Source organism: Streptomyces sp. CNQ329 (assembly GCF_000482585.1).
The window spans coordinates 1-57,671 of sequence record NZ_AXVU01000033.1; the positions used below are offsets into that span (position 1 = coordinate 1).

44 protein-coding genes are annotated in these 57,671 nt (G+C 70.9%); 22 read left to right on the top strand and 22 right to left on the bottom strand.

Features of this window, described 5'->3' with window-relative positions:
• Positions 1 to 821: 821 nt before the first annotated feature.
• Positions 822 to 2,594, bottom strand: coding sequence for a penicillin-binding transpeptidase domain-containing protein (locus tag I003_RS0121340; protein ID WP_037721368.1), 1,773 nt, complete (start codon positions 2,592 to 2,594; stop codon positions 822 to 824).
• A 102-nt stretch (positions 2,595 to 2,696) separates the two neighbouring features.
• Here I003_RS0121340 and I003_RS0121345 point away from each other — a divergent pair, with 102 nt between their 5' ends.
• Together I003_RS0121345 and I003_RS0121350 are read left to right on the top strand one after the other, a co-directional pair.
• Positions 2,697 to 3,770 carry a LysR substrate-binding domain-containing protein gene (locus tag I003_RS0121345; protein ID WP_027773370.1) on the top strand — a complete coding sequence of 358 codons (1,074 nt, stop codon included), beginning with the start codon at positions 2,697 to 2,699 and terminating at the stop codon, positions 3,768 to 3,770.
• A 218-nt stretch (positions 3,771 to 3,988) separates the two neighbouring features.
• Positions 3,989 to 4,840 carry a serine hydrolase gene (locus I003_RS0121350; protein ID WP_027773371.1) on the top strand — a complete coding sequence of 284 codons (852 nt, stop codon included), beginning with the start codon at positions 3,989 to 3,991 and terminating at the stop codon, positions 4,838 to 4,840.
• A gap of 120 nt (positions 4,841 to 4,960) precedes the next feature.
• On the opposite strand, the gene I003_RS0121355 is transcribed toward I003_RS0121350, so the two are convergent.
• The 7 genes from I003_RS0121355 to I003_RS0121385 form a co-directional block, all read right to left on the bottom strand.
• Positions 4,961 to 5,854, bottom strand: coding sequence for an LLM class flavin-dependent oxidoreductase (locus I003_RS0121355; protein WP_027773372.1), 894 nt, complete (start codon positions 5,852 to 5,854; stop codon positions 4,961 to 4,963).
• A gap of 73 nt (positions 5,855 to 5,927) precedes the next feature.
• Positions 5,928 to 6,470, bottom strand: coding sequence for a hypothetical protein (locus tag I003_RS0121360; RefSeq protein ID WP_027773373.1), 543 nt, complete (start codon positions 6,468 to 6,470; stop codon positions 5,928 to 5,930).
• Positions 6,471 to 6,816: 346 nt separating this feature from the next.
• Positions 6,817 to 7,992 carry a hypothetical protein gene (locus tag I003_RS0121365; protein ID WP_027773374.1) on the bottom strand — a complete coding sequence of 392 codons (1,176 nt, stop codon included), beginning with the start codon at positions 7,990 to 7,992 and terminating at the stop codon, positions 6,817 to 6,819.
• A gap of 103 nt (positions 7,993 to 8,095) precedes the next feature.
• The gene (locus I003_RS0121370) at positions 8,096 to 9,175 is read right to left on the bottom strand and encodes a CobW family GTP-binding protein (RefSeq protein ID WP_027773375.1); all 1,080 of its coding nucleotides are present in this window, start codon (positions 9,173 to 9,175) and stop codon (positions 8,096 to 8,098) included.
• A gap of 58 nt (positions 9,176 to 9,233) precedes the next feature.
• Positions 9,234 to 10,421: a hypothetical protein gene (locus I003_RS0121375; RefSeq protein ID WP_027773376.1), complete on the bottom strand. Its 1,188-nt coding sequence runs from the start codon at positions 10,419 to 10,421 to the stop codon at positions 9,234 to 9,236.
• 56 nt (positions 10,422 to 10,477) lie between these two features.
• Complete coding sequence (locus I003_RS32815; protein WP_051368371.1) at positions 10,478 to 11,458, bottom strand: MerR family transcriptional regulator; 981 nt, start codon at positions 11,456 to 11,458, stop codon at positions 10,478 to 10,480.
• 255 nt (positions 11,459 to 11,713) lie between these two features.
• Positions 11,714 to 13,483: an SDR family oxidoreductase gene (locus tag I003_RS0121385; RefSeq protein WP_027773377.1), complete on the bottom strand. Its 1,770-nt coding sequence runs from the start codon at positions 13,481 to 13,483 to the stop codon at positions 11,714 to 11,716.
• Between the two features lie 280 nt (positions 13,484 to 13,763).
• On the opposite strand from I003_RS0121385, the gene I003_RS0121390 reads away from it, so the two are divergent.
• The 5 genes from I003_RS0121390 to I003_RS0121410 all read left to right on the top strand — a co-directional run bounded on the left by I003_RS0121390 (position 13,764) and on the right by I003_RS0121410 (position 18,222).
• Complete coding sequence (locus I003_RS0121390; RefSeq protein ID WP_027773378.1) at positions 13,764 to 14,786, top strand: ABC transporter ATP-binding protein; 1,023 nt, start codon at positions 13,764 to 13,766, stop codon at positions 14,784 to 14,786.
• Entirely contained in the window at positions 14,776 to 15,720 is a 945-nt protein-coding gene (locus I003_RS0121395; RefSeq protein ID WP_027773379.1) for an ABC transporter permease, read from the top strand. Before I003_RS0121390 ends, I003_RS0121395 begins: the two co-directional genes overlap by 11 nt.
• Entirely contained in the window at positions 15,717 to 16,628 is a 912-nt protein-coding gene (locus I003_RS0121400) for an ABC transporter ATP-binding protein (protein WP_027773380.1), read from the top strand. Before I003_RS0121395 ends, I003_RS0121400 begins: the two co-directional genes overlap by 4 nt.
• A gap of 21 nt (positions 16,629 to 16,649) precedes the next feature.
• On the top strand, positions 16,650 to 17,369 hold the full coding sequence (locus tag I003_RS0121405; protein WP_027773381.1) for an ABC transporter permease: 720 nt from the start codon (positions 16,650 to 16,652) through the stop codon (positions 17,367 to 17,369).
• Between the two features lie 91 nt (positions 17,370 to 17,460).
• The gene (locus tag I003_RS0121410) at positions 17,461 to 18,222 is read left to right on the top strand and encodes a PIG-L deacetylase family protein (RefSeq protein WP_199784331.1); all 762 of its coding nucleotides are present in this window, start codon (positions 17,461 to 17,463) and stop codon (positions 18,220 to 18,222) included.
• 75 nt (positions 18,223 to 18,297) lie between these two features.
• Here I003_RS0121410 and I003_RS0121415 read toward each other — a convergent pair whose 3' ends face one another.
• A complete protein-coding gene (locus I003_RS0121415) occupies positions 18,298 to 19,521 on the bottom strand; it encodes an MFS transporter (protein ID WP_027773383.1) in 1,224 nt (407 codons plus the stop codon).
• A gap of 87 nt (positions 19,522 to 19,608) precedes the next feature.
• On the opposite strand from I003_RS0121415, the gene I003_RS0121420 reads away from it, so the two are divergent.
• On the top strand, positions 19,609 to 20,067 hold the full coding sequence (locus tag I003_RS0121420) for a winged helix-turn-helix transcriptional regulator (RefSeq protein ID WP_027773384.1): 459 nt from the start codon (positions 19,609 to 19,611) through the stop codon (positions 20,065 to 20,067).
• Between the two features lie 636 nt (positions 20,068 to 20,703).
• On the opposite strand, the gene I003_RS0121425 is transcribed toward I003_RS0121420, so the two are convergent.
• The 3 genes from I003_RS0121425 to dnaB all read right to left on the bottom strand — a co-directional run bounded on the left by I003_RS0121425 (position 20,704) and on the right by dnaB (position 27,495).
• Positions 20,704 to 22,329 carry a UvrD-helicase domain-containing protein gene (locus I003_RS0121425; RefSeq protein ID WP_486584323.1) on the bottom strand — a complete coding sequence of 542 codons (1,626 nt, stop codon included), beginning with the start codon at positions 22,327 to 22,329 and terminating at the stop codon, positions 20,704 to 20,706.
• A complete protein-coding gene (locus tag I003_RS0121430) occupies positions 22,326 to 24,866 on the bottom strand; it encodes a TnsA-like heteromeric transposase endonuclease subunit (RefSeq protein WP_486584325.1) in 2,541 nt (846 codons plus the stop codon). Before I003_RS0121430 ends, I003_RS0121425 begins: the two co-directional genes overlap by 4 nt.
• A gap of 172 nt (positions 24,867 to 25,038) precedes the next feature.
• Positions 25,039 to 27,495, bottom strand: a complete 2,457-nt coding sequence (gene dnaB / locus I003_RS0121435) for a replicative DNA helicase (protein WP_199784333.1) — start codon at positions 27,493 to 27,495, stop codon at positions 25,039 to 25,041.
• Between the two features lie 505 nt (positions 27,496 to 28,000).
• Between dnaB and I003_RS0121440 the strand changes: the two genes are divergently transcribed.
• A complete protein-coding gene (locus I003_RS0121440) occupies positions 28,001 to 29,374 on the top strand; it encodes an MATE family efflux transporter (RefSeq protein ID WP_027773388.1) in 1,374 nt (457 codons plus the stop codon).
• Between the two features lie 74 nt (positions 29,375 to 29,448).
• Here the strand turns inward: I003_RS0121440 and rplI are convergent, their stop codons facing one another.
• The 4 genes from rplI to rpsF all read right to left on the bottom strand — a co-directional run bounded on the left by rplI (position 29,449) and on the right by rpsF (position 31,210).
• The gene (rplI, locus tag I003_RS0121445) at positions 29,449 to 29,895 is read right to left on the bottom strand and encodes a 50S ribosomal protein L9 (protein ID WP_027773389.1); all 447 of its coding nucleotides are present in this window, start codon (positions 29,893 to 29,895) and stop codon (positions 29,449 to 29,451) included.
• 19 nt (positions 29,896 to 29,914) lie between these two features.
• Positions 29,915 to 30,151 carry a 30S ribosomal protein S18 gene (rpsR, locus tag I003_RS0121450; RefSeq protein WP_018838794.1) on the bottom strand — a complete coding sequence of 79 codons (237 nt, stop codon included), beginning with the start codon at positions 30,149 to 30,151 and terminating at the stop codon, positions 29,915 to 29,917.
• A gap of 73 nt (positions 30,152 to 30,224) precedes the next feature.
• Positions 30,225 to 30,824, bottom strand: a complete 600-nt coding sequence (locus I003_RS0121455) for a single-stranded DNA-binding protein (protein ID WP_027773390.1) — start codon at positions 30,822 to 30,824, stop codon at positions 30,225 to 30,227.
• 95 nt (positions 30,825 to 30,919) lie between these two features.
• Positions 30,920 to 31,210 (bottom strand): 30S ribosomal protein S6, encoded by a 291-nt coding sequence (gene rpsF / locus I003_RS0121460; protein ID WP_027752916.1) that lies wholly within the window; start codon positions 31,208 to 31,210, stop codon positions 30,920 to 30,922.
• A gap of 290 nt (positions 31,211 to 31,500) precedes the next feature.
• Here rpsF and I003_RS0121465 point away from each other — a divergent pair, with 290 nt between their 5' ends.
• The 3 genes from I003_RS0121465 (at position 31,501) to I003_RS0121475 (ending at position 34,234) form a co-directional block, all read left to right on the top strand.
• The gene (locus I003_RS0121465) at positions 31,501 to 31,806 is read left to right on the top strand and encodes a hypothetical protein (protein WP_027773391.1); all 306 of its coding nucleotides are present in this window, start codon (positions 31,501 to 31,503) and stop codon (positions 31,804 to 31,806) included.
• Positions 31,807 to 31,999: 193 nt separating this feature from the next.
• Positions 32,000 to 33,118: a peptidoglycan bridge formation glycyltransferase FemA/FemB family protein gene (locus I003_RS0121470; protein WP_027773392.1), complete on the top strand. Its 1,119-nt coding sequence runs from the start codon at positions 32,000 to 32,002 to the stop codon at positions 33,116 to 33,118.
• A gap of 84 nt (positions 33,119 to 33,202) precedes the next feature.
• Positions 33,203 to 34,234 carry an alanine racemase gene (locus tag I003_RS0121475; RefSeq protein WP_027773393.1) on the top strand — a complete coding sequence of 344 codons (1,032 nt, stop codon included), beginning with the start codon at positions 33,203 to 33,205 and terminating at the stop codon, positions 34,232 to 34,234.
• Positions 34,235 to 34,396: 162 nt separating this feature from the next.
• Here the strand turns inward: I003_RS0121475 and I003_RS0121480 are convergent, their stop codons facing one another.
• Both I003_RS0121480 and I003_RS0121485 read right to left on the bottom strand, forming a co-directional pair.
• Entirely contained in the window at positions 34,397 to 35,947 is a 1,551-nt protein-coding gene (locus I003_RS0121480; protein ID WP_027773394.1) for a glycosyltransferase 87 family protein, read from the bottom strand.
• 159 nt (positions 35,948 to 36,106) lie between these two features.
• Positions 36,107 to 38,791 carry a transglycosylase domain-containing protein gene (locus I003_RS0121485; RefSeq protein ID WP_027773395.1) on the bottom strand — a complete coding sequence of 895 codons (2,685 nt, stop codon included), beginning with the start codon at positions 38,789 to 38,791 and terminating at the stop codon, positions 36,107 to 36,109.
• Positions 38,792 to 39,203: 412 nt separating this feature from the next.
• Here I003_RS0121485 and I003_RS0121490 point away from each other — a divergent pair, with 412 nt between their 5' ends.
• From I003_RS0121490 to I003_RS0121500, 3 genes are all read left to right on the top strand, one after another.
• A complete protein-coding gene (locus I003_RS0121490; RefSeq protein WP_027773396.1) occupies positions 39,204 to 39,866 on the top strand; it encodes a PadR family transcriptional regulator in 663 nt (220 codons plus the stop codon).
• A 47-nt stretch (positions 39,867 to 39,913) separates the two neighbouring features.
• Positions 39,914 to 40,996, top strand: coding sequence for an inositol-3-phosphate synthase (locus I003_RS0121495; RefSeq protein ID WP_027773397.1), 1,083 nt, complete (start codon positions 39,914 to 39,916; stop codon positions 40,994 to 40,996).
• An 82-nt stretch (positions 40,997 to 41,078) separates the two neighbouring features.
• Entirely contained in the window at positions 41,079 to 42,419 is a 1,341-nt protein-coding gene (locus I003_RS0121500; protein WP_051368373.1) for an MFS transporter, read from the top strand.
• Positions 42,420 to 42,480: 61 nt separating this feature from the next.
• Here I003_RS0121500 and I003_RS0121505 read toward each other — a convergent pair whose 3' ends face one another.
• Positions 42,481 to 43,941, bottom strand: a complete 1,461-nt coding sequence (locus tag I003_RS0121505; RefSeq protein WP_027773399.1) for a CCA tRNA nucleotidyltransferase — start codon at positions 43,939 to 43,941, stop codon at positions 42,481 to 42,483.
• A gap of 232 nt (positions 43,942 to 44,173) precedes the next feature.
• Here I003_RS0121505 and I003_RS0121510 point away from each other — a divergent pair, with 232 nt between their 5' ends.
• From I003_RS0121510 to trxA, 7 genes are all read left to right on the top strand, one after another.
• Positions 44,174 to 46,564, top strand: a complete 2,391-nt coding sequence (locus I003_RS0121510; protein WP_027773400.1) for a DUF6049 family protein — start codon at positions 44,174 to 44,176, stop codon at positions 46,562 to 46,564.
• 48 nt (positions 46,565 to 46,612) lie between these two features.
• Entirely contained in the window at positions 46,613 to 49,447 is a 2,835-nt protein-coding gene (murJ, locus tag I003_RS0121515; protein ID WP_027773401.1) for a murein biosynthesis integral membrane protein MurJ, read from the top strand.
• A 111-nt stretch (positions 49,448 to 49,558) separates the two neighbouring features.
• On the top strand, positions 49,559 to 51,343 hold the full coding sequence (locus I003_RS0121520; protein WP_027773402.1) for a protein kinase family protein: 1,785 nt from the start codon (positions 49,559 to 49,561) through the stop codon (positions 51,341 to 51,343).
• A 34-nt stretch (positions 51,344 to 51,377) separates the two neighbouring features.
• The gene (gene sigM, locus I003_RS0121525) at positions 51,378 to 52,061 is read left to right on the top strand and encodes an RNA polymerase sigma factor SigM (RefSeq protein ID WP_027773403.1); all 684 of its coding nucleotides are present in this window, start codon (positions 51,378 to 51,380) and stop codon (positions 52,059 to 52,061) included.
• Positions 52,058 to 53,014 carry a hypothetical protein gene (locus I003_RS0121530; protein ID WP_027773404.1) on the top strand — a complete coding sequence of 319 codons (957 nt, stop codon included), beginning with the start codon at positions 52,058 to 52,060 and terminating at the stop codon, positions 53,012 to 53,014. The genes sigM and I003_RS0121530 overlap by 4 nt, the downstream gene beginning before the upstream one ends.
• Before the next feature lie 121 nt (positions 53,015 to 53,135).
• Positions 53,136 to 54,113: a thioredoxin-disulfide reductase gene (trxB, locus tag I003_RS0121535; RefSeq protein WP_027773405.1), complete on the top strand. Its 978-nt coding sequence runs from the start codon at positions 53,136 to 53,138 to the stop codon at positions 54,111 to 54,113.
• A 12-nt stretch (positions 54,114 to 54,125) separates the two neighbouring features.
• Positions 54,126 to 54,485 carry a thioredoxin gene (gene trxA, locus I003_RS0121540; protein ID WP_486584326.1) on the top strand — a complete coding sequence of 120 codons (360 nt, stop codon included), beginning with the start codon at positions 54,126 to 54,128 and terminating at the stop codon, positions 54,483 to 54,485.
• Between the two features lie 110 nt (positions 54,486 to 54,595).
• Here trxA and I003_RS0121545 read toward each other — a convergent pair whose 3' ends face one another.
• From I003_RS0121545 to I003_RS0121555, 3 genes are all read right to left on the bottom strand, one after another.
• Positions 54,596 to 55,213 (bottom strand): GNAT family N-acetyltransferase, encoded by a 618-nt coding sequence (locus I003_RS0121545; protein WP_027773407.1) that lies wholly within the window; start codon positions 55,211 to 55,213, stop codon positions 54,596 to 54,598.
• Between the two features lie 123 nt (positions 55,214 to 55,336).
• Positions 55,337 to 56,437, bottom strand: coding sequence for a ParB/RepB/Spo0J family partition protein (locus I003_RS0121550; RefSeq protein WP_027773408.1), 1,101 nt, complete (start codon positions 56,435 to 56,437; stop codon positions 55,337 to 55,339).
• Positions 56,434 to 57,477 carry a ParA family protein gene (locus I003_RS0121555; protein WP_078564246.1) on the bottom strand — a complete coding sequence of 348 codons (1,044 nt, stop codon included), beginning with the start codon at positions 57,475 to 57,477 and terminating at the stop codon, positions 56,434 to 56,436. Before I003_RS0121555 ends, I003_RS0121550 begins: the two co-directional genes overlap by 4 nt.
• Positions 57,478 to 57,671 lie beyond the last annotated feature (194 nt).

The following is a 57,671-nucleotide window of genomic DNA, read 5'->3' on the forward strand; positions in this document are numbered from 1 at the left end:
CCGTCCGCCGGGGTCGGCATTCGTAGCCCTGTCGGAGGGTGCCCGCTCCCCCTGGGCCACCCTTAGCTGCCGGTCTGTCACGGGCCGGAGTCCGGAGTCAAGGGTGGGGCGAAGCCCCATCGCGCAGCGACGCCCCCGCAGCGAAGCGGAAGGGGGCGCCCTTGACGCCGGACGCAGGCCCGACAATGCAAGAGCGGGGTGGCCCGGGGGGAGCCCCCACGACACCGCCCCACCCCGACACCGGCACCCCCGCACCCGCCCCCGTCACGAACGACCGCCCGCCCCGACACGGGCACCCCGCACACCGGCCCACCCCACACACCAACGCCCACCCCGACACGTACCCCCGTACACCGGCCCACCCGGCGAACCACCGCCCCGCCCCGGCACGTACCCCCCACACCGCCCCGCGCACACGACGAACCAGCCGCCGACGCCGGTGAACCGGGCTCACTGTCAGAGCAGGCGCATACCCTTGGGCGGGTGTGAGGGGACGTGGGGTTCTGAGCGAACCACGACGCCACGACACCGACCCCCGCGCACCGGCCCACCCACGACAACCCGCCGACGCCACCTCCAAACCGGGCCGCCCCCCGCGCACCGGCCGGCACCACCCCCGAACCGGGCCGACCCACACACCACCGGCCAGCACCACCTCCAAACCAGGCCGACCCACACACCACCGGCCAGCACCACCCCCCAACCGGGCCGCCCCCCGCCCGCCGCCGGCACCAAAGCGACACCCACGCCCTCAAAGCAAGCGCCACCCCCGATCCCACCCCGACACCCCGCCCCCAACCGCCCCACTCACCCCCCTGTCCTCACCCCACCGCCTCCAGCACCTCCCGCACCACCGGCCCCGCATCCCCCGAGCCGCTCTCCGCGTCCTCGACCACGCATGCGACCGCCACCCCGTCGCGATACGCCACCAGCCACCCGTTGTTCGGCCCCGTCTCCGTGACCTCCGCCGTCCCCGTCTTCGCCCCCACGTCCCCCGGAAGCCCCGCCAGCACCTGCGCGCTGCCTTCCGTCACCGTGTCCCGCATCAGCGCCCGGAGCTGCTCCACGACTCCCTCCGGGAGCGCCGAAGCCGTAGCCGAGGGCTCCTGCCCGGCCACGATCACCGGCTGCCGGAACGTCCCCGTCGCCGCCGTCGCCGTGACCGACGCCATCACCAGCGGGTTCGCCCGCAGCCGCCCCTGGCCGAAGAGCGCCGCCGCCTTCTCCGTCTCGTCCCCCGGCACCGGCACCTCGCCGTCGAACGACGGCACGCCCGTGCTCCACTCCTCACCGATCCCGAAGTACTGCCGCGTGAAGTCCGTCATCTCCGCGTCGCCCAGCGAGCCGCGCAGCGCGACGAAGGCGGTGTTGCAGGAGTGGATGAAGTCCTCGCGGAAGGTCGCGCCGGGTATCTCGGAGGTCTCCACGTTGTGGAACTGCTTCCCGACCGTCAGGTACTTCGGGCAGTCCACCGTCGTCTCCGGGCTGACGACCCCCTTGTTCAGCAGTGCGGCCGTCGTGACGACCTTCCAGGTCGAGCCGGGGGCGTACGTGCCCTGGAAGGCCCGGTTGAAGCCCGTGGCCGGGGAGTTGGCCGCGGCCAGCACCTCGCCGCTGTCCATGTCGAGCGCGACGAGCCCGGCGTTGCGACCGTCCGCGTGCCGCTCCAGCGCCGCCTCCGCGGCACCCTGCAGCTCCGCGTCGACCGTCGTACGCAACGTCCCGTCCTCCGCGCCGCGCGGCGGCCCGAAGCGCGCCTCCGTACTCCGTACGTCCCCCGTGTGCCGGTCGACGACCTGCACCGCACCCTGCGGGCGCCCGCCTCCCAAGCCCAGCACACCCGCGAGCGACGGGTGATCCGCGGCGGAGACGGCGTCCCCGTCGCGGTCGACCGCGTCCAGCTCCGCCGACTCCTCCCGTACCAGCCGGAACTTCTCCGTCTCCGTCAGCTTCGGATGCACCGCACCCAGCTCCCACCGCACCCGCCACGCCCCGTCGTCCTCGCGGACCAGCGGCAGTGTCGCGTCGTACGTCCAGGTGCCGAGGCCCCGTACGGGCATCTTCGCGGTGTACGGCACCCGCGCCCCGTCGTCGCCGTCGGCGCGGGCCCTCCCCGCCGTCAGCTTCGGCTTCCCGATCTCCAGGCCCTCCGTGAAGCTGGTGAGGATCCGCTCCGCCTCGGCGGGCGAGTCGGTCAGCCGGGCCGCGGCCTTCATCCGGCCCGCCGACCAGCCGTCGAGGAATCGTTCCGCCGTCCGCCGCGCCTCTGGATCCGCGGCTCCGCCGCCGTCCGTACCGCCGCCGAGCGGCCCGGCAGTCGCCGCCCAGTACCCGCCGCCGGCGAGCACCACCGCCACCACGGCGAGCACCGGGCCGCGCCGCCGCCGTCGCCTCCGTACGGGCGCGTCGCCGTACGGATCCACGCCGTACGGATCGGGGCCGTACGGCGACGCCCCGTACGCATCCACACCGCCCGCATTAACGCCGTGCGCATCCACGCGGCCCGCGTCCTCAGCGCTGTACGGATCCACGCCGTACCGATCGGCGCTGCCACCGTTCTCGTACGAGCCCCGGCCCCCGTCCCCGTACCCCACCCCATGTCGTGTCATGCCGGACAGCAGATCAGCAGCCCGTCCCTCCAGTCCAAGACCAATATCCTCATCAGCCCGATAGCGCATTGACTATCCTCACCGGTCATGGACCTCCTCCGGCATCTGCGCTACTTCAGGGCGGTCGCCGAGGAGCGCCACTTCGGTCGCGCCGCCGAGCGGCTGCGCATCGCTCAGCCGTCGTTGTCCCAGCGCATCCGCCGGCTGGAGCGCGAGCTGGGCGTGCGGCTCTTCGACCGCGGCAGCCAGGGCACGGTGCTCACCCCCGCCGGCCGGCTCGTGCTCGCGGAGGCCGACCAGGTGCTCGCCGCGGCGGACCGGCTCGCCGCGGCGGTGGCGCGGATCGGCAGCGGCGCGGCCGGTACGCTGCGCGCCGCCGTCCCGCCGCACCTGGGCCCGGCGGCCGTCGCCGCGCTCATCACCGGCTACCGCGAGCGTTCCCCGGGCGGCGAGCTGGAGCTGCGCGAGCTGACCACCACCGCGCAGGTCCGCGAACTCGCCGCCGGCACCCTCGACGCGGGTGTCGTACGGCATCCGTGCCCCGCACCGGGGCTCGCCTTCGGGCCCGTACTCCACCAGCCGCTCGGCGTCCTCCTCGCCGAGGCCGACCCGCTCGCCGCGGGCGGGCGGCCGACCGCGGCCGACCTGAGCGGGCGCACGCTCGTTCTCACCCCGCGGGCCGACGATCCCGCGCTGTACGACGAAGTGCTCACCGCCTGCGCCCGGCACGGCTGTACCCCGGCCGCCGTTCGTGAGGCGTCCGGGGGCGACTTCACCCGGGCCCTCATCCTCTCCACCGCCCCGCCCGTGCCCGCCCCGCCCGTGCCCACCGCCCCGGCCGGCGCCACCCCGGCCGGGCCCGCCACCCCCCAGCCGCCTCCGGCACCCGCCGCCACGGGGGCGTCCGAAGCACCCGCCGCCGCCGGCGGGGCCGTCGCCCTGCTGCCCCGTACCACCGCGGGCCCCGGTACGGTGTGGCGCCCGCTGGCCGGTGATCCGATCGGCTGGCGTACGTCCGCGGCGTGGCCGGCGGACGGCCACAACCCGGCCGTGGCCCGCTTCGCGGAGGCCGCCCACGAGGCGATGCGCGACCACGCCGGCATGCGCCCGGCGCGCGCCGCGGCCGTCCACCCCCGCCCCGCATCGGAGTTCCCGCTGTGACCCCGCCCCAGCCGCCGCCCCCAGGGCCGCCTCCAGGGCCGCTTCCAGGGCCGCTTCCAGGGCCCCCGGCCTCGCAGCCGCCCGAGCCGCCCGAGCCGCAACCGGAGCGCCCCGATCCCGAGCGCCCCCAGGACGCCCCCGCACCCCCCGCACCCTCCACTTCGCGCCCACCCGGGGCCTCCCCCGCACCGGCGGCCCACCGGGCCGCCGGGTCCCGCATCCGCAGGGCGTTCGCGGAAGCCGGCGTCGCCGGGCAGCTCCACGCCCGCGACATCGACACCGGCGCCGCCCTCGCGGTGGCCGCCGATACCCCGGTGAGCACGGCCAGCGTGCACAAGGTCTGCCTCCTGGCCACCCTCTACCGCGAGGCCGAGCACGGCCGCGTCGACCTCACCACCGCCGTCGACGTCCCCGCCGCCGGCCGCACCCCCGGCCCGACAGGGCTCGGCGCCATGCGCGACGCCGCCCGGCTCTCGCTGCGCGACCTGGCCGTGCTCGCGGTCTCCGTCAGCGACAACACCGCGGCCGACGTGCTGTGGGACACCGTCGGCATCGAGGCCGTCAACCGCACCATGACCGACCTGGGCCTCACCCGTACCACCGCCGTGCAGAAGGTACGCGACCTCTACGCCGCACTCGCCGAGGACGCCGGCGACGCCGGTGCCACCGCGCTCCTCGACCCCGCCCGCGTCTCCCGCCTCCGCGCCCTCGACCCGGCCCGTACCAACCGCTCCACCCCGCGCGAACTCACCGCCCTCCTCGCCGCCGTCTGGCGCGACGAGGTGTGCACCGGCGCGTACGCCGCGGACCTGCGCCGCACGCTGGGTACCCAGACATGGGGGCACCGGCTGGCGTCCGGCTTCCCCTTCGACGACGTACGCGTCAGCGGCAAAACGGGCACGCTGCCGACGCTGCGGCACGAGATCGGCGTCGTGGAGTACCCGGACGGGGGCCGCTACGCGGTCGCCGTGTGCACCCGTGCCGCGGCGACCGCGGTCACGCTCCCGGCGGCCGACGCGGTGATCGGCACCGCGGCCCGCCTGGCGGTGGACGCGCTCCGCGCCCCGTGAGCGCCCGCCCCGTAAGCGACGAGGTGGAGCGAACAGGCCCGTTGAGGCGCGACAAGGCGCCGGCCGGGCCCCCTCACGCCGGTCGGGCCCGGCCGGCCCCGCTCACCCCACCCGCACCGGTCAGGCCCCCAACTGCTCCGGTGCCTCAAGCGCGATACGTGCGAAGACGCCCTCGTCGGCGGCGAAGACCGAGTCCGGGACGGGCCAGTGCAGCACGATCTCGGTGAAGCCGAGCGCGGCGTGCTTGCCGGCGAAGTCGACGAAGGCGTCGACGGAGTCCAGCGGCCGGTCCGGCGTGAAGCCGGCGAGCAGTACCTTCTCCATCGCCGCGGTGTCCCGCCCCACCGCGGCGCCCGCCTCGGTGAGCCGGTCGACCTGGGTACGGATGGCGGCCAGGGAGTCGGCGGCGGTGCCGGTCGCGGAGGTTTGGGGATCGCCGGTGGTCACCCACGCCTGCCCGTACCGGGCGGCCAGCCGCATCCCGCGCGGCCCGGTCACCGCCACGGCGAACGGCAGCCGGGGGCGCTGCACGCACCCGGGGATGTCGCGTACCTCGTGCGCCGAGTAGTACGTGCCCGCGTACGACGTGGTGTCCTGCGTCAGCAGCGTGTCCAGCAGCGGCACGAACTCCTCGAACCGCTCCGTCCGTTCCCGTGCCGACCACGGCTGCTGCCCCAGCGCGGTCGCGTCGAAGCCGGAACCGCCCGCTCCGATCCCCAGGGTCATCCGCCCGCCGGACACGTCGTCGAGCGAGATCAACTCCTTGGCGAGCGTGACCGGATGGCGGAAGTTCGGCGAGGTCACGAGCGTGCCGAGGCGCAGCCGGGAGGTCGCGCAGGCGGCGGCGGTCAGGGTCGGCAGGGCACCGAACCACGGGCCGTCGCGAAACGTGCGCCACGACAGGTGGTCGTAGGTGTACGCGGCGGAAAAGCCCAGTTCCTCCGCCCGCTGCCATTGCGCACGACCGCCGGAGTGCCACCGCCGGACGGGCAGGATCAGGGTGCTCAGTCGCATACCGCGACCCTACGGCCTGCCTTGCGGCGCCGCAGGGTCGCGGTGGACGGGTCGTGCGGGGCTGCGGCGGGGGTCAGCAGCCGCCGCAGTTGTAGTACGTGACGTCCCAGTGGTTGCCCTCGCGGGCGTAGATGTTGCCGGAGCCGGACTGGTACATCGGGGCGCCATCGCCGCGGACGCCGATGTAGGCGAAGTTGCCGGTGACGTAGTTGTTGACGCAGGTGCTGACGGAGTAGTCGAGCTTGTAGCCGTTCCAGTGGCTGTACGTGCCGCCGGCGTGGCCGGTCTCGGTGCCGCCGGTGATGTTCAGGGCGCAGCCGCTCGCGGACTTGAGCGTCTGGGCGCCCTGGGCGGTGGCGAGGTTGAGCTGCTCGAAGGACGTGCAGGTGGGGGTGCTGCGGTCGGAGCAGCCGCCGGAGGACGACCAGGTGATGCCGGAGGAACGGAACATCGACGTGGCCTGGGAGTGGCTGATCTTCGTGGCCAGGGGTGCGGCCGGCGCGGTGGCCTCGGCGGCGGCCGTGGTGCCCGTCGCGGCCTGGGCGGGGGCGGCTGCCACGCCCACCGAGGCGCCGGCGACGAGGGCGAGGGCCGTGAGTGCGGAACGTACGCGCATGTGGAACCTCCTGCTGGAGCGGGGGGATTGTGGGGGTCTTGCTGAGCAGGTGGTGCATCGCAGGATGATGCCCGATGTCTACGCGCGTCGCCAGAGGGCGCGGGGTGGGAGATGGGGAACTTCGCATCGGGGCGGGCGCGTCCGTGTCCGGCCGGGGCGGGAAGGGGGGTTGGTGGGGGAGACGTGGGTGGTGGCCGCCGCGGTGGCCGGCCGACCCCGGGTACGGGCCGGGGGTCCGGCTGCACGTACCCGGGGGTGGGGGGTCGGGTCGGCGATCGTGGGCCGGGGATCGCCGATCAGGGGTCAGGGGCCAGGGGTCAGGGGCCAGGGGTCAGGGTGCCGAGGCTCAGGCGAGGACGCCGGTGAGCGGGTCGTAGCGCAGGAGCGTGACGTCGTCGTCGGCGGGGTGGCGCAGGCCGCGGGTGCGGATGGTCATGAGGCCGACGCGGTAGTGGTCCTCGGTCTCGATGCGCAGCCAGGGGCGGCCGTCGCGTTCGACGGTGACCTCCTCGGTCAGCGCGCCGTCGCGGCCCGCGGCGAGGGCGTACGCGGGGCCGGAGGGCGGGGCGATGTCGATGCCGCCGTCCTCGCGGATGGTCATGGTCGCGACGAGTTCGCCGCGTCCGTCGTTGGCGTCGCCGGCGAAGTCGTAGAGGCGGGCCGGGTCGCCGACGTAGTGGCGCAGGCGGCCGAGGCCGGTGACGTCCATGCCGTTGTAGAAGTTCCTGGCGTCGGCGTCGAGCCAGAAGTGGGTGTTGTGCGTGGGGGAGGTGAAGTCGGGGCCGGAGTTGTACGAGATGTGCCAGTGGGGCGGGTTGTCCGCGTGCAGGGTGTTGTTCGTCTCGAAGCCGGCGACGAACCAGCGGTGGCCCTTGGCCGCCGCGGTGGCCTTGAGGCCGGAGTCGACGAGGACGCGGTGGGCGGCGACGAGTTGGTGGAGCTGGGAGCGGGCCTCGGCGGCCGGCCACGGGACGGTGGTCCAGGGACCGGCGACGCGGTCGGGGTCGTTGTGGTCGAGCTTGTAGTACATCCCCGCGGATATGTCGGGGTGGCTCCAGATCTGCAGGGTGGGCTGATTGGCGTCGGCGGAGGGCTGGGTGACGGGGAGGGTGAAGGCGAAGCGGTGGCGGTCGGTGCGGTCGCGTCTGAGGCGCAGCCGGGTGTCCATGTGGACGACGGCGGCTACGACGACGCCGGGCCAGCGGACGGTGACCTCAATCCCTTCGGGGGCGGCCGGGCCGCTGACGAAGGAGTAGTACTCGGCGCGGCTGGCCACGTGGTAGCGGTCGCCGGGCACGAACTCGTAGCCGTCGGGGAGCGTCACCTCGGGGATGGCGGGGTCGCCGGGGCGGAGGCGCACGAGGCGGAAGGCGGCGTACGCGACGGCGGCCCCGGCCGCGGGTGCGGCGGCGGACGGCGCTTCGGTGGCGGGCGCTGCGGCTGTGGCGGGGTCCGGCAGCGCCAGGGCGAGGCCGGTGGCGGAGGCCCCGGTGACCAGGGCGCGGCGGCTGAACGTGCTCATGCGGGATCCCTCTCGGTTCGGATGCACGACGCGGGCCGGCTTGCGAGGTCGCGTGGCCCGCAGACTTTCTGTCCCGCAGCGGGCGGTTGAACCCGGGCGGCCCCTACGCCTCCGGGTCCTCGCCCCCGTCCACGTACCGCAGCACTCCCCACATCGCGTCCTCGCCCCGGTCCTGCGGAGCGTGGCCGCGGCAGGCGTCGAGCTCCTTGCGTACGGCGTCGGCGTCGATCCCCGAGCCGATCAGCACCAGCCGCGTGGCCCGCTCCTCGCCGCGGCCCCAGGGGGAGGGGCGGAAGCGCAGGAAGCGGCCGACCGCGTGCAGCCCGTACTTCTGCGGGTGGCCGGGTACGCCGAAGTGGACGTGGCCCTTGACGCGGTAGAGGCCGGCGGGGCGGGTGTCGAGGAACTCCATCAGACGGCGCGGGCTGACCGGCCCACCGGTGGCGAACTCGACGCTCTCGTACGCCGCGTGGAGATGCCCGCCGTGGTCTCCGCCGGTGCCGCCGGTGCAGTGGTCGGTGTCCTCCGCGGCCAGGTCGGCGAAGGAGAGCTGGCGGGGGCCGGAAGCCGCCGCGCCGGGGCCGTCTCCGCCTCCCGGGTCGAAGAACAGCCCGGGGTCGACCCGCCCGTGGGCCGTCGCCACCACGGGCGTACCGGGCGCCAGTTTCCCGATCGTCTCGTGGAGGCGGCGGCGTCCGGCGTCGTCGATCCGGTCGGTCTTGTTGAGCACGACGAGGTCGGCGACGGCGAGGTGGCGGTCGATCTCGGGGTGCCGCTCCCGGGTCGCTGCGAACTCGGCGCCGTCGACGACCTCGACCAGCCCTCCGTACACGATGCGGTCGTTCTCGCTCGCCAGCACCATCCGGACGAGTTCCTGCGGCTCGGCGAGGCCACTGGCCTCGACGACGATGACGTCGATCCGGCCGGTGCCGGCGAGCCGGCCGAGGTAGGCGTCGAGTTCGGCGGTGTCGACGGCGCAGCACAGGCAGCCGTTGCCGAGGGAGACCATCGAGTCGACCTGGCCCGCGACGGCCATGGCGTCGACCTCGATACTGCCGAAGTCGTTGACGACGGCGCCGATCCGGGTGCCGTCGCCGTTGCGCAGCAGCCGGTTGAGGAGGGTGGTCTTGCCGGAGCCCAGGAACCCCGCGAGTACGACGACGGGGATCCGTCCGCTTCCCACCAGCCACCCTCCCGGCGCCGCCCGTTCTGCCGGCGTCCAGCGTAGAGGGCGGGGACCGTCAGCCGTAGCGCTCGATGCGCGCCTGGGCCGGCGGGAACGGGGACTGCGCCGTGGTCCCCGCCGCCCAGAAGCCGGCCGTGCCCGGTATGGGGGCGAGTGCGGACATCAGGGGGGTGATGCCCTGGGCGGCGGCGGGGCCGCGCTCGCTGGTCCAGGAGGCGCCGTCCCAGCGGAGATAGTGGGCGCTGGTGCCGTCCCAGAAGTCCCATCCGGCGATGAGGGCGGGGCGCCCGGCGGCGTCGGGGGCGAGGGCGCCGAGGGAGCCGACGGTGAAGGGGGCGGCGACGTCGTTCCACGCCGCGCCGTCGTAGTGGCGCAGGACGACGCTGGGCGGCTTGCCGGGCGGGCCGCCCGCGCCGTAGTCGTGGCCGGTGAGCCAGATGTCGTCGGGGGCGACGGGGAGAAGGTCGGTGACCGACAGGCGCAGCCCCGTGAGCCGGGGCAGGACGTGCCAGGACCGGTCGTCGTACCGGGCGACGACGAGGTCTCCGGAGACCCAGGTGGCACCCGCGCGGTCGACGTGGACGTTCCACAGGCTGGGGACCGAGCCGTCGTCGCTCGGCAGCGGCGGGGACCAGCTCCACCGGGTGCCGCCGGCGTCGTCGGAACGCAGCACGCGGGAGGCGCCGTCGCGGGTGCCGGAGATCCGGACGGTGCCGTCCGGGGCGACGGCGACGGCCCACAGCTCCGTGCCGGACTCGCCGCGTCCGGGGAAGTCGTGCTCACGCCACGTGGTGCCGTCCCAGGCGAGGAGGTGGTCGGCGCCTGCCGGGTCGTACCCCACCGCCCAGGCGGCGACCGCGCCCGCGGACCCGGCGGGGGCGGCGGCCACGTTGCGGAGGCTGCCGGCGAACGCGAGGTGGGAGACGTCGGTGGAGTGCCAGGCGGTGCCGTCCCAGGTACGGGCGAGGGGCCGGCCGGAGACCGAACCGCTGCGGCCCTCCTCGCCCACGGCCCAGGCGAGATCGGGCCCCGCGGCGGCAACGGCGTTGAGCAGGACGGCGGGTTCACCGGCCGGTACGGCGACCTCCCGCCAGGCGGCGCGGGGCCGGGTGTTCCCGGCAGGCCGGCCGCTCCCGGCGGCGGTACCGGTGCCGGCCGCGTGTCCGTGTCCGGCGGCGGTGAGGCCGAGCCCGGTGGCGGCGGTCGTGGAGGTTAACCCTCGGACAAAGTTGCGTCTGCGCATGCGTGTTCTCCTCCCATGGAACGGCCGAGCCAGAGTTACCCTGGGGTAACCAGAAGTCAACCCTCACCTTCGGCCGCACCGGTCCCGCCCACCGGCCCCGGCCGTTCCCCCGCGCCGTCCTCCCCGCCACCCGTGGCCAGGTTGTCCATGCGGCGCTTGTGGACCTCCCGTTCCGCCGCCGAGGTGACGAACTCCGCCGTCGCCGCAGGGCCCACCAGATCACGTACCGCCGCCACCGTGGCCGCCGGCAGGCTCACCGGGACCGTCGCCGGACCGGCGGCAGGCGGCTGGGGCGGTCCGGCGAGGTGGTCGTGGAGCTGGCGCGTCGCCAGGGTGCGCATCGCGCGGGCCAGTTCCGCGTCCAGCGTCTGCTGCGCCAGCGGGCGCAGCCGGCGGACGAGGCCGGCGGCCTCGGTCGCCTCCGCGTCCGACGGGGGGTGGCCGAGGTAGCGCTGGAAGACGTGCTCGGCGGTGAAGTCGAGCAGGCCCGCGGCTATCTCCTCCACCCGCAGCCGCAGCTCGCGCAGGTGACCGGTGATGGCGGGGAACGGGACGCCCGCGGCGTGCAGTTCCGCGGCGACCGTGAGCTGCTGCGGGCTGGGCACGAAGAACACCTCCGGCTCCCCCGCCACCCGCTCCAGCACGCCCAGCTCGACGGCCTCCTCGACCGCGGACTCGTCCGCCGCCCCGCCGAACAGCTCCTCCAGCTCGGCCCGGCTCATCTGCCCGGACTCCTCGTCGGACCACGGCCCCTGCACCTCGGCGACCAGGCCCAGCACCCCGCCGAGCCCCCGGCCCGCGTCCCACGCCTCCAGCAGCTCCTTGATGGACGCCAGGGTGTAGCCGCGGTCGAGGAGGCCGGCTATCTGGCGCAGCCGGGCGAGGTGTTCCTCCCCGTAGACGTTGGTCCGCCCGCGCCGCTCCGGTCGGGGCAGCAGCCCGCGGTCGGCGTAGGCGCGGATGGTCCGTACGGTCGTCCCGCTGGCCTGTGCCAGACCCTCGATCCGGTACTCGCCTGCCGTCTGCTGCTTCAGCACCGCTCTCCTGCCCCTCGGCCGGTCGCCCGGCCCGTACGTGAGCCGGTCCCCCGGCATGTGCGTCGCCCTGCTCGCCGCCGCGCGCCCCGCCCCGCCCGGCGCGGCGCGCCCTCTGGGGAGGGATGGTACGGCCGGCGCGGCCACCGGGGTGCCCAGCCGCCCGAACGGGCCTCGGTACGGCGTGCTCGCGCCGTGCTCCGCGTGCGGGCGGCCTGCTCCGGTGCTCACGATGCGGCTCCTTGACGGCCGGGGGCGCTAAAGCCTGGGCTCCACCCGCGCTATCGCCCGCAGCGCGCGCGGCGCGAACCTCGCCAGCAGCCGCGAGCCCCGCGCCTCCGGGGTGACCGGCACCACGGCCTGGTTGCGCGCGACCGCCCGCAGCACCGCGTCCGCGACCTTCTCCGCGGGGTAGTTCCGCCTCCCGTACCAGCGGTGGGCGCTCTTCCGGCGGCGTCGCTCCTCCTCCTCGGAGACGCCCGCGAACCGGGTGGTGGCCGTGATGTTGGTGTGCACGAAGCCGGGGCAGACGGCCGAGACGCCGATCCCCTGCCCGGCCAGCTCCGCGCGCAGGCACTCCGAGAGCATCAGCACCGCGGCCTTCGACGTCGCGTACGCGGGCAGGGCCCGGGACGGCGCATACGCGGCGGCCGAGGCGATGTTGACGATGTGCCCGCCCTGGCCGCCCTCGGCCATCTGCCTGCCGAAGAGCCGGCAGCCGTGGATGACGCCCCACAGGTTGACGTCCAGCACCCTGCGCCAGTCCGCTGTCGAGGTGTCGAGGAACCGACCGGACAGACCGATCCCGGCGTTGTTCACCAGCACGTCCACCACCCCGTACGAAGCGGCGACGCGCTCGGCGAACTTCTCCATCGCCTCCTCGTCCGCGACGTCCACGGTCTCCGGAAACGCCTCCGCCGCACCGATCATCCGGCACAACTCGGCGGTCCTGGCCGCCCCCTCGGCGTCGACGTCGGCCGCGATGATCCGCGCGCCGGCCTGCGCGAAGGCGGTGGCGGTGGCCCGGCCGATGCCGCTGGCCGCGCCGGTGATCAGCACGAGCCGCCCGCCGAACCGGTCCGTGTACGGCCCGTCGGGGACGGTCTCGGCGACCGGTGTGCCGTCCTCGTGCGCGAGCACGAACTCGCCGATCCACGCGGCGAGCTGGTCGGGCCGGGTGCGCGGGACCCAGTGGCGGGCGTCGATCGTGCGGCGCAGCAACTGCGGCACCCAGCGGTCCAGGTCGTCGTAGAGGCTCGGGGAGAGGAAGGCGTCCGCGGTGGGGGTGATGAGCTGCACCGGCGCGTGCGCGTAGGCGTCGGCACGGGGGTGGCGCAGCCGGGCGCGGACGTTGTCCCGGTACAGCCAGGCGCCGTGCGACGCGTCGTCGGCCAGGGAGATCGTCGGATAGCCGTTGCCGGGGACCTTCTCCAGCCGCCGCAGGATCGACGGCCAGCGTGCGCCGAGCGGGCCGTGCCAGGCCAGCTCGGGCAGCACGGGGGTGTGCAGCAGATACACGTACCAGGACTTGGCGCTCTGGCGGAGCAACTGGCCGGCCCGCCGTGGCGTGGGGCGGCGCAACCGGTCGTTGATCCAGTGCCCGAAGTGGTCGAGGGACGGGCCGGAGAGGGAGGTGAACGACGCGATGCGGCCCTCCGTGCGCCCCACGGTGGTGAACTCCCAGCCCTGCACCGAGCCCCAGTCGTGCCCCACGAGGTGCACCGGGCCCTCCGGGCTGACGGCGTCGGCCACGGCGAGGAAGTCGTCCGTGAGCTTCTCCAGCGTGAACCCGCCCTTCAGCGTCTCCGGCGCGGTGGAGCGGCCGTGGCCGCGGACGTCGTAGAGCACGACGTGGAAGCGCCCGGCGAGCCGGGACGCGACCTCGGACCACACCTCCTTGCTGTCCGGGTAGCCGTGCAGCAGCACCACCGTCGGCCGCCGGGCGTCTCCCAGCTCCGCCACGCGCAGATCGACCCCGGCGGCCCGCACCCACCGCTCCCGTACGGCCGCGTCGCCCCATACGCTCATGCACCCATCCCTTCTCCCGGTCCCGCCCCTGCACCGCACCCTGCCCGCGGCGGCTCCCAGCCAGGCCTCACCCGGAGCCGCCGCCGCCCGGAAGCTGACATCAATGACTGTGACATCACCCCATGGCTCCGTCAACGCCCACCGTGTCCCTGTGGATACCGCGGGTAACCTCAGGGTTCACGGCCCTTTCCCCTACGGGCTCCCTCACTCCCCGGGCGTATCCGCCAACCGTCGCCAGGTCTGACGCCCCCGCGCCTCCGCGCCACTACCGTCGTGCAGCGTGACAGTCATCGCCACCGAGAACCTGAGCAAACGGTTTCCCCGTGTCACCGCGCTCGACGGCCTCACCCTCGACATCGGCCCCGGGGTCACGGGTCTGGTCGGTGCCAACGGCGCCGGCAAGTCCACGCTGATCAAGATCCTCCTCGGCCTGTCGCCCGCCTCCGAGGGCTCCGCCGCCGTGCTCGGCCTCGACGTGGCCGCCGGCAGCGACACCGCCGCCAGAATCCGCGAGCGCGTCGGCTACATGCCGGAACACGACTGCCTGCCGCCCGACGTCTCCGCCACGGAGTTCGTCGTCCACATGGCGCGCATGTCCGGCCTGCCCGCCACCGCGGCCCGCGAGCGCACCGCCGACACCTTGCGCCACGTCGGCCTCTACGAGGAGCGCTACCGCCCCATCGGCGGCTACTCCACGGGCATGAAGCAGCGCGTCAAGCTCGCCCAGGCCCTCGTGCACGACCCGCAGCTCGTCTTCCTCGACGAGCCGACCAACGGCCTCGACCCGGTCGGCCGCGACGACATGCTCGGCCTCATCCGCCGCGTACACGCCGAGTTCGGCATCTCCGTCCTCGTCACCTCGCACCTCCTCGGCGAGCTGGAGCGCACCTGCGACCACGTCGTCGTCATCGACGGCGGCCGGCTGCTGCGCTCCAGTTCCACCAGCGACTTCACGCAGAGCACCGCCACCCTCGCCGTCGAGGTGACCGACACCGACGCCCACCCCGACGGCACCGCCACGCTGCGCAAGGCGCTCGCCGGCGCGGGCCTGGGGATAACCGCGGACGGCCGGCTGCTGTACGTCGAGGCCGAGGACGACGGCACGTACGACGTCGTACGGGACGCGGTGGCCGGGCTCGGCCTCGGGCTGGTGCGCATGGAGCAGCGCCGGCACCGCATCGCGGAGATCTTCCGCGACGACGGCGCCCACCCGACGAGCACGAGCGCAAGCACGAGCACCCCGACGGCCACGAGCACGTCCGCCCCCGCGACCGACCCCGCAGGAAGCCCTCATGCCCACTGACGCTCCCGCCACCGGCGGCACCGGCCAAGCCCCCGGCACAAGCACGCCCCCCGCCGCCACCGACGTCATCCACGACATCGGCTACCGCCACTACGACGGCCCGCGCCTCGGCCGCGGCTACGCCCGCCGCTCGCTGTTCACCCAGTCCCTGCGCGCCGCGTACGGGCTCGGCCGCTCCGCGAAGTCCAAGGTCCCCCCGGCGCTCCTCTTCGGCATCATGTGCCTGGTCGCGCTCATCATCGTCGCGGTCGCCGTCGGCACCAACATGGACGAACTGCCGCTGGACTACACCGACTACGCGATCTACCTCCAGCCTGTCATCTTCCTCTTCATCGCCGCCCAGGCCCCGGTGTCCGTCTCCCGCGACCTGCGGTTCCGTACCGTCCCGCTGTACTTCTCCCGCCCTGTCGAGCGCCTGGACTACGTCTCCGCCAAGTACGCGGCGATGGCCTGCGCGCTCTTCGTCCTGACCGCCACCCCGCTGCTGATCCTCTACGTCGGCGCCCTGCTCGCGAAGCTCGACTTCACCGACCAGACCACGGGCTTCGCCCAGGCGCTCGTCTCCGTCGCCCTGCTGTCGCTGCTCTTCGCCGGCATCGGCCTGGCCATCGCCGCCCTCACCCCGCGCCGCGGCTTCGGCGTCGCCGCCGTCATCGCCGCGTTCACCGTGCCCTTCGGCGCCGTGAGCGCCCTGCAGGGCATCGCGTGGGAGCAGGACAACCTCGACGCCATCGGCTGGTTCGCGCTCTTCTCGCCCATCGGCCTCATCGACAACATCCAGTCGGTGTTCCTCGGCGCCACCCCCGCCAACGCCTCCCCCGAGCCGGTCGACCCGTCCACCGCGGCGGGAGCGGCCGCCCTGCTGGTCGCGCTCGCCGTCGCCGCCGGCTGCTTCCTCTTCCTGCTGCGCCGCTACCGAAAGGCCGGGCTGTGACCACCATCCGGATCGACAGCGTCTCCCGCTGGTTCGGGAACGTCGTCGCCGTCAACGACGTGACCATGGCCATCGGCCCGGGTGTCACCGGCCTCCTCGGCCCCAACGGCGCCGGCAAGTCGACCCTCATCAACATGATGGCCGGCTTCCTCGCCCCCTCCACCGGCGCGGTCACGCTCGACGGCGTCCGTATCTGGCGCAACGAGAAGGTCTACGAGCAGATCGGGCTCGTCCCCGAGCGCGAGGCCATGTACGACTTCCTCACTGGCCGCGAGTTCGTCCTCGCCAACGCCGAGTTGCACGGCCTCGGCGCCGACGCCGCGCGGAAGGCCCTGGCCACGGTCGAGATGGAGTACGCGCAGAACCGCCGGATCAGCACGTACAGCAAGGGCATGCGCCAGCGCGTGAAGATGGCGTCCGCTCTCGTCCACGAGCCCGAGGTGCTGCTCCTCGACGAGCCGTTCAACGGCATGGACCCGCGCCAGCGCATGCACCTGATGGACCTGCTGCGGCAGATGGGCGCCGAGGGCCGCACCGTGCTGTTCTCCTCGCACATCCTGGAGGAGGTCGAGCAGCTCGCCGCGCACATCGAGGTGATCGTCGCCGGCCGGCACGCCGCCTCGGGCGACTTCCGCAAGATCCGCCGGCTGATGACCGACCGCCCGCACCACTACGCCGTACGCTCCAGCGACGACCGCGCGCTCGCCTCCGCGCTCATCGCCGACCCGTCCACGGCCGGCCTCGAACTCGACCGGCGCGACGGCGTCCTGCACATCCAGGCCGTCGACTTCGCCCGCTTCACCGAGCTGCTGCCGCGGGTCGCCAGGGACCACGGCATCCGCCTCTACGAGGTCTCGCCCTCCGACGAGTCCCTCGAATCCGTCTTCTCGTACCTGGTCGCGGCCTGAGAAGGAGCGAAGAACGCGATGCTGTACCACCCCACCGTCGCCCGGCTCACCCAGCGGGCCATCCTCGGCCGCCGCCGGGCGCTCATCCTGCTCCTGCTGCCCGTGCTGCTCATCGTCATCGCCATCGTCGTCCGCGCCCTCGTCGGCGCCGACGACGAGGTCACCTCCGACCTGCTCGGCGGCTTCGCGCTGGCGACCATGGTGCCGCTCATCGGCGTCATCGCCGGAACGGGGGCCATCGGCCCGGAGATCGACGACAGCTCGATCGTCTACCTGCTCGCGAAGCCCGTGCCCCGGCCGACGATCATCCTCACCAAGCTGACCGTCGCGGTGGGCGTGACGGCCGCGTTCTCCGCCTTCCCCACGCTGATCGCCGGCATCATCCTGGGCGGCAACGGCAGCCGTCTGGCGGTCGCGTACGCCCTGGCGGCGGCAGTCGCCTCGGTCGCGTACGCCGCCTTCTTCCTGATGCTCGGCACCATCTCGCGGCACGCGGTGGTCTTCGGACTCGTCTACGCGCTGGTGTGGGAGGCCCTGCTCGGCAGCCTCGTCGACGGCGTGAAGACGCTCAGCATCCAGCAGTGGGCGCTGGCGGTGGGCGAGAAGACCGGCCAGGGCGGCCACGTCGTCTCCGACGTGGCACTGCCGGTGGCGACGGTCCTCCTGCTCGTGGTCACGGCGGGCACGACCTGGTTCGCCGCCCAGCGCCTGCGGTCGCTGACGCTGGCGGGCGAGGAGTGACGGAGGGAGCGCCCCGCCGGTCCCGCGGCCCGGACTCGTCGGAACCCCCGAACACCTGACGGCGGGCCGCGAACGCGGAAGGATGACCGACATGAACCTGCCTGCCCTCCCCGAGGAGTCCTTCCAGCGCGTGCTCTGCGTCGTCGCGCACCCGGACGACATGGAGTACGGCACGTCGGCGGCCGTCGCCCGGTGGACCGCGCGGGGCATCGAGGTCGGCTACCTCCTGCTCACCCGCGGCGAGGCCGGCATGCCGAACCCGCCCGAGGAGACGGCGCGCCTGCGCGTCGCCGAGCAGCGGGCCGCCTGCGCCGTCGTCGGCGTCGAGCACCTGACCGTCCTCGAACACCCCGACGGCGTGCTCGTCTACGGCCTCGATCTGCGCCGGGACATCTGCCGGGAGATCCGCCGCTTCAAGCCCGACGTCGTCCTCGGTACGGGATTCGACGTCGAGACGCCCTTCGGCTTCGACCAGGCCGACCACCGCGCCGCCGGCCTCGCCACGCTCGACGCGGTGCGCGACGCCGGCAACCGCTGGGTCTTCCCGGAACAGGTCGACGACGAGGGCCTCGAACCGCACGCGGCGCGCTGGCTCGTCATCCCCGGACTCGCCGGCTCCGGCGCGACCCACGGCGTCGAGATCACCGGTGAGCCGCTGCAGCGCGGCATCGCCTCGCTCGAGGCGCACGCCGCCTACCTGGCCGCGCTCCCGGACCACCCGGCCCCGAAGGACTTCATCCCGACGTTCACCGCGATGAACGGCAAGGCCATGGGTGTCGAGCACGCCGTCCTGTTCCGCGCCCACGACCTGCAGGCACCGCCGGACTTCGCCGGCGAAACCGGCCAGGACTGACCGGCGCCCCGGCCGGGCTGTGGGTTCCCAGCCTCCGTGTCGTTTCCCCGGCCTGCGGCTACCCCTGCCCCTACCTCAGTCGGCCCGGACGACTCCGGCTCCGGACTGCGCTCTGTGCGGCGGGTGACGCACGTCTGCGCTCTCGAGGGGAAATCGCCTGTCCATCGCCCAGACGGCCAGTGCGCAGACCGCGAATCCCGCCCCGAGGAGGCTGGAGCCCGCCCAGCCGTGGAGGGTGTAGACGGCGGTGGTTGCGGCAGCGCCAAGGGCGGAGCCGAGCGAGTAGAAGACCATGTAGCCGCCGATGACGCTGCTGGTGCGATCCGGGTGCGCGGCGGTGAGCACGTGCTGGTTACTCACGTGTACGGCCTGGACCGCGAAGTCAAGGACCACGATTCCGACGATGAGGAGCCCCAGTGTCCCCGGTAGCTGGGCGATGGCTGCCCACGAGAGGACGAGCATGGTGAGCGCGAGGCCGGCGACCTGAGTCGTCCGTCCAGCATCCGCCCACCGTCCCGCGCGTGCAGCGCCGAGGGTGCCGGCAAGTCCCGCGATGCCGAACAATCCGATCTGGCTTTCGTTCAGATGCCAGGGTGCGTCCCCAAGCGGCAGGGACAGCCCACTCCACAGCGTTCCGAAGGATGCGAACGAGAAGAACGCGATGAGCCCGCGCGTCAGCAGGAGGCGCTGTCCGAAGAGTCCTCCGAGTGACACGACGGCCTGCCTGTACCCCGCAGGTCTGCTGTGACGGTCTTCTGCCGGCAGTGCGACGAGAACGAGAGCCGCAAGTCCGAGCGACAGCACCGCCAGCACGACATAGATGCTCCGCCAGCCCCACACGTCGGCGAGCGTGCCGGTGACAACCCGTGCGCCCAGGATGCCGACCACAACACCCGAGGTCACGACACCGATGTTCCGGCCGCGTTCGGCAGGCGGCGAGACCGATGCGGCGTAGGCAACGGTGGTCTGTACGACGACCGCGAAGAGCCCAGCCGCTGTGAGCCCCGCGAACGCCACCCATCCGGCTGACGCAAAGGCCGTCAGCATCATGCCGGTTGCGGTGATCGCCAAGTGCACGGCGATGAGCCGCCGCCTGTTGACGACCACATCGCCGAGCGGCACCAGCAGCACCAGCCCTGCCAGGTAGCCGAACTGACCGGTGGCCACGATCCACCCCCTGTGTGCTGCCGGCACACCGAGATCCCGTCCCATCGGCTCCAGAACCGGCTGCGCGGCGTAGATGCCGGCCACCGCGACGCCACACACCGCTGCGAGGAGGAGCCGCCGCCACACGTCCATCGCACCCCAACCCCAATCAGTAGCAAATTGCAACCGTTTTGACGTTAGGGCATGCTGGTTTCAATCCGCAACTCATGGGGAGGTGTCATGCCGCGCACCATCGCGCGCGCCCCGGAGCCCGACTGGACCGACCCCGACTGTCCCGTCGCCCGCACACTCGATCTCGTCGGCGACAGATGGAGCCTTCTCGTCATCCGCGACGCGATGGACGGTGTGCGATCGTTCACCGATTTCCAGCGACGTACCGGCATCGCCCGCAACATCCTCACCGAGCGCCTGCGCAAGCTCACCGCTTACGGGCTCCTCGCCCGGCGCACCGCGCCATCGGGCCGCCGTCAGGAATACGTGCTCACCGACGCCGGCCGCGACCTCTTCGCCGTCATCCTCACCCTGCGGCAGTGGGGAGAACGCCACGCCTTCGCTCCCGGCGAGGCGCACTCCACCTTGGTCGACGAGCACGGCACCCCTGTGCCGGTAATCGTGCCGACCGGCGCCGACGGCAGCCTCCTCGACACCGATACCACGCACGTTCAGAAGACCCGGTAGGCGCCGAGTCGCTTCATACCGCTACGCACCCATCGTCCCAAAGCCGTCGGTTCCATAGAATGCCCGTGCTCAGCTCTGGTGATCAGAGAGGATCGGGCGGCTTCGGTGGCAAAGCGTTCGAGCCGCTGCCGGGCATTCGGGCTGGTCAGGGCAGCGCGCGCGGAACGGCGGGGGCATCTGTGGCCTGCTCGGAGGGCTCGCAGGCCGGACCACGGGATGTGAGAACCTGCAGGTGTAGGATGTCGCGGCCCGTGTCACAGGGCATCGCGCTGACCAGCGGGTCTTCAGCCTGTCTCACGCCGTGCCCACCTGCTCCTGTCTCAGGACGGGTGGCCTTTCCTCATGACCAGCGCAGCGGGCCACGACGCCGGGCCGAGATCTCCTGACGGGAGGTGTTCCCGGTTCCTCAACTCGTCGGAAGTCAGCTCAGCGGGGTCATGGCTCTCAGAGGCTCGCACTGCTCGACCCCTTCTTCACCTCGCGCAAATGACATCGTGCATGACAGTGCGACGAGGTGCTCGCGTGGCGAGTGAACTCATCGCGGGCACCGCAGCGAATGTGCGAGCCCTTCCCTGACGATCGAGTTTCCCACTCATCTGGAAGATCACACGGTCGACTGGTTCTGCCACCACAGTCTCACGGGTACACGGTCCCCGAGGCGAACCAGTCTCTTGCCACGGGCAGGGCATCGTCAGACAGATCGGTGAGGAAGACGACCGCAAGGCCGCGGCGAGCCCTGGAGCACGAGACATAGAACAGGTTCCGTGAGCGCGCTAGGCGCTTCTCAATGTCGTTTCCTGTCAGCATCTTGCCCATGTTGTACATGGTCCAGGAGGCGTCATCGATGATCACGATAACATTGTCGAATTCGTCGCCCTTGACCCCGTGCTGGGTATGGAAAGGGGTACGCTGGTCCCGGTACTCGATGAAGCGCGTGACCTCCTGATAGGGAATTTCCCGGATTGCCTTCGAGAACGATGCGAGCTTCAGGTCATAGCCTTCAAGATCTTCTGCATTGCGCCGGCGTTCGAGGTTGCTGAGCTGTCGAGGTACGGAGAGCAGGTGCCCACGGGCCATGTGATCAAGGACACCGCCGATGGTTCCGGACTCTCGAACGGCGATCAGATTTCTGATATCGGTCGCGATTCGTTGTTTGTGTCTATGGCGCGTGATGGCGGTCCGGCTTGCCACCAACAGACTTGTAACCTCTGCATAGTCGAGCGCTTGAAATGAATTACAAAGGGCTTCGATCCGGCTGAGGTATTGAATGTAGGGCTCATCGTTCTCTAGAAGCTTGTCGCGACCTTGTCCTCCGAGAATCTGGTACGCCTGCAAAAGCTTCTGGTAGCCGAGGGTGCCGGCGATGCCCCGGTGCGTGAGCATCAGGTATTTGGTGGTGTCCTCGGACCAACCCAGCTCATGAAGATAGTCGCGGGCCGCCTCGAAGCGCGCTTGGCCTACGGGGAGGGATGAGTTGAGGAAAAGGTGGACTTCTCCCTCCTTCTTGTCGCCCACAGCCTCCTGCTGTAGATCGGGGCGAATCTTATTCAGCACGTCTACAACCGGGGATGAACAGCGGTAGTTCTCGTGCTTGGTGATGAGCGTCAGCTTGTCATGAGTGACGGCACCCTGACCGGAAGCGTAGATCTTCTGCATAGAGTCGCCGAAGAGTCCGACGACGCAGATCTGACCACCTAATCCTGCGAGGTGATCAAGCAATAGCGTTACCGTTTTAGGTGATGTGTCCTGATACTCATCGACGAATATGATTGGGTACCGGTCAGCGATGAGACGTGCGAGTTTAGGGTACTCAATGACCATGCGCAATGCAAGGTCAATAACCTCGTCGTGGGAGATCTCACCGCGGTGCAGGCGTCGGCGGTCGAGGTATTTAATAGGCAGCGGCGGGACGCTAACCTCGCTGAGATCCTCGGGCTTGGGAAGACTAAGATTATATTCGATGATCTGCTTCCATAACTCCACCCCAAAGCCTTTGATGGCCTCCCAGAGGAAGTCATGGATGGTCGCGACGGTCACGATAGGATTGTCGTTGATCTGCTCCGTGATCTTCCGCTTGGCGACATTGGTGAAGGTGACACATGCGATCCGGCGACCCTTTTGCGCAAGTTCCGCACCCTGCATTTTGAGGCTGTATTCAAGGGCCTCTACGAGAGTTGTCGTCTTACCAGCCCCGGCTCCGGCCTCCACCAAGAAACTGCGCCTTTCCTGCAACGCGTCGACTACTCGATCGATGGTCGTCACGCGTGCATTAGCCATTGCAAGCCTTCGTCGATGTAACGGGGGACTCTCCAGTCGTCGAGGAGCATGGCGTCGAATGCGAAGTCCGTCTTGTGGTCACGGAGATTCTCCGCGATTTCGTAGGCCCGTGCTTCGATGGTGGGTGGGCTCGGGTTGTCGCCGACGGTGCGGACGAAGTGGCCCTTCAAGGCAAGACTGCTGAGGTTAGTAGCAAGAGTCGAGGCGTTGGCGATGATGAAAGCATCCTCGAAACTGCGACCACATGGGCCGTCAGAACTTTCGGGCACTTGGTAAGCGACGCGAACATTATTACTGATCTTGTCCTCGATCGCCGTCTCAAGGAGCGATTCAATCGTGTCCTTGCCGGGGAGCCACTTCTTCAACGTGGAATTAGAAGTGTGCGCATCGGGGGTATCGGGTTGGCAGACGGGACGCCTCGGCTTGGATGGATCAACGGAGTCGATGTCCGTAATGATGAGGCATCTGACATTGAGGAACTCCAGCAGTTCACGAAAGCGGACCGCATAGGCGTCACCTACCTCGACAACCGAGACGTACTGGCGTTGCAGGCCCTCGGCGCAACGGGAAATCATCTTGGGTAGCAGGAGCCGCTCGGCGGTTCCCTCGATAAGGATGATCTTGTCGGCGAAGAACATGTCGCAACGGTGCAGCTCCATGTACTGCTCAAGGAACCGAAGGGTCTCCTTGCCGTCGCCTGAATCCTTGACTTTGTTCTTAAAGGTGGACAAGTTCTTGATGGTGGTCCCACGCCCCGTGGCATCGAAGTAGCGGATCTTCGCGAAGCCGCTCCTGGCGACCATGTGGGAGGAGTGGGTGGTGATTACCACCTGCACATTCCGGGAGGTCTTGCCCTTGATGTAGTCCTCGATGTTCTTAATAAACGTCTCCTGCATCTGCGGATGCAGGTGCGCCTCGGGTTCTTCGATGAACAGGATCTGCACCGCGGGCTGTGGGCTGGCCTGATCGCAGCTCTCAATGAAGCCACGTATCTGCAAGATGGTGAAGATGAGCTTGCTGTACCCGAGGCCGTTATGCCCTTCAGGCAAAGGGTATTGGGCATCGCCCGAGGGATACTGGATGCGTGTGCTCCCCCTTAGCACGGCGGACCCCTCGATCAGGGAGACAATCCGAGGTGCATGCAGCGGTGTGACCAGTCCCAAGCCGAACCTGTTCAGGTCATCGAGGAACGGCTCGAAGATCTCATCATAGTTCGCGTCCAACTCCCTCGACGCGGAGGCGAGAGCATCCTCAATCTGGTCGATGTTCCTTCCACGTCGGTCGTCTGTGCTCGAGGCTCGGTAGTAGGCCTCGAACGTCTTCGACAAGGTGCGCGTCTTGTCCGCCGGCGTGTCATCGAACTTGTTCTGGGCGTAGATGAACCGCACGGCAAGGATAGCCCTGGCAGCACTCGGCTTAAGCTCGCGTGTGACCGTGTCGTCGGCGGCACTCACTGCGCGGTACGTCACCGCGAAGTAGTCAGCGAACTTCCTGCGAAGCCACTTATGTTCATCGAAGCTTTTGCCAGCTCGCGTGCTGGCCTCCCAGAAGTCCGCGAGGAACTTCGTGGGGTCAGTTGCGGCAAGGGTGGCAACGAGCCGCACCGTGTGACAGGTCTCATCGAGGTCGAGGATGATCGCGCTGACCGGTGCGAGGTCGTCCTCCTCGTTGTATTCGATCGTGAGCGTCAGGCTGATGGTAGGTACTGACTCGACAGCCTTGCTCCGAAGCACCTCGTTTGCTTCCTCATCGCAAGACGACTCGGCCTCACCGAAGAGCCTTCGTGCGTGCTCCAGGTCGGCAATACGGCTCGTAGTGAAGTCCTCAAGGACGAACTTCGCATCATCACTAGCACTGAAGAATTTCTCGAATAAATTAACTAACGAGGTCTTCGCGCTGTTGTTCCTGCCCACGATCAACGTCGTGGCCGGGTCAAGGTGGATGTCTGCCTTCTGCAACGCGCGGAAGTTGATAACTTCGGCATGAACGAGGTGCATCGCGCTCCTGAGATTAGGCCGCCCGAGCCCGCGCCATCGCGACGCCTCACAGCTCCAGGCGCTGAACGTTAAGCAGTATGTGACAAAAATGGTGTGGCAGGGGCCCGTTTTCCTTAAGTGGCTGCTTGCCAGTGGCTTGACGTCAACGATTGCCGACCCATGGTCGGTGAGCAGGAGATAGTCCGGGATATGCTTACGGATCTCCCCCTCCAGCACGGTCTGAAGCAGGAAAGGCTGAGCCACGATGCCGTGGACGCTGCGATCGAAGTCCGCGAAGAGCAATCTGGCCAGCTCCAGGCGGGATTCGTAGATCACGTGGTCGCGCATGGTCGCTGACCAGTAGGTACCCGAGTAGTGCTTCTGCCTTCGGTGCCAGCGGAATACCCGCCACGGCGCCGCCGAGTCGAACAGCTCCCTGGAAGCGGACGGCCAGGCATACTCCTCGACCTCGTCGCGATCATGGCGGTGCACTCTCTGACCACGACTTCCGCGGCGAAGCCCATGACGTACCCCCGCCCAGACCATGGTCCGTACGACCAGACTGCCCGCCGCCGAGAGCAGACGCCTGAGCTTGAAGCCAAGCAACCCGAAAGAGTGAACGCGCCGACCCGCTTGTCTCACGGCCGCTGTATAAGTGCAGCCGATATGAAGCGGAGCGTGAGACTGTGCAACAAAATTCGAGACCCTGCAGGCCGGGTCAGGTCTGGGCCATGTCCACGAAGCGGGAGTAGTGGCCCTGGAAGGCCACCGTGATCGTCGCCGTCGGGCCGTTGCGGTGCTTGGCGACGATCAGGTCCGCCTCGCCCGCGCGCGGGGACTCCTTTTCGTAGGCGTCCTCGCGGTGCAAGAGGATGACCATGTCGGCGTCTTGTTCGATCGATCCTGATTCACGTAGGTCGGAGACCATCGGCTTCTTGTCCGTGCGCTGTTCGGGGCCGCGGTTGAGCTGGGACAGGGCGATCACCGGGACCTCCAGCTCCTTGGCGAGGAGCTTGAGGTTCCGGGACATCTCCGAGACCTCCTGCTGGCGGCTCTCCGGGCGGCGGGAGCCGCCCGTCTGCATGAGCTGGAGGTAGTCGATGACGATCATCTGGAGGTCGTTGCGCTGCTTCAGACGGCGGCACTTGGCGCGGATCTCCATCATCGACAGGTTCGGCGAGTCGTCGATGTACAGCGGGGCGCCCGTCACCTCCGGCATCCGGCGGGCCAGGCGGGTCCAGTCGTCGTCCGTCATGCTGCCGGAGCGCATGTGGTGCAGGGCCACGCGGGCCTCCGCGGAGAGGAGGCGCATCGCGATCTCGTTGCGGCCCATCTCCAGCGAGAAGATGACGCTGGGCAGATTGTTCTTGATCGAGCAGGCGCGGGCGAAGTCGAGGGCGAGGGTGCTGTTGTGCGTCGGCACCATCGACCGGGAGGCCAGGTACAGGTGGTCGGGGTGCTCGACCTCGACGCACCGGACCGGGACGCTCGGCACCTCGCGGACGCCGGTGACGAAGCGCCGTGTCGGCCTCCGGGCGCCGGTCTTCCGCCTTGCCGCGTGCAGGTGACGCTTGCGCTCCAGCCGGAAGACCTCGTCCGCTGCGGTGAAGGTGACGACGTGAACGGTGGAGGGGGAGGAGGACCGTTCCGTGCGGCCGGCCAGCCGCTTTGCCGTCGTGCCGCAGCGGTAGCCGAGGCTTGTCACGAGCTCGCGGACGTCCTCGGCAAGCGCCTTGCTGGTGGCCGCGAACTGGATGGCGCCTGTGCGGGTGACGGTGCCTTCGCTGTCGAGGAGCCCGGCGAGGAGTTCCCTGCGCTGCTCGACCGAGCCGCGCAGATAGTCCTGTGGGATGTGCTTGTCCCCGGGAAGGCCGTTCCCGGGGAGAGCGGCGAGGAGGCTTGCGTATCGGCGCCGGCAGGTCGCGCACCGCGGCTCGGCGAGGAGCGAGGAGTATTCGTCGCCGCAGTCCACACAGGTCGCATGCGCGACGGAGACCTCCGGGTCCGCCGACGTGGTGCGGGCGGCGCCGCTGGTGCCGTCGCTGAGCCAGACGCCGAGCGTGTACGGCGGGATGGGGAGGGTGCGTGGAGGGAGGGCGAGGGGAGCGGCGGTGCGCACCGAGTGGTTGAGGCGGTTGTCCGCGAGGGTCGTGCAGCGCAGGGTCTCCGCGATCTCCTTGGTCGTCCGCACCGCGGCCGGGGTGTTCCTCGAACGGCGGGAGGCTCTGGTGTCCGTCAGCCACTGGTGGTCGGCGTCGGCGACGATCGTGGTGCCGTCGTCGAACGCGACCTCGTAGCACGGGCGGCCGGTCATGACCTCCGTGGCGGCGAGGACACGGGTCGGTGAGCCGTCGGCGGCGAGGAGGATGTCGCCGGCGCGGATCTCTCCCATCGTCGTCCACCCCGTGGGCGTGGGCAGCGGGGTGTCGAGGGCGAGGGCCTTTCCCATGGCGGGACGGGCGGCGACGACGATCATCTGGCCGGGGTGGAGGCCGTTCGTCAGGGAGTCGAGGTCGGTGAAGCCCGTGGGGACGCCGGACATCTGGCCGCTGCGGGAGCCGATGGCCTCGATCTCGTCGAGGGCACCCTCCATGATCTCGCCGAGGGGGAGGTAGTCCTCCGCTGTGCGCTGTTCGGTGACGGCGTAGATCTCGGCCTGGGCGGAGTTGACGATGTCATCGACCTCGCCGTCGGCGGCATACCCCATCTGGGTGATGCGCGTGCCGGCCTCGACCAGGCGGCGCAGGATGGCGCGCTGGTGGACGATCTCGGCGTAGTACTCCGCGTTGGCGGCGGTGGGGACGGACTGGACGAGGGTGTGGAGGTACGACGCGCCGCCCACGCGGGCGAGTTCCCCGCGCTTGGTGAGCTCGGCGGAGACGGTGATGGGGTCGGCGGGCTCGCCGCGGGCGTAGAGGTCCAGGATGGCGGTGTAGACCGTCTCGTGGGCCGGGCGGTAGAAGTCGTGGCCCTTGAGGACCTCGACGACGTCGGCGATGGCGTCCTTGGAGAGCAGCATGCCGCCCAGGACCGACTGCTCGGCGTCCAGATCCTGCGGGGGCACGCGCTCGAAGGCGGCGGGGGCGCCGGGACCCCAGGGGTCCTCGGGCACGGGCTGATCCGGCCGGCTGTGCTGGTCGGCCTCGCGGCGCAGTGGACGGACGTCCCCCGGCATGGTGTCCACGTAGTCCCGGTGCTCGGACACGGCTGCCCCACCTCCTCCCACCCGCCTCCCGGCGGACCTCTCAGGGCGCCCCTCTTTCTTACGGCACACCGCCGACAAATCGCCCGCGGCATTCCGGTTACGGCGCGTCGGCCGGCCCCCCGGGCCGCGGGGCGGCGGCGCCGGTGGCGGCAGGGGGGAGGGTCCACCGTAGGTCCGCGGCGGGCTCTCGCCAATTGCGCTATCCACAGGGGGTGTGGAAAGCGTCCGCCAACCTGTGGATTACTTGGGGAAAGCTGTGCACGAGCCGGGGGACAGTGCTGTGGACAAGCACACTATCGCTCCGCGATCACCCGTTTGACGTGCTGATTCTTCGTCCACCCCCGGTGGAGGAGAAAAACTTTCCCCTCCGGGCCGCGGTGGCGGCGGGCGCCGCGTGCGCTTACCCTGCACACGTCACACTGTAAGAGCCCTTGAGCTGTTGCGGCTGTTACCTGTGGACTATTAGATTTGCTGCATGCCCCACGTTCCCGCGCCCACCACCGCCGACCAGGGCACTCCCGGCGAGCAGCGCCGCCGCACCCGGCGGCGGCACGACCGCGAGATCGTCGCTCTCGCCGTCCCCGCCTTCGGCGCCCTCGTCGCCGAGCCGCTCTTCGTGCTCGCCGACAGCGCCATCGTCGGCCACCTCGGCACCCCGCAGCTCGCCGGGCTCGGCGTCGCCGCCGCCCTCCTCACCACCGCCGTGAGCGTCTTCGTCTTCCTCGCCTACGCCACGACCGCCGCCGTCGCCCGCCGCGTCGGCGCCGGCGATCTGCGCTCCGCCATCCGGCAGGGCGTCGACGGCATCTGGCTCGCCGCGCTCCTCGGCGCCGCGCTCGTCGCCGTCACCGTCCCCGCCGCGCCCGGCCTCATCGGCCTCTTCGGAGCCTCCGACACCGCCGCGCCGTACGCGGTCACGTATCTGCGCGTCAGCGCCTTCGGCATCCCCGCCATGCTCGTGGTCTTCGCGGCCACCGGCGTGCTGCGCGGACTGCAGGACACCCGCACCCCGCTGTACGTCGCCGTCGGCGGCTTCACCGTCAACGCCGCGCTGAACGTCGCCCTCGTCTACGGCGCCGGCCTCGGCATCGCCGGCTCCGCCTGGGGCACCGTGCTCGCGCAGTGGGGGATGGCGGCGGTGTATCTCGTCGTCGTGGTACGGGGCGCCCGCCGGCACGGCGCCGCGCTGCGCCCGCACCCGGCCGGCATACGGGCCTCCGCGCGGGCCGGGGTGCCGCTGCTGATCCGTACGCTGTCGCTGCGCGCCGTGTTGCTCATCGCGACCGCGGTGGCGGCGGGGCTCGGGGACGAGTCGGTCGCCGCGCACCAGGTGGTGCTCAGCATCTGGTCGCTGCTGGCGTTCGCGTTGGACGCGATAGCGATAGCCGGGCAGGCGATCATCGGCCGGTATCTGGGCGCGGGGGACGTGGACGGCGCGCGGGAGGCGTGCCGGCGGATGGTGCAGTGGGGGGTGGCGACCGGCGCGGTGCTGGGCGCGCTGGTGGTGGCCGCCCGGCCGCTGATCCTGCCGCTGTTCACCGACGACGCGGAGGTGCACGGCGTCCTGCTGCCGGCGCTGCTGGTCGTCGCGGTGACACAGCCGCTGGCGGGGGTGGTGTTCGTGCTCGACGGTGTGCTCATGGGTGCGGGCGACGGGCCGTATCTGGCCTGGGCGATGCTGCTGACGCTGGCGGTCTTCGCGCCGGTGGCGCTGGCGGTGCCGGGGCTGGGCGGCGGACTGACGGCGCTGTGGTGGTCGATGGGTCTGATGATGCTGACCCGGCTGGTGACGCTGTGGCTGCGCACCCGGTCGGGGCGGTGGCTGGTCACGGGCGCCGTCCGGGCGTAGCCGCGGGTACGCGAACGGGCCGCGCCCCCGCAGGGGCGCGGCCCGTCCTTCGTGCTACCCGTCGCCTGACGGTGTCAGCCGGCCACGACCTCGACGCCGACCTTCGCGTCGACCTCGGGGTGCAGCCGCACGGACACCTGGTGGGCGCCGAGGCTCTTGATCGGCGCGGACAGCTCGATGCGCCGCTTGTCGACGTCCGGACCGCCGGCCTGCTTGATCGCCGTGGCGATGTCGCCCGGGGTGACGGCGCCGAAGAGACGGCCGCTGGCGCCGGCGCGCGTGGACAGGCGCACCTGCACGCCCTCCAGCTCCGACTTGACGGCGTTGGCCTGCTCGACCGAGGCGATCTCGCGCAGCTTGCGGCCGCGGCGGATCTGCTCGACGTCCTTCTCCCCGCCGCGGGTCCAGCGGATCGCCAGCCCGTTGGGGATCAGGTAGTTGCGGGCGTACCCGTCCTTGACCTCGACCACGTCGCCCGCGGCGCCGAGGCCGGAGACCTCGCCCTTGAGGATGATCTTCATGCTGTGCTCACCCTCCCAGTCAGCGCGCGGTCGAGGTGTAGGGCAGCAGCGCCATCTCCCGGCTGTTCTTCACGGCCGTGGCGACGTCACGCTGGTGCTGGGTGCAGTTGCCGGTGACCCGGCGGGCACGGATCTTGCCGCGGTCGGAGATGAACTTCCGCAGCAGGTTCGTGTCCTTGTAGTCGACGTAGGAGATCTTCTCCTTGCAGAAGACGCAAACCTTCTTCTTCGGCTTGCGCGGAGGCGGCTTCGCCATGATGTCTCTTACTCCAGTGTGATCAAGAAGTGTGGTGTACGAGCACGCTCGTCACGCCCCGGGAAGCCCGGGATCAGAACGGGGGCTCGTCCGAGTAACCGCCGCCCTGGCCGCCCTGACCGCCGCCGGGGCCCCCGCCCCAGCCGCCGCCCTGACCGCCCTGCTGACCGCCGCCGGTCGCCCACGGGTCGCCCTGCGGGCCACCGCCGCCCTGACCGCCCTGACCGCCGCCGGGGCTCCCGCCCCAGCCGCCGCCCTGACCGCCCTGCTGACCGCCGCCGCCGAAGCCGCCGCCCTGGCCGCCCCTGCCGGTGGTCTTGGTGACCTTGGCGGTGGCATACCGGAGCGCGGGGCCGATCTCGTCGACCTCCAGCTCCACCACGGTCCGCTTCTCGCCCTGCTGGGTCTCGTACGAACGCTGGCGGAGCCGGCCCTGGGCAACCACGCGCGTGCCGCGCGTCAGCGACTCGGCGACGTTCTCCGCCGCCTGACGCCAGATCGACGCGCGGAGGAACAGCGGGTCGCCGTCCTTCCACTCGTTCGTCTGACGGTCGAACGTCCGGGGCGTCGACGCGATCGTGAAGTTCGCGACGGCCGCGCCGGACGGCGTGAAGCGCAGCTCGGGGTCATCGGTCAGGTTTCCGACGACGGTGATGACGGTCTCGCCTGCCATGTCTTGACCTCTCGCGGTTGCTGCCGGGTGGTGCGGTCTGGCTTGTCGGTGCTGTCGGTTCGGTTACTCGTACTCGGTCTGCTCGTCGGTTGTCGTCAGTGGATTGCGGGGCGCAGGACCTTGGTCCGCAGCACCGACTCGTTGAGGTTCATCTGCCGGTCGAGCTCCTTGACGACATCGGCCTCGGCCTCGATGTCGATGACCGAGTAGATGCCCTCGGGCTTCTTCTTGATCTCATAAGCGAGACGACGACGGCCCCAGGTGTCGACCTTCTCCACCTTGCCCTTGGCCTCACGGATCACGGACAGGAAGGACTCGATCAACGGGGAGACTGCACGCTCCTCGAGATCGGGGTCGAGGATGACCATCACCTCGTAGTGACGCATTGTGGAACCCACCTCCTCTGGACTCGGCGGCCACGGTCTCTCCGTGGCAGGAGGTTCTTCATTGCGTCGCAACGGTAGCGCCCGGCACTGACAACCCGCCTCGGTGGCGCCGGATCGGCGCCGGGAGGGCGGGATGGCCTGGGCAGACTCCGCTACAGACCGTACACAGTACCCGCAGCGGCCCTTCCGGTTGAAATCCGGCCACGGTTCCCGGCAATCTGGTGACAAAGGGTGTGAGCGGCGTCACGTACCCACGAGCCCGCGCCGCCATACGGGCATGGAGGTGCCCTATGCCTCAGGCAGTACAGCCCCCGCAGCGCAACATCGGCCTCTTCGCCAGCGACGGCAGACAGCACGTCACGCAGGACACGCTCCTCACCATCACGCTCACCGTCGGCGTGATCGCGCTCGTCCTCTCCCAGTGGCGCGGCCTGCACGTGCCGGCGACCTGGGCGGGACTGATCGGGATCGTCACCGGGGCGTGGGCGCAGATGATCTCTGTGACCACCCGGGAGCGGTTCCTGATCCTCCTGGGCCTGGGGGCGTCCGGACTCGGTTTCTTCCTGGCGATGGCGCGCGGCGGCTTCACCCTCTGATCCTCCGGATCGCCGGACGGATCGCCCCGGCGGGCCGCCCGGACACCGCCGCCTTACACCACCGGCGCTCCCGCGTGCGCGGAGCCCCGCGGCTTGGGGCCTTCCCTCCTGGGGTGAGGTGCGCCCGCAGTAGGCTTCACCCGCGAGAAGCCTGCCGCAGTCGGCAACCCGCCGCAGCACGAGGAGCGCCGCCATGAGCCTGACCCTGCAGCCCATCAGCCGCGAGCAGCATCTGGCGTACATCCGCAGTCTGCCCGCCGCGAGCCACTGCCAGATCCCGGCGTGGGCCGACGTGAAGTCCGAGTGGCGCGCGGAGAACCTGGGGTGGTTCGAGGCCGACGGCCGGCAGGTGGGCGCGGCTCTGGTGCTGTACCGGCAGTTGCCGAAGGTGAAGCGGTATCTGGCGTATCTGCCGGAGGGACCGGTCATCGACTGGTACGCGCCGAACCTCGACGCGTGGCTGACGCCGATGCTGGCCCATCTGAAGAGCCAGGGCGCGTTCTCCGTGAAGATGGGCCCACCGGTGATCATCCGCCGCTGGGAGGCGCCGACGATCAAGGCGGGCATCGCGGACCCGGACGTCAAGCGGCTGCGGGACGTCAACGCCGATGTCGTCGAGCCGCAGGCGTTCGAGGTCGCCGAGCGGTTGCGGCGGATGGGCTGGCAGCAGGGCGAGGACGGCGGCGCGGGCTTCGGTGACGTACAGCCGCGGTACGTCTTCCAGGTGCCGCTGGCGGGGCGGTCCGTCGACGAGATCTTCAAGGGCTTCAACCAGCTCTGGCGGCGCAACGTCAAGAAGGCGGAGAAGGCCGGCGTCGAGGTGGTGCAGGGCGGGCTGGAGCACTTCGGCGAGTGGCAGCGGCTGTACGAGATCACGGCCGAGCGCGACAAGTTCCGCCCCCGGCCGCAGGGATACTTCGAGCGCATGTGGAAGGTGCTCAACGCCGAGGAGCCGGGCCGCATGAAGCTGTACTTCGCGGTCCACCGGGGCGAGTGCCTGGCGGCGACGACGATGCTGACGGTGGGCGGGCACGTGTGGTACTCGTACGGTGCCTCCGCCAACCACGGGCGCGAGGTGCGCCCGTCGAACGCCATCCAGTGGCAGATGATGAAGGACGCGCACGCCGCCGGCGCGCACGTGTACGACCTGCGCGGCATCGGCGACGCGCTCGTCGACAGCGACCACCTCTTCGGGCTGATCCAGTTCAAGGTGGGCACGGGCGGGCAGGCGGCCGAATACCTGGGCGAGTGGGACTACCCACTGAATAAGCTGCTCCACAAGGCCCTCGACATCTACATGTCCCGCCGCTGACCACGGCGGGGCTTCACGCGAAGCAGCGGACTTCACGCGAAGGAAAGGGCCCCCGACACCGCGAAGGAAGGTACACCGACCGCCATGCCGCTCACGCTCTACGTCGAATCCGCGCGGTGGCGCGCACACCAGCAGCACATACTGGAGCAGTTCCCCGGACTCGTCCCCGTCTGCAAGGGCAACGGCTACGGCTTCGGCCACGAGCGACTGGCCGCCGAGGCCGCCAGGCTGGGGACAAGCCCGCTCGCGGTGGGCACGGTGTACGAGGCGGCGCGGGCACGCGACTTCGTCAGCGGTGACCTGCTCGTCCTCACCCCGTACCAGCTCACCGAGGAGCCCGTCCCGCTGCCGACGCGGGTGATCCGCACCGTCGCGTCGGTGGACGGGGTGGGGCGGCTGGTCGGCGCCCGCGTCGTCATCGAGGTGATGAGTTCGATGCGGCGGCACGGGGTGACGGAGGAGGAGCTGCCGAAGCTGGCCTCGCTGCTGTCGGACGTGACGCTGGAGGGCTTCGCGATCCACCTGCCGCTGGACCGTACGGACGGCACCAGCGCGGTGGATGAGGTCATCGCGTGGATGGACCGGCTGCGCGCGGCCCGGCTGCCGCTGCACACGATGTACGTCAGCCATCTGCGGGCGGACGAGTTCGAGCAGTTGCAGCGGCAGTTCCCGCAGACGCGCTTCCGGGCGCGCATCGGCACCCGGCTGTGGCTGGGCGACCACGACGCGACGCAGTACCGGGGCACGGTGCTGGACGTCACGCGCGTGGTGAAGGGCGACCGCTTCGGCTACCGGCAGCAGAAGGTCTCGGGCGACGGCCACCTGGTGGTGGTCGCCGGCGGTACGTCGCAGGGTGTCGGGCTGGAGGCGCCGAAGGCGATGCACGGGCTGGCACCGCGGGCGAAGGGCGTGGCGCGGGCCGGGCTGGCCACGGTGAACCGCAACCTGTCGCCGTTCATGTGGGAGGGCAAGCAGCGCTGGTTCGCGGAGCCGCCGCACATGCAGGTGTCGATCCTGTACCTGCCGGCGGAGGCGTCGGCGCCGGTGCAGGGGGACGAGATGGTCGCGCACCTGCGGCACACGACGACGCAGCCGGACCGGGTGGTGGAGCGCTAGCGGTTCCGTTCGCCGCGTACGGCACGGTGCGTACGGGGCGGCCGCAGGCGGCGTAGAGCGTACGGAAGGGCCCGAAGCTCCGGCTTCGGGCCCTGATGCGTGTCCGGGGCGCGTCCCCCGCTGACCAACCGCTCGGAATGCCCGGTCGGACAGCGCATCACGTCACTCGAGGGGGGACATCCCGGCCGCCGTCGCGCCGCGTTCCGCTCCCCACCGCACCCGCAGCGCCGGCCCTCCGGCCGTCTCCGGTACGACTGCCGCGTGCCGCCCGTGGCCGGTGGCGGCGAGCACCCGCACGTCCGGTGCACGGTCCAGGACGCCGCCGCCGGGGTCGTCGTCCCCGAGGCGGCGTACGGGATCGCGGTCCGGCATCACGATGTCGCGTACGACGACCGCGCACAGGTACAGCGTGCCCAGCAGATGCGCGGCGATGGCCACGTGGTAGCCGTCCGGAGGCAGGCCCTTGGCGTCCTCGCCGCCGTTGGTGTAGGCGAGGTACAGCCAGATGCCCAGGTAGTACGCGACCTCGCAGCCCTGCCAGATGAGGAAGTCGCGCCAGCGCGGCCGGGCGAGGGCCGCGAGCGGGATGAGCCACAGCACGTACTGCGGCGAATACACCTTGTTGGTGACGATGAACAGCGCCACGACCAGGAACGCGAGCTGCGCGAAGCGCGGCCGGCGCGGCGCGGTGAGCGCGAGGGCGCCGATGCCGAGGCAGCCGAGGAGCATCAGGCCGGTGGCGTAGACGTTGGCGTCGTCCAGGGGCTCGCCGGAGCGCTGGGAGATGATCAGCCAGAAGGAGCCGAAGTCGACCCCGCGCTCCTGGCTGAAGGTGTAGAACTTCGCCCAGCCGTCCGGCGCCTTGATCATCACGGGCAGGTTGACGACGAGCCAGGAGCCGGCCGCGGCGGCGATCACGGTGCCGAACTGCCGGAGCCGTCCGGCCCGCAGACAGAGCACCAGCAGGGGCCACAGCAGCAGCACGGGGTACAGCTTGGCGGCGGTGGCCAGCCCCAGGAGCACCCCGGCGGCGGCGGGCCGGCTGCGGGACCAGGCGAGCATCGCCGCGGCGGTGAGCGCGACGGCGAGCAGGTCCCAGTTGATCGTGGCGGTGAGCGCGAGCGCGGGGGCCAGGGCGACCAGGAGCCCGTCCCAGGGACGGCGGCGGTGTGTGCGGGCGACGCAGACGGCGACGATCGCGACGCAGATCATCAGCATGCCGGCGTTGACGAGCCAGTAGACCTGCTCGCGGTGCACGAGGTCCTCGCCGCCGGGGGTGAGCCAGGAGGCGACCTCCATGAACACCCCGGTCAGGACCGGGTACTCCAGGAACTCCATCCCGCCGGAGGTCTCCGGCGGAATACGGTCGAAGTACGGCGTGAGGTCGTCGGCGAAGCCGCGGCCCTGGTAGAGGTGCGGGATGTCGGAGTAGCAGGCCCGGGTGTACTGCGCGTTGGCGCCGGAGAACCAGGCGCCGTCGTAGCACGGGTACTTCTGCACCATGCCGAGCGCGAACATCCCGATCGCCACGAGTGCGATCACCCGCACCGGGGCCCACCAGCCGCCCGCCAGCGCCCGGCGGCCCAGCGGCCCGCCCAGCACCTCGCTGCCGCGGGCGGCGATCTCGTCGTGCCGGGTGGGGGCCACGGGCGGCTCGGCCGGTGCCCCGGCGGCTGCCGGCCGCCCGGCCGGGTCGTGGTCCACGCTCGTCATGGGGCCATCCTGCCGTACGGGGACGGGGCGCAGGCGGGCGTCCGTGCGCCGCGCCCGGGAAACGGTCCGGCCCCGGTCGCGTACAGGCGGCCGGGGCCGTGGCGCGGACTTCCCGCCGGACCCCTCAGGACACGTCGGCCCGGGTCGGGGCGGCGGGCGTCAGGGGATCAGTCCTCCGCCGTCGTCGCCGCCCGAATTGCCGTTGCCGCCGTTGGGCTGCCCGCCGGTGTCCGTCTCTCCCGTCGTTTCCCCGGTGGTCGTCTCCCCGGTCGTCTCGCCGGTGGTCGTCTCCCCGGTCGTCTCGCCGGGACCCCCGTTCGTGGCGCCGCCGGTCTGGCACTCCAGGTCCCACGGCTCGCAGGTCTGGCTGGGCGGGGGCGTGGTCGAGGGCGGCGGGGTGTAGGTCGGCTCGTCCGGCTTCTCGGTGTGCTGGGTCTCGGTCGGCTCCGGGTCGGTCTCCGACTCGGTGGGGCTGGGGACGCCGCCGCCGTCGACGATCTCGCCCAGCGGACCGGGGTCCGGGAAGTCCTTGACGTCTTCGCCCTTCAGGGCAGCCTTCATGTAGTTGGTCCAGATCTCCGTCGGGATCGCGCCGCCGTGGATGGAGTCGAAGCCGCCGGTTCCGTTCATGGACAGCAGTTCCTGCTTGTCGCTGCGCGGATCGGTGCGGAAGAGGGTGACGGCCGTGGACAACTGCGGGGTGTAGCCGACCCACCAGGCGGACTTGTTCTTGTCCGTGGTACCGGTCTTGCCCGCCGCGGGCCGGTCGAGGTCGCGCGCGGCGGCGCCGGTGCCGGAGCCGTACTCGCCGAACTCGCCGTCGATGACGTTCTCCTTCATCACCTTCGTGACGGTGTCGGCGACGTCGGCGTCGATGCCGCGCTCCGTGCGGTGGTCCTGGTACCCGTCCAGCTCCTGGCCGTCCTTGACCACCTTGGTCACGGAGTACGGCTCGATGTGCTCGCCGGAGGCGGCGAAGGTGCCGTACGCGCTGGCCATGCGGATGGCGCTGGGGGTCGAGGTGCCGATGGAGAACGAGGCGTTGTTGTTCGGGTCCATCGAGTCCTCGAGGATGCCGAGGTTCTCGGCCGTCTCGCGGACGTTCTCCAGTCCTACGTCGATGCCGAGCTGGACGTACGGGGTGTTGATGGACAGCCCGGTGGCCATGTTCAGGTCGACGTATCCGTAGCTGTTGTCACCCTCGTTGACCTGCCGGAAGTCGTCGCCGCCCGGTCCGGGCATCGGATCGCCGTTCTGGTCCCGGATGATGATGTTGTTGTTGCCGTTGTACTTGCTCTCCGGTGAGATCGGCTTACCGTCGCTGCGGTACGTGCCGTTCTCGAAGGCGGAGGCGAGGACGAACGGCTTCCAGGTGGAGCCGACGGGTACGCCGAGGGTGTCGGCGTTGTTGGTGAAGTGGTCCTTGTCGAAGCCCTCGCCGCCGTAGAGGGCGACGATCTTCCCCGACGTCGGGTCGACGGAGGCCCCGCCGAACTGGACGTACTTGTCCTTCTCCCGCGTCTTCGGGTCGAGGTACTCCTTGCGGGCGTCGTCGACCGCCTCCTCCATCTGCGCGACCTTCTTCTTGTCGAAGGTCGTGTAGATCCGGTAGCCGCCGCGCTCCAGCTCCGCCTTGTCGATGTTGGAGGTCTTCAGGACGTATCTGTTGGCCGTCTCGATGAGATAGCCCTTCTGGCCCGTCAGCCCCGCGCTCGGGTTGTACTTCTCGATCTTGGGGAACTTGTCGAACTCGGCCCGCACGGCCGGCGACATCATCTTCTCGCCGTTCTCCATCTCGACCTCGGTCTGCCGGTCGAGGATCCACTCCCAGCGCTCCTCGGCGCGCTTGCGGTTGTCCTCCGGCGAGGCGCCCGGCACGGAGCCGCCCTGGGGGTCGTAGAGGTCGGGGCCCTTGAGGACGGCGGCGAGGAAAGCGGACTGGTCGGGCTTGAGGTCTTCGGCGTCGACGCGGAAGTACGCCTGCGCGGCGGCCTGGATGCCGTAGGCGCCGCGGCCGTAGTACGCGGTGTTGAGGTAGCCGGCGAGGATCTCGTTCTTGTCGACCTTCGCGCCCACCTTGATGGAGACGAACAGCTCCTTGACCTTGCGGGAGAGCGTCTGCGACTGGTCGTCGAGCATGGCGTTCTTCACGTACTGCTGGGTGATGGTCGAGCCGCTCTGGGTGGAGCCGCCGCCCGCCATGTTGATGACGGCGCGGGTGATGCCCTTGGGGTCGATGCCCGGGTCGGAGTAGAAGGTGGCGTTCTCCGCGGCGATGACGGCGTTCTGCATCTCCATCGGGATGTCTTCCAGATCGACGATCTGGCGGTTCCTCTCACCGCCGTACGTCGCCATCTGGGTGCCGTCGGACCAGTAGTAGACGTTGTTCTGGGCCCGGGCGGCGGCGGCGACGTCGGGGACGCTCACCAGCATGTAGCCGAGGAAGAACAGACCGACGAGCGCGCCGAAGCCGAGCACGCACATCCCCATGACCTGTTTCCAGGAGGGGAGCCAGCGGCGCAGGCCGGTGTGGTTCGAGCGGGGGTAGTCGATGAAGCGCTTGCGCGGCGGCGGCTCGGGGCGGCGCCTGCGGCGCGGGCCGTCGTAGCCCCCGGCGGCGGAGTGGCTGCGGCCGTGTCCGGCCGCCTCTCCCGCCGCGGCGCCGGCGCCCGCTCCGTAGCCGGGATTCCCGCCGGGAGCTCTCCGCCGGCCGCCGCCTCCGGCGGCCCGGCGGCCGGCCATGTTGCCCCCGTCCGTGCCCTGCGTCCCGCGGCGGCCGGAGTTCGCGCCGTGACGGCCTCCTCCGCGGCCGCTGTTCGGCGGCTTGCGACGGTGCTCGCTCATGAAGGGACTACTCCTCGAACAGGTGGCATCGCCTGTGGGCGTTTTCTGTCAGCCGGTCCCCCCGATGCACGACCGGTTCTCTGTCCTCTGGCAACCAGCCGCACTGTACCGAGGACGAAGACGTCCGGATGGGGCTCCCGGTTCCCTGGAGACAGCATGCGGAACAGAGTACGCATCGGCGTTGCCCGCTTTGCGCCGGGTATTACGTGCTATAGCGGACACTTCGGCGTGCCCGGTGAGGCCAATGTGACGCCGTTCACAGAACCCTCACTTGCAGCCGCCCGAAGCCCGTTCTATCGTCGGGATGTATCGAGGCGATACATCAGGACGACACATCGGTGCGACACATCGGTAGGACACATCGCCCCGGTAACACCAGAGCGGGACATCCGCGGCACGGGAGGAGGCGGCGATGAGCAGGCGCTCAGACATCCTGGAATTCGCCGTCCTCGGCCTGCTCCGTGAGTCCCCCATGCACGGCTACGAGCTGCGCAAGCGGCTCAACAGCTCGCTGGGGGTGTTCCGCGCGTTCAGCTACGGCAGCCTCTATCCCTGCCTGAAGACTCTCCTCGCGCAGGGATGGCTGACGGAGGAGACCGCTCCCCCACCACAGGACGGTCCCGCCGTACCGCTGTCCGGCCGGCGCGCCAAGATCGTCTACCGGCTGACGGCCGAGGGCAAGGAGCACTTCGAGGAGTTGCTCGCCCAGACCGGGCCCGAGGCGTGGGAGGACGAGCACTTCGGCGTCCGCTTCGCCTTCTTCGGCCAGACGTCGCGTGACGTACGGGTCCGGGTGCTCGAAGGCCGGCGCAGCCGACTGGAGGAGCGTCTGGACAAGATGCGCACATCGCTGGCGCGCACACGCGAGCGACTCGACGACTACACCCTGGAGCTGCAAAGACACGGGATGGAGTCGGTCGAGCGTGAGGTGCGCTGGCTCACCGAGCTGATCGAGAGCGAACGGGCGGGGCGCGACCAGCGCCCTTCGGGAGACGCCGGTTCAGCAGAGACGGGCGGCCTGCCCCGTGACCGGGACAGCACCCGGCCGGATCCGTCCGACGACACCGCCAACTGAGGCCCTGCCCTCGCACGGCCTCATCGAACAACAGGGAGCAACCGTCAATGGGTTCGGTACGCGTAGCCATCGTCGGCGTGGGCAACTGCGCCGCGTCTCTCGTGCAGGGCGTCGAGTTCTACCGGGACGCCGACCCGCATAGCCGGGTGCCCGGGCTCATGCACGTCCAGTTCGGGGACTACCACATCCGTGACATCGAGTTCGTCGCGGCGTTCGACGTCGACGCCAAGAAGGTGGGCCTCGACCTCGCCGACGCCATCGGGGCGAGCGAGAACAACACCATCAAGATCTGCGACGTGCCCAGCAGCGGCGTGACCGTGCAGCGCGGCCACACGCTCGACGGCCTCGGGCGTTACTACCGCGAGACGATCGAGGAGTCCGCCGAGGAGCCCGTCGACGTCGCGCAGGTGCTGCGGGACCGGCAGGTCGACGTGCTGGTCTGCTACCTGCCGGTGGGCTCCGAGGACGCCGCCAAGTTCTACGCGCAGTGCGCCATCGACGCCGGCGTGGGCTTCGTCAACGCGCTGCCGGTGTTCATCGCGGGCACCAAGGAGTGGGCGGACAAGTTCACCGAGGCGGGCGTCCCGATCGTCGGTGACGACATCAAGTCGCAGGTCGGCGCCACCATCACGCACCGCGTCATGGCCAAGCTCTTCGAGGACCGGGGCGTCATCCTGGACCGCACGATGCAGCTCAACGTCGGCGGCAACATGGACTTCAAGAACATGCTGGAGCGCGACCGGCTGGAGTCCAAGAAGATCTCCAAGACCCAGGCCGTCACCTCCCAGATCCCCGACCGCGACCTGGGCGAGCACAACGTGCACATCGGCCCGTCGGACTACGTCGCCTGGCTCGACGACCGCAAGTGGGCGTACGTGCGCCTGGAGGGCCGTGCCTTCGGCGAGGTGCCGCTGAATCTGGAGTACAAGCTGGAGGTCTGGGACTCGCCGAACTCCGCGGGCATCATCATCGACGCGCTGCGCGCCGCGAAGATCGCCAAGGACCGCGGCGTCGGCGGCCCGGTGCTCTCGGCGTCCTCGTACTTCATGAAGTCTCCGCCCGTGCAGTACTTCGACGACGAGGCGCGGGAGAACGTGGAGAAGTTCATCCGCGGCGAAGTCGAGCGCTGAGCACCGCCACCGCCGACGACTCGCCGTCTTCAGGGGCCCCGGGCTGCAGCCCGGGGCCCCTGGGCATGTGATGCTGAACGCCATGCCCGTTGTCCGCGACCTCCGCAGTCTGCTGCGGCTGCACGGCTTCCGCCGGCTGCTGGCCGTCCGGCTGCTCTCCCAGGGTGCCGACGGCGTCTACCAGGTGGCGCTCGCCGCGTACGTGGTCTTCTCCCCCGAGCGGCAGACCTCGCCGGCCGCCATCGCCTCCGCGATGGCGGTGCTGCTGCTGCCGTACTCCCTCGTCGGCCCCTTCGCGGGCGTGCTGCTGGACCGCTGGCGGCGCCGGCAGGTGCTGCTGTACGGGAACCTGCTGCGCGCGGTCTTCGCCGCGGGCACGGCGGCGCTGCTGCTGGCCGGGGTGCCGGACTGGCTCTTCTACCTCTCCGCGCTCTCCGTCACCGCCGTCAACCGCTTCGTGCTCTCCGGGCTCTCCGCCGCGCTGCCGCGTGTGGTGGACACCGAGGAGCAGCTCGTGGTCGGCAACTCCCTGTCGCCGACCGCGGGCACCCTGGCGGCCACGGCGGGCGGTGGCGTCGCATTCCTCGTGGGTCTCGCCGGGCCCGAGGGGAGCGCGGCGGACGCCCTCACGGTGCTGGTCGGCTCGGGGCTGTATCTCTGCGCGGCGCTGGCGTCGCTCCGGATGGCGCCGGAGGCGCTGGGTCCGGACCCGGAGCTGGTGCTGCCGCGGATAGCGGCGGCGGTCGCCAGCACCGCGCGCGGGCTCGTCGCGGGGGTACGGCACCTGGGTGAGCGGCGCGAGGCGGCACGGGCACTGTCCGCCATGGGCCTGATGCGCTTCTGCTTCGGCGCGCTGACCGTGATGCTGCTGATGCTCTGCCGCTACGCCTGGTCCGACGGCGAGGACGACGGCATGGCGTTGCTCGGTGTGGCCGTCGGCCTGTCGGGGCTGGGGTTCTTCGTCGCGGCGGTGCTGACGCCGTCGCTGGTGACACGGCTGGGCCGGGCGGGCTGGATGACGCTGTGCGCGGCGCTGGCCGCGGTGCTGACACCGGTGCTGGCGCTGTCGTTCGCGCCGGGGCCGATGCTGGTGGCGGCGTTCGTCCTGGGGGTCACGACACAGGGCGTCAAGATCACGACGGATACGGTGGTGCAGTCGTCGGTGGACGACGCCTACCGCGGCCGGATCTTCTCCCTCTACGACATGCTCTTCAACATCGCCTTCGTGGGCGCCGCGGCGTCCGCGGCGGCCCTGCTGCCCAGGGATGGGCGCTCGGCGGTGCTGGTGGCCGGAGTCTCGGTGATCTTCGCGGGCATCGCCTTGGCGATGTTTCACGTGAAACACGCCCCGGCGGAGGAGGGGAAGCCCGCGGGCCTGGAGGGCAGCGCCGTCGCCGAGCCGCATGTTTCACGTGAAACGTGACGCCCGCATCCGTCGCGGTGACGCCGTCTCCGTACGCCCCCGGCCTGCGGGAGCGTAGCCCTCAGGCGGGCGGGTTCTGCTCCGCCCACCACGCGCGCAGCGCCTCGACCGCCTCCTCGCGCTCCATGGGGCCGCGCTCCAGCCGCAGCTCCAGCATGTGCCGGTACGCGCGGCCGACCGCCGGCCCGGGGCCGATGCCGAGGATCTTCATGATCTCGTTGCCGTCGAGGTCCGGGCGGATCGCGTCCAGCTCCTCCTGCTCCTGCAGCCGGACGATGCGCTCCTCCAGGCCGTCGTACGCACGCTGCAGGGCCAGCGCCTTGCGCTTGTTGCGGGTGGTGCAGTCGGAGCGGGTGAGCTTGTGCAGCCGGTCCAGCAGCGGCCCGGCGTCACGCACGTAGCGGCGCACCGCGGAGTCCGTCCACTCGCCGGTGCCGTAGCCGTGGAAGCGCAGGTGCAGCTCGACCAGCCGCGAGACGTCCTTGATCTGGTCGTTGGGGTACTTCAGCTTCGTCATCCGGGCCTTGGCCATCTTCGCGCCCACCACCTCGTGGTGGTGGAAGGAGACCCGGCCGTCCTTCTCGAAGCGGCGCGTGCGGGGCTTGCCGATGTCGTGGAGCAGCGCCGCGAGCCGCAGCACCAGGTCCGGGCCGTCCTCCTCCAGCGCGATGGCCTGCTCCAGCACGATCAGGGAATGCTCGTAGACGTCCTTGTGCCGGTGGTGCTCGTCACGCTCCAGCCGGAGCGCGGGCAGTTCCGGCAGCACGTGCTCGGCCAGCCCTGTATCGACCAGCAACTGCAGCCCCGCCCGGGGACGGGGGGCGAGGAGCAGCTTGTTCAGCTCGTCCCTCACCCGCTCGGCGGACACGATCTCGATCCGCGCGGCCATGTCGGTCATCGCCGCGACGACCTCCGGTGCCACCTCGAAGCCCAACTGCGCCGCGAACCGCGCCGCCCGCATCATCCGCAGGGGGTCGTCGCCGAAGGACTCCTGCGGGGTGCCCGGGGTGCGCAGCACCCGGGCCGCCAAGTCGTCCAGCCCGCCGTGCGGGTCGACGAACTCCTTCTCCGGCAGCGCCACGGCCATCGCGTTGACCGTGAAGTCCCGGCGGACGAGATCCTCCTCGATGGAGTCGCCGTACGAAACCTCGGGCTTCCGCGACGTCCGGTCGTAGGCCTCGGAGCGGTACGTGGTGATCTCGATCTGCAGATCGCCCTTGCGGCAGCCGACGGTGCCGAACGCGATGCCGACCTCCCACACCGCGTCGGCCCACGGCCGGACGATCTCGAGCACCCGCTCCGGGCGGGCGTCGGTGGTGAAGTCGAGATCGTTGCCGAGCCGGCCGAGCAGCGCGTCCCGCACCGAGCCTCCCACCAGCGCCAGCCGGGCGCCGGAGTCCCGGAAGCGATGGGCCAGGTCGTCGGCGACGGGGGAGACGCGCAGCAGTTCGCTGACGGCGCTGCGCTGGGCACGGCTGAGCGTGGCCTGCTGGGTTCGGTGGTCTTCGCGGGCGTTCGGCACAACAGAACAGGGTACGGGCCGCGCACCGCGGGACCGCAACTGGCCACCCTTCGAGGCCTCTCCGAACCGTCCCGGAACCGATCGGGCGGGAGAGCGCCCCGAGGTTGATGCGGTCCCCGCCACCCGGCGTCCCGTACCTCGTTACCATCGGGGTCCAAGGCAGGCGGCACAAGGCCGCGGGCCGGGCACGAGGACGACGAGGACGGGCGAGCGCGTGGCCGAGCTGGCACATTTGACCGGGTCCCCGGGCGGCCCTCCCGCCCGTCCCCCGGCCCACCGGCGGCTGCTGACCGCCCTGCTGCTCGTGGCGCTCCTGCTGCCGGCCGCGCTCGCGCAGGTGCCGGCCGCCGGCGAGGCCCACGCACAGCCGTCGGGTTCCCGCTCGGTGAACGTGTCCGTGGATTACATGAACCCGTCCGTGCCCTCCGGCGGGGACGACCTCACGGTCTCCGGGAAGGTCACCAACAGGACCGACGCCAGGATCTCCGACCCGCACGTTTCGCTGCGCCTCAGCGGGCCGCTGACGAGCCGCAGCGAGGTCACCCAGGCCACGGAGCGCACGGGCTGGATCTCGGAGTACGACGGGGCCGAGATCGACGGCCCCGGCACCAAGGAAGTGAAGAGCCTGGCGCCCGGCATGACCCGCGATTTCAGCATGACGATCCCGGTGAACCGGCTGCCGCTGGACACGCCCGGCGTCTACCAGCTCGCCGTCTCCCTCAGCGGGACCTCCGCGGACGTCGGCTACGAGCAGGTGCTCGGCATCGAGCACACCTTCCTGCCCTGGCAGCCCGACAACCTGTCGACCAGGACCCGGCTCACCTTCGTCTGGCCGGTCATCGCCACCCCGCAGCTCACCGCGCGCACCGAGCCGGACGAGCAGCAGACGCCGGTACTCGCCGGCGACGGCCTGCTGGAGCAGATGGAGCCCGGCGGCAGGCTCCAGCAGATGGTCGCGCTCGGCGAGGAGCTTCCCGTGACGTGGGTCCTCGACCCGGATCTGCTCGCCACGGCGGCCGCGATGACCGAGGCGTACAACGTGGTGGACGAGAACGGCGAGACCGTCCCGGGCAAGGGCCAGGCCGTCGCCCGGCAGTGGCTGGCCGATCTGCAGAACGCCGTGAAGGGCCGCGAGGTCGTCGCGCTGCCCTTCGGGGACCCCGACCTGGCCTCCATCGCCCACCGCGGCCGCAAGGTCTCCGGCACCCTCGACCAGCTCGGCAACGCCACCACCCTGGCCCGTATGACCGTGGAGTCGGTCCTGCACCTGGAGCCGGAGACCGACCTCGCCTGGCCCGCGGAAGGCGCGATCGACAAGCGCATCGTCGGCGTCGCGGGCGCGGCCGGGGCGCAGTGGATCCTCGCCCGCAGCGACAGCATGACCGACGGCGGCCTGTCGTACACCCCGACGGCGGCCCGCCCCATCGGCGGTGGCCGGACGGCGCTGGTGGCCGACGCGCAGCTCTCCCGGGTCTTCGAGGGGGACATGAGCCGGGCGGAGACGTTCTCCCTGGCCATCCAGGAGTTCCTCGCCCAGACGCTCGTGACGACGTTGCAGCAGCCGAACCTCCAGCGGAGCATCGTCGTCGCCCCGCAGCGCACCCCGACGCTCGGCCAGGCTCAGGCGATGGCGGAGGCGCTCGGTGACCTCGACACCAGCACGTGGATGACGCCGCTGAACCTCAGCAGCGCCGTGACGCAGCCGGCCGACCCGGCCGCCAACCGCACGGTGCCGAGCAGGGGCGCGTACCCGAAGAAGCTGCGGAAGCAGGAGATCCCCCGCGAGGCGTTCGACCGGATCCGCGCCACGGGACAGCAGCTCGACGACTTCTCCGAGATCCTCGACCGGAGCCGGCGGGTCATCGTGCCCTTCGGCAATGCGCTGCTCCGTGAGATGTCCACGCAGTGGCGCGGCCGCAAGGGGGAGGCGGAGGCGTTCCGGCGCGGGGTGCAGGGCTACCTTCAGGACCTCACGTCGGAAGTGCAGCTCATCGACAAGTCCGACCTCACGCTGTCCGGCAACAGCGGCACGATCCCGGTGACGGTGCAGAACAACCTGGTGCAGAACGTCCGCGGGCTGGAGCTGCGGCTGACGTCGGACGTGCCCAGCCGGCTGCGGATCGAGAAGGACCGGCAGTCCATCGAGGTCGCGGGCGGGCACAGCACCTCGGTGAAGTTCGAGGCGTCCGCGCGTGCCAGCGGACCGGTGAACATCACCGCCCAGCTCTTCACCGAGGACGGCAAGCCCTTCGGCGCAGAGAAGACCTTCCAGGTGGAGGTGACGTCCATCACCTCCACGGTGCTGCTCGTCATCGGCGCCGGGATCCTGCTGCTCGTCCTCGCCGGGGTACGGATGTACTCGCAGCGCAAGCGCGCCGCCCGGGCGGCGGAGACGGGCGAAGACGCCGACGGGAACGGGGAAGAGGACGGAAACGGGGGCGGGGACGGCGGCACCGGCGGTGCCGGCAGCCCGGAAGACACGGCGGATCCCGGTAGCGACGGCGATACCGGGGAATCCGACAAGGAGACACACGGAACGCGCCTCACCGGGAGCGACCGCGCCGACGACACCGACACGGAAAGCGGTGCCCGGTCGGGTGCCAGTGAGAGAGTGGAGCGGTGAGAACGACCAGGCCGTTTCCAGGCCGGCCATGACCCTTGTGGGGTGTCGATGAACGCGCCGTACGACGGTGACCACAGCCAGGGCGCGGGTGATCCCGCGAACCTGCCGCCTGCCGGGTCGCCGCCTCCGCCTGCGCACCAGCAGCCCCCGGCCGACCAGCAGAACACCGACCCGTACGCGCCCGACCCGTACGCGCAGAGCGGCCAGGATCCGTACGCGCAGTATCCGCAGGAGTACTACGCCCCGCCCGCCGCCGACCCGTACGGGCAGGGCGCCCCGGGCGGCCACTACGCGCAGCCCGCCGCTCCCGACCCCTACGCCCAGCACGCGCCCCCCGCCCACCCGGCATCCCCGGATCCGTACGCGCAGCACGGCCAGCAGGCACAGCACGGCCAGCAGGGCCAGCACCCCCACTCCGGCCAGCACGCCCAGCAGCCGCCCTACGGGCAGCCGCAGCAGCCGCGGCACGGCGGGCCCGCGCAGCAGGGGCACCCCGGTCAGTACGGGCGTCCCGTGCCGCCCGCGCACCAGGGGCAGCAGCACGGCGGTCAGCAGGCCCCCGGCCCGTACGGCAGGCCGGGGCAGGACCCGTACGCCCAGCACGCCGACCCGTACGCCGCCGGTCCCCAGGCGCCCGCCCCGCAGGCGCCGCACGACCCCCGCTCCCCGTACGGGCAGGGCGCCCCCCGGGCCCCGCGCTACCCGCAGCAGCCGCACCACCCCCGGGGCGGGCAGCAGCAGCACCCGCACGCCGACCCGCGGGACCCGTACGGCCAGGCCGGCGCCCAGGCCGCGGCCTCCCCGTCGCCACCGCCCTATCACCAGGACCCGTACCTCCAGGACGCCTACGCGCCCGACCCGTACCAGCAGCGCGCCGACCCCCTCGGCGACGCGCTCTACGACCACGCCGCCCACCCCCCGCCGGCGCCCGGCAGCCAGCCCGCCGCCCAGCCGCCGTACCAGCAGCCGCCCTCGCCGCAGTACGGCGCCGACCCCCGGATGTGGGCCGGCCCGCCCGCGCCGGAGCCCGACGGCCCCACCCGGCACCTGCGCTACGGCGACCAGACCACGCAGTTCATCGGCGTCGACGACCTCGTCACCGGGGCCGGCCATCCGCCGCAGCCGGAGGAGGACGCCTTCGCCCACCTCTTCCGCGACCAGCGCGCCCCGCAGCCGCCCCCGGCGGACGCCCAGCAGCAGCCCGCGGCGCCCGCGCCCGTACCGCCGCAGCGCACCCGCGGGGGCCGGGTCGCCAGCCTGGCGCGCTCCAGCGCCGTCATGGCCGCCGGCACGCTCGTCTCACGCATCACCGGGTTCCTGCGCACGCTGGTGATCTCCGCGGCCCTCGGCGTCGCGGTCCTCGGCGACACGTACACCGTCGCCTACACACTGCCGACGATGATCTACATCCTCACCATCGGCGGCGGCCTCAACTCCGTCTTCGTCCCGCAGCTCGTGCGCGCGATGAAGAACGACCCCGACGGCGGCATCGCCTACGCCAACCGGCTGCTGACCCTCGTCTCGGTCATCCTCGGCGGGATGGTCCTCGTCGCGGTGTTCGCCGCGCCGCTGCTCATCCGCGCGATGTCGGTGAAGATCGCCGACGACCCGCAGTCCAACGAGGTCGCCGTCTCCTTCGCGCAGTACTGCCTGCCCACCATCTTCTTCATGGGCATCCACGTCGTGATGGGGCAGATCCTCAACGCGCGCGGCAGCTTCGGCCCGATGATGTGGACTCCTGTCCTCAACAACATCGTCATCATCGCCACCTTCGGCCTCTTCCTGTGGGTCTACGGCACCTCCGACTCCTCGGCGATGGACGAGAGCACCATCCCCGAGGAGGGCGTGCGGCTCCTCGGCGTCGGCACGCTGCTGGGCCTCGTGGTGCAGTCGCTGGCGATGATCCCGTACCTGCGGCAGACCGGCTTCAAGATCCGGCCCCGCTTCGACTGGAAGGGCCACGGCCTCGGCAAGGCCGCCAAGCTCGCCAAGTGGACCTTCCTCTTCGTCCTCGCCAACCAGGCCGGCATGCTCGTCGTCACGCAGCTCGCCACCTGGGCCGGCGAGTCGGCCTCCGAGGTGGGCCACGACGGCACCGGCATCATGGCCTTCCAGAACGCGCTGCTGATCTGGCAGATGCCGCAGGCGATCATCACCGTGTCGGTGATGGCCGCGATGCTCCCGCGTATCTCGCGGGCCGCCGCCGACGGCGAGCCCACGGCGGTGCGCGACGACATCTCGCACGGCCTGCGCACCTCGGCCGTAGCCATCGTGCCGATCGCCTTCGCGCTCGTCGCGCTCGGCATCCCGATGTGCACGCTGTTGTTCGCCGCGGTCGGCAGCGACCCCGCCACCTCGATCGGGTACGTGCTGATGGCCTTCGGCCTCGGGCTGATCCCGTTCTCCGTGCAGTACGTCGTGCTGCGCGGGTTCTACGCCTATGAGGACACCCGCACGCCCTTCTACAACACGCTGATCGTCGCCGCGGTCTTCGCCTCCGGCTCGGCGATCGCGTTCCTCCTGCTGCCCGACCGGCACGCGGTCATCGGCATGGCCGCCTGCTACGGCGTCGCGTACACCGTCGGCGTCGGCGTCGCCTGGCGGCGGCTGAAGCAGCGCATGGGGACCAACGACCTGGACGGGGCCCACGTCGTGCGCACCTACGCGCGCCTCGTCGGCGCCAGCATCCCGGCGGCGCTCGCCGGCGGCGGCGCCGCGTGGGCGGTGACCGACAAGCTCGGCAACGGCGTCACCGGATCCCTCGCCGCGCTCGTCGCCGGCTCGGTCGTCCTCGGCGCGATCTTCCTCGTCGCGGCCCGGCGGATGCGGATCCAGGAGCTGAACGCGATGATGGGGATGGTCCGCGGGCGCCTCGGCCGGTAACCGGGGGCACAACCTTCCGTCATCGCCGTGTGTCGTGGATGACGAGAGGCTGTGGGCACAATTGTCACGGCGCGGCTGCACGACACGAGAGTTGGGGAGGCAGGAACGGCGGTGGCGGAACGGAGCACGGCAGCCGTCGACGGCTCGGCGGCCGACCGCAGCGATGCGGCCGACACGACGGATGCGGCGGGCACGGAAGGCCCGACCGGTCCCGCGAAGACCCCCGCTGCCGAGGCCGCTGCCCCGGCAGCCCCCGACCCCGGTGCTTCGGAAGCCGGTGAGGCTGAGCCGGCTGCGGAGAAGCCTCCCACCGCGGACACCCCGCCCGCCGGGCCGCGCCGGGCCGGCGTCCCGGTCGCCGAGATGCACAGCGGCCACAAACTCGCCGAGCGCTACCGCCTGGAGGAGTGCGTCACCCGGCTCGACGGCTTCAGTAGCTGGCGCGCGGTCGACGAGAAGCTGCGCCGCGCCGTCGGCGTCCACGTCCTGGCCGCCGGGCACGACCATGCCGACGCCGTCCTCGACGCTGCCCGCGCCGCGGCCCTCATCGGCGACCCGCGCTTCGTCCAGGTCCTCGACGCCGTCGAGGAGAACGACGTCGTCTACGTGGTCCACGAATGGCTCCCCGACGCCACCGAGTTGTCCACGCTGCTCGCCGGCGGCGCGCCGATGGAGCCGCACGAGGCGTACGAACTCGTCACCCAGGTCTCCCAGGCGCTGGCAGCCGCCCACCGCAAGGACCTCGCACACCTGAGGCTCACGCCGTCCGCCGTGCTGCGGACCGGCAGCGGGCAGTGGCGCATCCGCGGGCTGGCCGTGCACGCGGCGCTGCACGGCACCGAGGCGGACGACCCGCGGCGCACCGACACCGAGGCGGTCGGCGCCCTGCTGTACGCGGCGCTGACGGGCCGCTGGCCGTACGAGGGGGACGCCTACGGGCTCGCCGGGCTGCCCAAGCACGTCGGCCTCATCGCCCCGGACCAGGTGCGTGCGGGCGTGCACCGCGGACTCTCGGAGCTGGCCATGCGCGCGCTCGCGGCCGGCTCTCCCGCCGCCGCAGCGCACGCGCGGCCGTGCACGACGCCGGCGGAGCTGAGCGCCGCGTGCGCCGAGCTGCCCCGCATCCGCCCCCCGGAGCCGCAGTACACACGCACCGCGCCGTACCAGCAGACGACGTACCAGCAGGGCTACGCGCAGAGCGGCGGCCTCCCCGGCGGCCCCGCCGCGCGTCCGGTCGCTGCCGTGCCGCCGGCCGCTCCGCCCACGCTGCCGGGGCGGACCGGCAAGGCCGTGAAGTGGTGCGTGTCCGTGCTGCTGATCGTCGCGCTGGCCCTCGGCAGTTGGCAGCTCGCCGACGCCCTCCTCAACCACGACGCCCGCAGCGGCGACACCGGCAACTCCGCGGCGCAGCCCGGTGGGAGCGGGGGCACCGGCGGCGGTCGCGGGGGCGGCAAGCCGGTGGAGATCGAGAGCGCCCGGGACTTCGACCCGTACGGCACCGGCAGCGAATCCCCGAGCAGTGTCCCGGCGGCCTACGACTCCGACCCGTCGAGCTACTGGGAGACCAAGTGGTACACCAGCGAGGTCTTCGGGAATCTCAAGGAAGGCGTCGGTCTGGTCCTGGACCTCGGTGAGCCGAAGCGCGTCGGCAGTGTCAAGGTGTCCCTCGTCGGCGACAGCAAGCTGACCGCCATGGCCACCCCGCAGGACACGGCGTCGATGCCGACGGACCTCTCCGGCTTCGAGGAGTTCGACGCGGCGGAGGGCACCAATCTGACGCTCAAGCCCACCAAGCCGGTCGTCACCCAGTACGTTCTGCTGTGGCTCACGGAGATTCCGCCGTCGAACGAGGGCAACTTCCGTGGCAAGATCTCCGACATCCAGATTCGGAGCTGAGCCCGCAGCATTCGACCGGGGGAGGGGGTCGGCGTTGGAGAACGCCAACGGCGACGTCGATGACCGTACGCTCCTGGCCCGGCATGTCTCCGGTGAGGACCCGCACGCCTTCGCCGAGATCGTCCGACGCCACCGGGACCGGCTGTGGGCCGTGGCGCTCCGCACCCTCGGCGACCGGGAGGAGGCCGCGGACGCGGTGCAGGACGCGCTGCTCTCGGCGTTCCGGGCGGCGCACACCTTCCGCGGCCAGTCCGCCGTCACGACCTGGCTGCACCGCATCACCGTGAACGCCTGCCTGGACCGGGCTCGCAAGACCGCCAGCCGCCGCGCGGCACCGGTCGCGGACACCGAGCACTTCGAGCAGTTGCTGGAGCCGGAGGAGTCCGCCGAGGCGCCCGCGGAGCGGGAGGACACCGGCCGTGAGCTACGCCAGGCGCTGGCGACCCTCCCCGTGGAACAGCGCGCCGCACTGGTACTCGTGGACATGGCGGGCTATCCCGTCTCCGAGGCGGCCGATGTCCTCGGCGTCCCCGCGGGTACCGTGAAGAGCCGATGCGCCCGCGGTCGCGCCCGCCTCCTTCCCCTCGTACGGCATCTGAGGCTGTCCGCCGCCGGCTCCGGGACAGCGGCACGGAACCCGGCGCAGGGGACATCCGTCCCACAGACGACAGAGCAGAGCGACGCACGCGCGGCGAAGGGCGGAGGTGACAAGGCGTGACGCAGACCCCGCGGCCCTCGGGCTCCGACGACGGACACCCGGGGGTCGAGGAACTGGCCGACCTCGCCGAGGGCCTGGCGTCCCCCGCCCGCAGGCAGCAGCTCCACCGCCACCTCGACGAGTGCGCCACCTGCCGTGAGATCCGCGACGCCCTCGACGGCGTACGCGGGCTTCTCGGCAGCCTTCCGGAGCCGGGCCCGATGCCCGCCGAGATCGCGGGGCGCATCGACGCGGCACTGGCCGCCGAGGCGCGCTACGAGGCCGATGTGTCCACGGCCGATGTTTCACGTGAAACCGCATCGCCGGCGACCCACGTGCCCGCGCCACGCGAGGCAGTTTCACGTGAAACACGAGCCGCCCGCTCGCACCGCAGGCCCGCCGGCCACCGCGCGGACGCCACCGGCCCCGGACGGCGTGCCCGGCGCTGGCCGCGCCTTCTCCTCGGCACCGCCGGGGCAGCCGCGATCGTGGCGCTGAGCGTCCTGCTCGTCCAGCTCCCGGAGACCGGCGGAAACGACGCCGACACCGTGGACGTCTCCGCCGATCAGGAGCGGTCCCAGGGGAACGCCCCGCGGGTCGCACCGAGTGACGCCGCCCAGGGGCCGCTGAGCCCCGGCACGCTGGAGTCCCGGGTACGCGGCATGCTCCAGGAGCCGGAGCGGCGGGACGGCGCCGGCGCCGGCGACAGCACCGCCGAAAGCGGCGACGGTCCTCTCGTCGCCGAGGGGGACACCCCGCGAGTACCCACGTGCGTACGGTCCGCCGTCAACCGCTCCGAGACACCGCTCGCGGCCGAGACAGACACGTACGAGGGAACCTCCGTCTACCTCGTCGTGCTGCCGCACCCCGGCGACCCTCAGCGAGTGGACGCCTACGTGGTGGATTCCTCCTGCGCAGCCTCCCCGGACCAGCCGGGCGAGATCCTGCATCGCGACACCTTCCGGCGACCTTGAGCCGCGCCCATCCGACCACGGGAATGTCCGGCCCGTAGGATCCGTTGGGTGGGGTGAGAGGGACAGGGCGCAAGCGGTTCCCCGCCCCTTCAGGCAGCCGGTCGTAGACAAGGAAGAGTCCGTGAGCGACGTTCGCAACGTGATCATCATCGGCTCGGGGCCGGCGGGGTATACCGCCGCGCTGTACACCGCCCGCGCCGCGCTGCAGCCGCTGGTCTTCGAGGGCGCCGTCACCGCCGGTGGCGCGCTCATGAACACCACGGACGTGGAGAACTTCCCGGGGTTCCGCGACGGGATCATGGGCCCGGATCTGATGGACAGCATGCGGGCGCAGGCGGAGCGCTTCGGCGCCGAGCTGGTTCCCGACGACGTGGTGGCCGTCGATCTCACCGGCGACGTCAAGACCGTCACCGACACCGCGGGCACCGTCCACCGTGCGCGGACAGTGATCGTCTCCACCGGATCGCAGCACCGCAAGCTGGGGCTGCCGCGGGAGGACGAGCTGTCCGGCCGCGGCATCTCGTGGTGTGCCACCTGTGACGGCTTCTTCTTCCGCGAGCAGGACATCGTGGTCGTCGGCGGTGGCGACACCGCGATGGAGGAAGCCACGTTCCTCTCCCGCTTCGCCAGCAGTGTCACGGTGGTCCATCGCCGGGACAGCCTGCGCGCCAGCAAGGCGATGCAGGAGCGGGCCTTCGCGGACCCGAAGATCTCGTTCATCTGGGACAGCGAGGTCGCCGCCATCCACGGCGACGCCAAGCTCTCCGGTCTGACCCTGAGGAACACCAAGACCGGCGAGGAGTCCGAGATCGCGGTCACGGGTCTGTTCATCGCCATCGGACACGACCCGCGCACGGAGCTGTTCAAGGGTCAACTGGAGCTCGACGGGGAGGGCTACCTCACGGTCGACGCGCCCTCCACGCGCACCAACCTCCCCGGGGTCTTCGCGTCGGGCGACGTCGTCGACCACACCTACCGCCAGGCGATCACCGCCGCCGGGACGGGTTGCTCTTCGGCGCTGGACGCCGAGCGCTACCTCGCCGCAATCGCCGACCAGGAGAAGTCGGCGGAGCCGGAGAAGGTCGCAGACGCCGTCTGAGACCGAGCAGCCATCAACGCACAACGACGTAAGGAGTACGCCATGGCCGGTGCCACGGTGACCGCAACCGACGCGGACTTCGAGGAGAAGGTCCTCAAGAGCGACAAGCCCGTCCTGGTCGACTTCTGGGCCGCCTGGTGCGGCCCGTGCCGCCAGATCGCGCCGTCGCTGGAGGCCATCGCCGCGGAGAACCCGGAGAAGATCACCATCGTCAAGCTCAACATCGACGAGAACCCGGGGACGGCCGCGAAGTACGGCATCATGTCGATCCCGACGATGAATGTCTACCGGGGCGGCGAGGTCGTGAAGACCATCGTCGGCGCCAAGCCGAAGGCCGCCCTGGAGCGCGACCTCGCCGAGTTCATCGGCTGACGAAGCGATCGGCGTTTCACGTGAAACGTCGACGCGGCGCGTGAAGCAGACGCGGACAGACGAAGGGCCCGTCCCCGGGGGACGGGCCCTTCGTCATGCCGGGACGGATGTCAGAGCGGCCGCAGCACGGGATCCTTCCGCGCGGCGCCGAGCAGCTTGTCGAGCGCCAGCTCCACGTCCTCCTTCCAGGAGATCGCGGAGCGCAGCTCCAGCCGCATCCGGGGATAGCGGTGGTGGGGCCGTACGGTCTTGAAGCCGACGGCCACCAGATGATCCGCGGGCAGCATGCACGCCGGCTCCTTCCAGGCCGCGTCGCCGAACGCCTCGACGGCTTTGACGCCCCGGCGCAGAAGGTCCTTCGCGACGGTCTGGACGATGGTCCGGCCGAGCCCCTGCCCCTGATACCCCGGGTTGAGCCACGCGGTCATCAGTTGGACGGCGTCCGCCGACACCGGGCTCGTCGGAAAGGCGAGGGAGCGGGGCACGTAGGCGGGCGGGGCGTACATCACGAATCCGGCCGGCACATCATCGACGTAGACGACGCGGCCACAGGATCCCCACTCCAGCAGCACGGAGGAAATCCAGCGTTCCTTCTCCAGCTCCGGGTGCCCGGACTTGACGGCTGCCTCACCGCTGACGGGATCCAGTTCCCAGAAGACGCACGAGCGGCAACGCCGGGGGACGTCCGCGAGATTGTCCAGAGTGAGCGGTACGAGCCTTCGCCCCATGAAGCCCGATCCTCTCTTTCACCGGCATCCCCCTCGATTCCGTATGCATCGTATCCGGAGATGACAAAACAGGCCGCGGATTCGGTCCGCGGCCTGTCTCGTCGGGGCGAGGAGGAGAGGGGGTCACTCGTCCTCGTCGCCGTCCTCATCGCTCAGCTTCTTCTCCAGCACCTTGCCCTCGCCGGGTGCCATCGACCCGAGGATGCGCTCCAGATCCTCTATCGAGGCGAACTCGACGACGATCTTCCCCTTCTTCTGCCCGAGGTCGACCTTCACCCGGGTCTCGAAGCGGTCCGAGAGCCGGGACGCGAGATCGGTCAGCGCCGGAGACATCCGGTTGCCGGCCCGCGGCGCCTTCGGCCGGCGCCCGCTCTTGGGCTCCGACCCCATGAGGGTCACGATCTCCTCGACAGCCCGCACCGACAGGCCCTCGGCCACGATGCGGTGTGCCAGCCGGTCCTGCTCGCCCGCGTCCTCCACGGACAGCAGCGCCCGTGCATGGCCGGCGGAGATCACCCCGGCCGCCACCCTCCTTTGCACGGGCGGCGAGAGCCGCAGGAGCCGCAGCGTGTTGGAGACCTGAGGGCGGGAGCGGCCGATCCGGTCGGCGAGCTGGTCGTGCGTGCACTCGAAGTCCCGCAGCAACTGGTCGTAGGCGGCGGCCTCTTCCAGCGGGTTGAGCTGCGCCCGATGCAGGTTCTCCAGCAGCGCGTCCAGGAGGAGCTTCTCGTCGTCCGTGGCGCGGACGATCGCGGGGATCCGCTCCATACCGGCCTCGCGGCAGGCACGCCAGCGGCGCTCACCCATGACCAGCTCATAGCGGTCCTGGCCCAGCCGGCGGACGACCACCGGCTGGAGGAGGCCGACCTCCTGGATGGAGGTGACCAGTTCGGCGAGGGAGTCCTCGTCGAACACCTCGCGCGGCTGCCGCGGGTTCGGCGTGATGGCGTCCAGCGGAACTTCGGCGAAGTGCGCACCGGCCACTTCGCCGCCCTCCGCGGCACCTTCGACGGCCGGCGGCGCCTCGTAGGCGTGCTCCGGCGGTACCTGTTCCTCGTACCCCTGTGTCTCCGGCTGCGGCGCCCGCTCCGACACTATGACCGGCACCGCGCCCGGCGACATGGTTGCGCCGCCGACCAGCGGTCCCGAGTCATCGGCGGGGGTGGGAGCGGCGGGGATCAGCGCCCCCAGCCCGCGGCCCAGCCCTCTGCGTCGTTCCGTCACTGAGCCCCTCCGTCGTGCTGCTCGTGATGAGCTTCGCCCTGTCTGGGCATACCCCGCAGGGCCATCTCGCGGGCCGCCTCCAGATAGGAGAGCGAACCGCTCGACCCTGGATCGTAGGTGAGGACCGTCTGCCCGTAGCTCGGTGCCTCGGAGATCCGCACCGAGCGCGGAATGCTGGTCCTCAGCACCTCGGCGCCGAAGTGGCCGCGGACCTCGTCCGCCACCTGGGAAGCCAGGCGCGTCCTCCCGTCGTACATGGTGAGGAGGATCGTCGACACATGGAGGCGGGGGTTGAGATGCCCGCGCACCAGGTCGACGTTGTGCAGCAGTTGGCCCAGCCCTTCCAGCGCGTAGTACTCGCACTGGATGGGGATGAGCACCTCGTTGCCCGCCACCATGGCGTTGACCGTCAACAGGCCCAGCGACGGCGGGCAGTCGATGAAGATGTAGTCCAGCGGCTGCTCGTAGGCGTCGATCGCTCGCTTCAGCCGACTTTCCCGCGCCACCAGCGAGACCAACTCGATCTCCGCGCCGGCGAGATCGATGGTCGCCGGCGCACAGAACAGCCCCTCGACATCGGGGACGGGCTGCACCACTTCGGCCAGCGGCTTGGCCTCCACCAGCACGTCGTAAACCGACGGGACCTCGGCGTGGTGGTCGACGCCCAGTGCGGTCGAGGCATTGCCCTGCGGGTCGAGGTCGATGACCAGCACCCGGGCCCCATGCAAGGCCAGCGATGCCGCCAGGTTGACCGTGGTGGTGGTCTTGCCGACCCCACCCTTCTGGTTGGCGACCACCATCACGCGGGTCTGCTCAGGTCGCGGCAGACCCTGACCGGCCCGCCCGAGCGCCTCTACGGCGAGTTGAGCGGCACGGCCGATCGGAGTGTCGTCCATCGGAGGCGGAGTTTCACGTGAAACATCCGCCGATTCGGAGCGGGGACCGGGGACCGGATCGGCCATCGGCCCCGCGACATTGGCGTCGGACCGCAAGGATTCACTCTCCTCGACTTCAGACTCGCACTGCACAGAGCCTGCCATGCTTTCGGGGTCGCGAACCAGCGAGGCCCGTCCTCCTGTGGATGATTCCTTATCCACAGCCGAATCGCAGACCTCTGCGGCACTGCGTCCTCGGCTGAGGATCCCGGGGAGCAACGAACGATGTTTCACGTGAAACACGATGCACAGCCCCGCGGGGGCACCACCGCAGCGACACTCCGGTGTATGTACGGTAG

Coding starts and splice junctions, on each gene's coding strand:
- I003_RS0121345 (WP_027773370.1), top strand. CDS start 2,697: ATGGACCTCCTCCGGCATCTGCGCTACTTCAGGGCGGTCGCCGAGGAG.
- I003_RS0121355 (WP_027773372.1), bottom strand. CDS start 5,854: ATGCGACTGAGCACCCTGATCCTGCCCGTCCGGCGGTGGCACTCCGGC.
- I003_RS0121360 (WP_027773373.1), bottom strand. CDS start 6,470: ATGCGCGTACGTTCCGCACTCACGGCCCTCGCCCTCGTCGCCGGCGCC.
- I003_RS0121365 (WP_027773374.1), bottom strand. CDS start 7,992: ATGAGCACGTTCAGCCGCCGCGCCCTGGTCACCGGGGCCTCCGCCACC.
- I003_RS0121375 (WP_027773376.1), bottom strand. CDS start 10,421: ATGCGCAGACGCAACTTTGTCCGAGGGTTAACCTCCACGACCGCCGCC.
- I003_RS0121385 (WP_027773377.1), bottom strand. CDS start 13,483: ATGAGCGTATGGGGCGACGCGGCCGTACGGGAGCGGTGGGTGCGGGCC.
- I003_RS0121395 (WP_027773379.1), top strand. CDS start 14,776: ATGCCCACTGACGCTCCCGCCACCGGCGGCACCGGCCAAGCCCCCGGC.
- I003_RS0121410 (WP_199784331.1), top strand. CDS start 17,461: ATGAACCTGCCTGCCCTCCCCGAGGAGTCCTTCCAGCGCGTGCTCTGC.
- I003_RS0121415 (WP_027773383.1), bottom strand. CDS start 19,521: ATGGACGTGTGGCGGCGGCTCCTCCTCGCAGCGGTGTGTGGCGTCGCG.
- I003_RS0121420 (WP_027773384.1), top strand. CDS start 19,609: ATGCCGCGCACCATCGCGCGCGCCCCGGAGCCCGACTGGACCGACCCC.
- I003_RS0121430 (WP_486584325.1), bottom strand. CDS start 24,866: ATGGTCTGGGCGGGGGTACGTCATGGGCTTCGCCGCGGAAGTCGTGGT.
- dnaB (WP_199784333.1), bottom strand. CDS start 27,495: ATGCCGGGGGACGTCCGTCCACTGCGCCGCGAGGCCGACCAGCACAGC.
- I003_RS0121440 (WP_027773388.1), top strand. CDS start 28,001: ATGCCCCACGTTCCCGCGCCCACCACCGCCGACCAGGGCACTCCCGGC.
- rplI (WP_027773389.1), bottom strand. CDS start 29,895: ATGAAGATCATCCTCAAGGGCGAGGTCTCCGGCCTCGGCGCCGCGGGC.
- rpsR (WP_018838794.1), bottom strand. CDS start 30,151: ATGGCGAAGCCGCCTCCGCGCAAGCCGAAGAAGAAGGTTTGCGTCTTC.
- I003_RS0121455 (WP_027773390.1), bottom strand. CDS start 30,824: ATGGCAGGCGAGACCGTCATCACCGTCGTCGGAAACCTGACCGATGAC.
- rpsF (WP_027752916.1), bottom strand. CDS start 31,210: ATGCGTCACTACGAGGTGATGGTCATCCTCGACCCCGATCTCGAGGAG.
- I003_RS0121465 (WP_027773391.1), top strand. CDS start 31,501: ATGCCTCAGGCAGTACAGCCCCCGCAGCGCAACATCGGCCTCTTCGCC.
- I003_RS0121470 (WP_027773392.1), top strand. CDS start 32,000: ATGAGCCTGACCCTGCAGCCCATCAGCCGCGAGCAGCATCTGGCGTAC.
- I003_RS0121475 (WP_027773393.1), top strand. CDS start 33,203: ATGCCGCTCACGCTCTACGTCGAATCCGCGCGGTGGCGCGCACACCAG.
- I003_RS0121480 (WP_027773394.1), bottom strand. CDS start 35,947: ATGACGAGCGTGGACCACGACCCGGCCGGGCGGCCGGCAGCCGCCGGG.
- I003_RS0121485 (WP_027773395.1), bottom strand. CDS start 38,791: ATGAGCGAGCACCGTCGCAAGCCGCCGAACAGCGGCCGCGGAGGAGGC.
- I003_RS0121490 (WP_027773396.1), top strand. CDS start 39,204: ATGAGCAGGCGCTCAGACATCCTGGAATTCGCCGTCCTCGGCCTGCTC.
- I003_RS0121495 (WP_027773397.1), top strand. CDS start 39,914: ATGGGTTCGGTACGCGTAGCCATCGTCGGCGTGGGCAACTGCGCCGCG.
- I003_RS0121500 (WP_051368373.1), top strand. CDS start 41,079: ATGCCCGTTGTCCGCGACCTCCGCAGTCTGCTGCGGCTGCACGGCTTC.
- murJ (WP_027773401.1), top strand. CDS start 46,613: ATGAACGCGCCGTACGACGGTGACCACAGCCAGGGCGCGGGTGATCCC.
- I003_RS0121545 (WP_027773407.1), bottom strand. CDS start 55,213: ATGGGGCGAAGGCTCGTACCGCTCACTCTGGACAATCTCGCGGACGTC.
- I003_RS0121555 (WP_078564246.1), bottom strand. CDS start 57,477: ATGGCAGGCTCTGTGCAGTGCGAGTCTGAAGTCGAGGAGAGTGAATCC.